A 55,832-nucleotide genomic window follows, 5' to 3' on the forward strand; every position below is an offset into this window, starting at 1 on the left:
CGCCATGAGGCACCTTCGCACTGCACTGATGATTCGCTCGCTGACGCTCGCTCATGCCGGCACTCCGCTTCGCTTCGTGCCGCCATGAGGCACCTTCGCACTGCACTGATGATTCGCTCGCTGACGCTCGCTCATGCGGGTGCCTCCTCGCGCCCGAACAGGCCGGCTGGGCGCCACAGCAGCACCGCGGCCATCACCACGAAGACGATCGTCTGCGACACGATCAGGAAGTCCCTCAGGTACGCCTCGGTCCAGGCCTGAATCAGGCCGATGCCGAAACCGGCGGCGACCGAGCCGAAGATCGAGCCGAGGCCGCCGATCACCACCACGGCGAAGACCACGATGATCAGGTCGGCCCCCATCAGCGGGTTCACCGCGCGCGTCGGGGCGGCGAGCACCCCGGCCAGCCCGGCCAGGGCGATCCCGAACCCGAAGACCGGGGTGACCCACTTCCCGACGTCGATGCCGAAGGCCCGGGTCAGCTCGGGCCGCTCGGTGGCCGCCCGGACCACCATGCCGACCCGGGTACGCCCCAGCACCCACCACACCGCCCCGCAGAGCAGCACGGTGAAGCCGAGCACGAAGACCCGGTACGCGGGGAACTCGAAGAGCCCGAGGTCGACCATCCCGCTCAGCTCGGTCGGTCTGGCGTACGGGCTGGACTGCGCGCCGTACCGGGACTTGACCAGGTCCTGGAGGATCAGCGTCAGGCCGAAGGTGAGCAGGAAGTTGTAGAGCGGGTCGAGCCGGGTCAGCCGGTGGATCACCGCCCGCTCCAGGAGCATGCCGAGCAGCCCCAGCGCGACCGGCATGATCACCAGCGCCGCCCAGAACGGCACCCCCGCCTCGGCGAGCAGCACGTACGCCCCGAACGCGCCGAGCATGTAGAAGGCGCCGTGGGCGAAGTTCACCACCCGGAGCATGCCGAAGATGACCGCGAGCCCGAGGGCGAGCAGGGCGTAGAACGCCCCGCCCACCAGCCCGTTGAACGTGTTCTGCAGGAAGCCTGTCACAGCTTGCAGTCCGCTGACGGGGCGCGGAACGCCTCGGCCGCCGGAATGGTCTTGAGGATCTTGACGTAGTCCCACGGCTCGGTCACCTCGGCCTGCGGCTTCACCTGGGCCAGGTACGAGTCGTGGATCACCCGGTGGTCCTCCGCACGGATCTTGCCGTTACGCAGGAAGAGGTCGTTGACCTCCTTGCCTTCGAGGCCCTTGACCACGGCGTCCGCGTCGTCGGTGCCGGCGGCCTGCACCGCCTCCAGGTACTGCATGGCGGCCGAGTAGTTGGCCGCGTGGGCGAAGGACGGCCGGGTGCCGGTCTCCTTCTGGAACCGGTCGGCCCACTCCCGGTTCTGCTGGTCGAAGTTCCAGTACCAGGCGTCGGTGTAGGTGGTGCCGGCGAGCGCGGCCGGGGTGAGCGAGTGGATGTCGGTGATGAACATCAGGCCCACCGCCAGCCCGATGCCCTTGTCCCGCAGCTTGAACTCGTTGTACTGCTTGACCACGTTCACCAGCTCGGCGCCGGCCTGCATGGTGCCCAGCACCTGCGGCTTCGGGTTCAGCGTCGGGGCCTTGAGCAGGAACGACGAGTAGTCGCCGCTGGTGTTCGGGAACGGCGCGCCGTCCTTGCCGACCACCTGCCCGCCGGCGGCGGTGATGGCCGCGGAGAAGCTCTTCTCCATGTCCTGCCCGAAGGCGTAGTTCGGGTAGAGGATGTACCAGTTCTTGCCGACCTGCTCGGTGGTCACCGTGCCGGTGCCGTGGGCCAGCATGTAGGTGTCGTACGCGTAGTGGAACGTGTACTTGTTGCAGCTCTTGCCGGTCAGGTCGGTGGTGGCCGCGCCGATGTTGAAGTAGAGCTTCTTCTTCTCCTTGGCCACGTCGGCGACCTTGAGGGCGGCCGAAGAGGTCGGCACGTCGAGGATGGCGTCGACGCCCTTGCGGTCGTACATCTCCTGGGCCTTGCTGTTGGCCACGTCCGGCTTGTTCTGGTGGTCGGCGGTCTCCACGGAGATGTTCTTGGTGACCGCCTTGTCGCCGTACTTGGCCTTGAAGTCGGCGACGGCCATCTCCACGGCCTTGACCGAGTTCTTCCCGGACAGGTCCGAGTAGGCCCCGGACTGGTCGTTGAGGACGCCCAGCACGATCTTGTCACCGGTCAGCTTCTGGTCGCCGCCGGACTGCGGGCCACCGCCGCCGCAGCCGGTCACCAGCGCCGCCACCGCCGCCGAGGCGGCGGCCACACCCACGCTCCTGCGCATCTCGATCCCTTCCGTACCGCGCGGTCCGCGCGGGTCAGCCGTCGTGTCAGATCCCGAGGTACGCCAGCAGCTCGCGCTCCCGCGAGCGCACCTCGGAGTTGTCCATCGCCTCCGCGACGCGTCCCTCGGCCAGCAGGTAGTGCCGGTCGGCGACGCCGGTGGCGAAGTGCAGGTTCTGCTCGACCAGCAGCACGGTCACGCCGTGCTGTTTGGCCTCCCGCAGCAGGTCGCCGACCTGCTGCACGAGCAGCGGCGACAACCCCTCGGTGGGCTCGTCGCAGAGCAGCAGCCGGGCGCCCATCCGCAGCACCCGGGCCAGGGCGAGCATCTGCTGCTCGCCGCCGGAGAGCATGGTGGCCGCCGACTCCCGCCGGGCGTAGAGGGCGGGGAACGCCTCGTACACCCGCTCCAGCGGCCACGGGTCGGGGCCGACCCGGGGCGGCAGGGTCAGGTTCTCGGTGACGCTAAGGGTGGCGTACGCGCCGCGGTCGTCGGGGACCCAGCCGAGCCCGAGCCGCGCCCGCCGGTACGCCGGCAGCCGGGTGAGGTCGGTGCCGTCCAGGGTGACCATGCCGCGCTGGCCGGGGTGCAGCCCCATCACGCAGCGCAGCAGGGTGGACTTGCCGGCGCCGTTGCGGCCGACCAGGGTGACCACCTCGCCGGCGGCCACCTCCAGGCTCACCTCCCGCAGCACCTGCGCCTCCCCGTACCAGGCGGAGAGGTTCTCAATGCGCAGCATCGGCGGCTCCCAGGTAGGCGGTGATGACCCGCTCGTCGGCGCGGACCTGCTCGTACGGCCCTTCGACCAGGACCTTGCCGGCCTGGAGGACGGTGACGGTGTCGGCGAGCCGGCCGACGACGCTCATGTTGTGCTCGACCATGACGACGGTGCGCCCGGCGCGTAGCCGGGCGATCAGGTCGACGGTGCGGTCGACGTCCTCCAGCCCCATGCCGGCGGTGGGCTCGTCGAGCAGCAGCACCTTGGGGTCGAGGGCGAGGGCGATGGCCAGCTCCAGGGCGCGCTTGCGCCCGTACGCGAGCGCCTCGGCCGGCGCGTCGGCCAGCTCGGCGAGGCCGACCATGGCCAGCAGCTCGTCGGCCCGGTCACGGTAGCGGTGCATCAGCTTCGCCGAGCGCCAGAACCGCCAGCCCAGTCCGCTGGGCGACTGCAGGGCCAGCGCCACGTGCTCCCGCGCGGAAAGCTGCGAGAAGAGACTGGTGATCTGGAAGGACCGGGCCACGCCCAGCCGCGCGACCCGCTCCGGGGGCAGCCCGGTGACGTCCCGGCCGGCCAGCTCGATCCGCCCGGCGGTGGGCGGCAGGAAGCCGGTGAGCAGGTTGAACAAAGTGGTCTTGCCGGCACCGTTCGGCCCGACGAGGGCGTGTACGGTCTCCGGCGCCACGTCGAGGTCGACGCCGTCGACCGCCCGGAAGCCCCGGAAGTCCCGGGTCAGCCCGCGGGCCGACAGCAGCGCTTGCCCGGCCATCGCCACACCCTCCGTAGCCCGCGCAACGGCCAGGTCGGTGACCGGTGTCACAGGGCCGTCGCGTGCAGGAAACCTACGGCGCGCCGACGGAGTCGAGCTATGTCGATCCCCCACACATTCAGCCCGAAGCGAAGGGGCGCTGTCCCCATAGGAGCAGGCCTGCCCACCCCTGCTCGCCGGACGCGAACGGTATCGGCGAGCGTCTACATGTGGGGTGCCACCGTCACCGGCTGACGGGTACTGCGGCAGGGCAACCGCAGCGGGCGGTCAGCTTGTCAGCGCGTCCAGCGCCCGGTCGACGTCCTCCTCGGTGGTGTAGAGGTGGAACGAGGCCCGGACCCGGCCGGCGCGGACCGCCGCGCGGATTCCGGCCCGGGCCAGCCTCTCCGCCGCGCCGGGCACCTCGACCGTCACGATCGCGCTGTCCCCCGGCGGCCGGCCCAGGCCGGCGAGGAACCGGTTGGCCAGCGCCACGTCGTGCTCGCGCACCGCGGGCAGCCCGATCTCGGCGAGCACCTCCAGGGCGGGCGCCGCCCCGATGAAACTGAACCAGGCCGGGGAGATGTCGAAGCGCCGGGCGTCGTCGGCCAGCCGCAGCGGCGGGCCGTAGTAGGAGGCGTGCGGGTCCTGGCCCGCGTACCAGCCGGCGGCGTCGGGGCGCAGCCGGTCGCGCAGCGCCGGGGCCAGGTAGGCGAAGGCCACGCCACGCGGCGCCATCAGCCACTTGTACGCCGACACCACCACCGCGTCCGCCCGGTCCGCGGCGAAGGGCAGCCAGCCGCACGCCTGGGTGGCGTCCACCGCGACGAGGGCGCGGTGCGCCCGGGCCGCCGCGACGATCTCCTCGTACGGGGCGACTGCGCCGTCGGCCGACTGCACCAGGCTGAACGCGACCAGGTCGGTGCCGGCGTCGATCGCGTCGACCAGCCCGGCGAGTGGGACCGTGCGCACCCGCACCCCCCGCTCCTGCTGCACCAGCCAGGGGAACAGGTTCGAGGTGAACTCGACCTCGGGGACGACCACCGTGGCGCCCGGCGGCAGCGCGGCGGCCACCGGCGCGAGCAGCTGCGACGCCGCGCTGCCGATGGCCACGTCCGCCGGTGCCACCCCGACCAGCCGGGCGAACCCGGCGCGGGCCCGCCCGGCCGCCTCGCCCCAACCCTCCCAGGAGATCCGCCCCACCCGCCAGTCCGCGAGGGCGTCCTGCAACGCCACCCAGGCCGGCTCGGGCGGCAACCCGTAGCTGGCGGTGTTCAGCCAGCCGGGCTCCGGCTGCCACAGCTTCCGTGCGTGTTCGAGGTCCACACCGGCGACGCTAGGCCGGCAGCCGGGCGGGCGGACACGGCCAATCCCCGGATCGTGGTCCCCGCGGTGGGTGCCCCGACGGGTTCGCGGCCCAGGGCCGTACGCCGACGGGCCGGGCCGGACGACGGTCCGGCCCGGCCCGGGCGACGGATCGCCGGTGGTGGGCTCAGGCCGACGCGTCGGCCAGCGCGGCGGGGCGCTGCGGCGGGGCGGCGTGCTCCGGCACGCCGTGCGCGTCGTCCTCGTCGAGCATGGTCGCCTCGTCGAACGGGCGCTCCCCGGCCAGCACGGCCCGCGCCTGCTCGCGGTCGAACTCACCGGTCCAGGTGCCGACCAGCAGGGTGGCGACGGCGTTGCCGGCGAAGTTGGTCAGTGCCCGGGCCTCGGACATGAACCGGTCGATGCCGACGATCATGCCGACCCCGTCGACCAGGTCCGGGCGGTGCGACTGCAGCCCACCGGCCAGCGTGGCCAGGCCCGCCCCGGTGACCCCGGCCGCGCCCTTGGACGCGATGACCATGAAGACCAGCAGCGAGACCTGCTCACCCAGCGACAGCGGCTTGCCGAGCGCGTCGGCGACGAACAGCGCCGCCATGGTCAGGTAGATCGCCGTGCCGTCGAGGTTGAAGGAGTACCCGGTCGGGACCGTGATGCCGACCACCGGCTTGCTGACCCCGACGTGTTCCATCTTGGCGATCAGCCGGGGCAGCGCCGACTCCGACGACGAGGTCGACAGGATCAGCAGGAACTCCCGGCCCAGGTAGCGCAGCAGCGAGAAGATCGACACGCGCGCGACGAGGCGCAGCAGCAGGCCGAGCACCACGATCACGAAGATCAGGCAGGTGGCGTAGAAGCCGAGCATGATCTGGGCCAGGCTCTTCAGCGCGTCCACGCCGGTCGCGCCGACCACCGCGGCCATCGCGCCGAACGCGCCGATCGGGGCCGCCCACATGATCATCGCGAGGACCTTGAAGACGAGGCGCTGCAGCACGCCCACCGCCCGCAGCACCGGCTCGCCGCGCGTACCGAGCGCCTGCACGGCGAAGCCGACGAGCAGGGCCACCAGCAGCGTCTGGAGCACCTCCCCCTCGGTCAGGGCGGAGAGCAGCGAGGTCGGGATGACGCCGAGCAGGAATTCGACGGTACCGCCGCTCTCGCCGCCGGCGGCGGCCTTGCCCGCGCCCGCCGTGCCCGCGTCCAGGTGCAGGCCGGAGCCGGGGTGGATGAGGTTGCCGACCACCAGGCCGATCGCCAGCGCGACCGTCGACATGATCAGGAAGTAGCCGAGGGCGAGGCCACCGACCTTGCCGACCTTCGCCGCCTGGCGGACGGACCCGACGCCGAGGACGATCGTGCAGAAGATGACCGGGCTGATCATCATCTTGATCAGGTTGACGAAGCCGGTGCCGAGCGGCTTCAGCTCCTTGCCGGCCTCCGGCGCGGCGAGGCCGACCAGGACGCCGGCGACGACGGCCACGATGACCGCCAGGTAGAGGTACCGGGTCCGGTCCCGGCGGGCGGGCCGGGCGGCCGCGGGGGTGGGTGTGGTGGTGTCCATGCCCACAATGTGAAACGGATCTCAACACAGGGCACGCTTGCGTTCATTCTGTTCACCCCCGTGACTCACGGACGAAACCGGCGGCCGGCCGGTGCGCCACACTTGCGGACGGCGCGCGACGGAAGGAGGGGAACGTGGCCCGACGGCAGTGGAGCATCGCGGGGCAGCTGTTCGCCCTCCAGGCGGTCGTGGTGACGCTGCTGGTGCTCGCCGGCGCCGGAGGCGCCGTCTGGCTGGCCCGCAGCGACGCCCGCCAGGCCGCGGAGGACGAGGTCCTGGCGGTGGCGCAGACCGTCGCCGGCTCCCCCGACGTCCACGCGGCCCTCACCGCCGCCGATCCGACGGCCGTCCTCCAGCCGTACGCGGAGTCCACCCGGATGGCCACCGGAACGGACTTCGTGGTCGTCATGGCCCCAAACCGGACCCGTTACTCCCACCCCAACCCGGCGCTGATCGGGCAGCCGTTCATCGGCGACATCGGGCCCGCGCTGGCCGGCGAACCGTTCACCACCACCAACGTCGGCACCCTCGGCGAGTCGGTACGCGCGGTCGTCCCGGTGTACGACGACGAACACCGGATCGTCGGGCTGGTCTCGGTCGGCATCACCACCCAGGCGATCAACCGGAAGCTGCTCGCCCAGGTGCCGGTGCTGCTCGCCGCCGCCGCACCGGCCCTGGCGCTGGCGGCCACCGGCTCCTGGCTGCTCAGCCGACGGCTGCGGCGGCAGACCCACGGCCTCGGCCCCCGCCAGATGACCCGGATGTACGAGTACTACGACGCCGTTCTGCACTCCGTACGCGAGGGGCTGCTGGTGCTGACCCGGGACCGCCGGGTGGCGCTGGTCAACGACGAGGGACGCCGGCTGCTCGGGCTGACCGAGGACACGGCGGTGACCGACCGGCCGGTGGCCGGGATCGACCTGCCGCCCGCCGTGGCCGAGCTGCTCGACTCCGGTCGGGACGCGCACGACGAGCCGATCCTCGCCGGAGACCGGGTGCTGGTGGCCAACCAGCGGGCCACCCGCTTCGAGGGGACCGTGCTCGGCACCGTGCTGACCCTGCGCGACCAGACCGAGCTGCGCAACCTGGCCAGCGAGCTGGACTCGGTACGGGCGCTCACGGAGGCGTTGCAGGCCCAGACCCACGAGTCGGCCAACCGGCTGCACACCGTACTGACCCTGGTGGAGCTGGGCCGCACCGACGAGGCCGTCCGGCTCGCCACCCGCGACCTGGCGCTCGCCCAGCAGCTCACCGACCGGGTGGTCGGCGCGGTGACCGAGCCGGCACTGGCGGCGCTGCTGCTCGGCAAGTCGGCGCAGGCCGGCGAACGCGGCGTGGACCTGCTCATCGAGCCCGACTGCCGGCTCGACGGCAGCCCGCTGCCCACCACCGACCTGCTCACCGTCGTCGGAAACCTGGTCGACAACGCCCTGGAGGCGGTGGCCGGGACGCCGCCGCCGCGCCGGGTCCGGGTGTTCGTCGGCACTGCCGACGACGAGATCGTGGTCCGGGTGGGCGACACCGGCCCCGGCCTGGCCCCGGACCGGGTCGAGGACGCGTTCCGGCGCGGCTGGTCCACCAAGAGCGCCGGCCGGGGGCTCGGCCTGGCGCTGGTCGGGCAGGTCGTCCACCGCCACGGCGGCACGTCCGACGTCGCGCGCACCGCTGAGGGCGAGACCGTGTTCACCGTCCGCCTGCCCGTCGGAGCGGAGGGCGGGTGAGCGGCATGAGCGAGATCCGGGTGCTGGTGGTGGAGGACGAGCCGCTGCTGGCCGAGGCGCACAAGGCGTACACCGAGCGGGTGACCGGCTTCGTGGTGGTCGGGGTGGCGCACACCGCTCGGGAGGCGATGGCGGCGCTGCGGCACCGGGGTGGCGCGGAGGTCGACCTCGTACTGCTGGATTTTCGCCTGCCCGACCTGCACGGCCTGGACGTGTGCCGGGCGTTGCGGGCGGCGGGGAGCAGCGTCGACGTGCTGGCGGTGACCTCGGCGCGGGACCTGGCGGTGGTCCGCACCGCCGTCTCCCTCGGGGTGACCCACTATCTGCTCAAACCGTTCACCTTCGCCGCCTTCCGCGACAAGCTGGAGCGGTACGCCGAGTACCGGCGGCAGGCCCTCGCGAAGGACGAGGTGTCGGCCCAGCACGAGGTGGACCAGATGTTCGCCACCCTGCGCGGCGCCGACCGGCACACCCTGCCCAAGGGCCTGGACGAGCAGACCCTGCACCGGGTGCTGTCCGCCCTCGGCGACGGCGGACGCTCCGCGACCGAGGTCAGCCAGCGGACCGGCATCTCCCGGGTGACCGCGCGCCGCTACCTGGAGTACCTGGTCTCCGCCAACCGTGCGATCCGCGCCCCCCGCTACGGCACGCCGGGCCGCCCCGAGGTCGAGTACCGGCCGGTCTGACCCGTCCGCCGTGCACGTCCCCCGCTTGCCGGTGGCAGCCGGGTGTGTTGCCCCGGGTGGCTACCTTGATGATCGACTCAGCAACCCACCCCTGGAAAGGTGCCGCACCCATGCCGTCCGGCTTCACCCTCGCGATCGTCACCGCCCTCGCCGCGCTCGTCGCCGTCGCCGTCGCACTGTTGAGTCCGCGCCGAAACGTACGGCAGCCGAGCTTCCTGGCGGCGGCCGCCGCCCTGGTCGTCACGCTCCTGCTCACCGTCACGACGAGCGCCCACTCGGTACCGATCCGCTCGGTCGGCATCGTCACCAGCTTCGGCAAGCCGACCGGTAAGGTCACCGGCTCCGGCCTGAAGTGGGTCGCGCCGTGGCAGCGGGTCGGCGAATGGGACGCCGGGCGGCAGAAGTACGACCACATCGGCAGCGACAACTGCGTCCGGGTGCGTACCGGCACCCTCGCCGACGCCTGCGTCGAGGTGCTGGTCGAGTGGCAGGTCCGGCCCGAGAACGCCCCAAAGCAGTTCATGGACTACAAGGGCGACTTCAACAGCTTCCGCGGGCAGCGGGTCGGCGTCCAGCTCGACAGCGCCGTGAACGACGCCTTCTCCACCTACAACCCGCTGGAGCGGATCGACGCGAAGACCGGCAGCCTGAACGTCGACCTCAAGCCGTTCTCGGAGAGCATCAAGACCAACGCCGAGGGCCGGCTGGCCGACGACGTCGACATCCTGTCGGTCACCATCACCCGGGTCAACCACGACGAGAAGACCGAGGGCAACATCAAGGCGTTCCAGGACAAGCTCGCCCAGACCCGCAACCTCGAACAGGATCGCCGCAACGCCGAGATCCAGAAGCAGATCACCGAGACCAACGCCAAGGTGGACAAGGTGACCCGTTGCCTGGAGATCGCCGAGAAGAACGGCAGCTCTCCGGGCCTCTGCATCAACCCGGGAATCATCACCGGCACCGCCAAGTAAGGGTCAGCTCACGTTGGCCGGGCCGAGGACGCTCTTCAGGTCCCCCATCAGTGCCGTGGTGGGGGCCACCCGGAACGGGCCGAGCCGCAGCGTGGTGACCTTGCCGCCGTTGAGCAGCTTGACGTGCACCTCGGTGTCGCCGGGATGCAGGACGAGGGTCTCCTTGAGCTTTTCGACCAGGGGCGGGGTGCAGCGGTGCACCGGGATGGTGAGCGTGACGGGCTTGTTGGCGGGGTTGCTGCTGATGTCGGGCATCTGCATGTCCATGGCCATGATGCGTGGCGTGTCGTCGCGCCGGTCCACCCGGCCCTTGACCACCACGATCGCGTCCTCGGCGATGTACTGGCCGACCACCTCGTAGGTGTTGGGGAAGAACAGGGTCTCGACGCCACCGGCCAGGTCCTCCAGGGTGGCTGAGGCCCAGGCCCGACCCTGCTTGGTGACCCGGCGCTGTACGCCGGAGAGGATGCCGGCCAGCGTGACCACCGCACCGTCGGGCACCGTCCCCTCCTCGGAGAGGGCGGCGATGGTGCAGTCGGCCGCCGCGCCGAGCACGTGCTCCAGGCCGAACAGCGGATGGTCGGAGACGTACAGGCCGAGCATTTCGCGTTCGAAGGCGAGCTTGTCCCGCTTGTCCCACTCTCCCTCGCCGATGGTCGGCATCACGGTGGTGCTGGTGGCGGTGTCGACGTCACCGAACCCGGCGCCGAAGAGGTCGTACTGGCCGACCGCCTCCTTGCGCTTGACGTCGGCGTACGCGTCGATGGCGTCGGCGTGCACGGCGAGCAGGCCCTTGCGCGGGTGCTGCATCGAGTCGAACGCGCCGGCCTTGATCAGGGATTCGATGGTCTTCTTGTTGCAGACCACCGCGTCCACCTTGGAGAGGAAGTCGTAGAAGTCGGCGTACGTGCCCTTCTCCTCGCGGCACCGCATGATCGAGGAGACCACGTTCGCGCCGACGTTGCGGATGGCGGCCAGGCCGAAGCGGATGTCCTTGCCGACCGGGGTGAACGGCCCGGCCGAGGTGTTCACGTCGGGGGGCAGCACCTGGATGCCCATCCGCCGGCACTCCGACAGGTAGAGCGCCATCTTGTCCTTGTCGTCGCCGACCGAGGTGAGCAGCGCCGCCATGTACTCGGCCGGGTAGTTGGCCTTCAGGTAGCCGGTCCAGTACGACACCAGACCGTAGCCGGCCGTGTGCGCCTTGTTGAACGCGTAGTCGGCGAACGGGACCAGGATGTCCCACAGGGTCTGGATGGCCTCGTCGGAGTAGCCGTTGCGGCGCATGCCGTCGCGGAACGGCACGAACTCCTTGTCGAGGACCTCCTTCTTCTTCTTGCCCATCGCCCGGCGCAGCAGGTCGGCCTGGCCGAGGCTGTAGCCGGCGAGCTTCTGCGCGGCGCGCTGCACCTGCTCCTGGTAGACGATCAGGCCGTACGTCGGGCCGAGGATCTCCTCCAGGGGCTCGGCCAGCTCCGGATGGATCGGGGTGATCTCCTGCTGGCCGTTCTTGCGCAGCGCGTAGTTGGTGTGCGAGTTGGCGCCCATCGGGCCGGGCCGGTAGAGCGCCAGGACGGCGGAGATGTCCTCGAAGTTGTCCGGCTTCATCAGCCGCAGCAGCGAGCGCATCGGGCCGCCGTCGAGCTGGAACACGCCGAGGGTGTCGCCCCGGGCCAGCAGCTCGTACGTCGGCTTGTCGTCGAGCGGAAGCTGGAGCAGGTCGACCTTGCGGCCGTGGTTGCTCTCGATGTTCTTCAGCGCGTCGTCGATGATGGTCAGGTTGCGCAGGCCGAGGAAGTCCATCTTCAACAGCCCGAGCGACTCGCAGGTCGGGTAGTCGAACTGGGTGATGATGGCGCCGTCGGCGTCCCGTCGCATCAGCGGGACGTGCTCGATGATCGGCTCGGCGGACATGATGACCCCGGCGGCGTGCACGCCGGTCTGCCGGATCAGCCCCTCGATGCCGCGCGCGGTGTCGATGACCTTCTTGACGTCCGGATCGGACTCGTACAGGCCGCGGATCTCGCCGGCCTCGGCGTACCGGGGGTGCTTCTGGTCGAAGATGCCGGTAAGCGGGATGTCCTTGCCCATCACCGCGGGTGGCATCGCCTTGGTGATCCGGTCACCGACCGCGTACGGGTAGCCCAGCACCCGGGCCGAGTCCTTGATCGCGGCCTTCGCCTTGATCGTGCCGAAGGTCGCGATCTGCGCGACCTTGTCCTCGCCCCACTTCTCGGTGACGTACTTGATCACCTCACCGCGCCGGCGCTCGTCGAAGTCGATGTCGACGTCGGGCATCGAGACGCGCTCGGGGTTGAGGAACCGCTCGAAGATCAGACCGTGCGGCAGCGGATCCAGGTCGGTGATGCCCAGGGCGTACGCGACCAGCGAGCCGGCGGCCGAGCCACGGCCCGGGCCGACCGCGATGCCCTGACTCTTGGCCCACTGGATGAAGTCGGCGACCACGAGGAAGTACGACGGGAAGCCCATCTGGATGATGACGCCCAGCTCGTACTCGGCCTGCTTGACGTGGGTCTCCGGGACACCGTTGGGGAAGCGCCGGGCCAGGCCGGCGAAGGTCTCCTTGCGGAACCAGGACTCCTCGGTCTCCCCCTCCGGCACCGGGAAGCGCGGCATCAGGTTGTGGGACTCGAACATCCCGGTCGGGTCGACCTTCTCGGCGACCAGCAGCGTGTTCCGGCAGCCCTCGAGCCAGGCGTCCGAGCTGTCGACCGCGCGCATCTCCTCGGCGGACTTGATGTAGTAGCCGCTGCCGTCGAAGCGGAACCGGTTCGGGTCGGCGACGTTCGCCGCGGTCTGTACGCAGAGCAGCACGTCGTGCGCCTCTGCCTGTGCCTCGTGGGTGTAGTGCGAGTCGTTGGTGACCACCGGCGGGATGTCCAGCTTCCGGCCGATGTCGAGCAGCTCCTGGCGGACCCGGCGCTCGATGTCGATGCCGTGGTCCATGATCTCCAGGAAGAAGTTCTCCTTGCCGAAGATGTCCTGGTATTTGCCGGCGGCCTTCAACGCCTCGTCGTACTGGCCCAGCCGCAGCCGGGTCTGCACCTCGCCGGACGGGCAGCCGGTGGTCGCCATCAGCCCGTCCGCGTGCTCGGCGAGCAGCTCCGCGTCCATCCGCGGCCACTTGACGAAGTAGCCCTCGGTGTACGACCGGGTGGTGAGCTTGAACAGGTTGTGCAGGCCGACCTTGTTACGCGCCCAGATGGTCATGTGGGTGTAGCCACCGCTGCCGGAGACGTCGTCGCTCTTCTGTTCCGGCCGGCCCCACCGCACCCGCTGCTTGTGGAAGCGCGACTCGGGCGCCACGTACGCCTCGATGCCGAGGATGGGCTTCACGCCGGCGGCCGTCGCCTGCTTGAAGAAGTCGTTCGCGCCGTGCATGTTGCCGTGGTCGGTCATCGCCACCGCCGGCATTCCCTGGCGGCTGACCTCGCCGAAGAGATCCTTGAGTCGGGCCGCCCCGTCGAGCATCGAGTACTCGGTGTGCACATGCAGATGCGTGAACGAGTCAGCCATGCGCGGCGCCCCCCGGCGGTATGGATCTTGATGGTCGGAGCCGACCGGCACCTACCCTACCCAGGCCGTCGGGCCGGCTCCACCGTGCGCGCCGGAGGTGCTCTCCGTCTCGCTCGGGTCCCTACCGAGGGCCGGAACGTTCCCCTCCGAGCAGCCGTGCCACCCAGTATCGCGACACACACGATGTTTCCGCGTTCGACAATAGTGTGTGAGACACAGTATGGTGTGAGACATGGTGAGCGAAGAGGTCCTCCGGACCCATCTCCAGGAGCTGCGGCGCGGCACGGTCGTGGTGGCGAGCCTGGTCGCCCTGCGCCGGCCCGACTACGGCTACGCGCTGCTGCAACGGCTGGGCGAGCACGGCTTTCCGGTCGACGCCAACACGCTCTATCCCCTGCTCCGCCGGCTTGAGGAGCAGGGCCTGCTGACCAGCGAGTGGAACACCGAGGAGAGCCGGCCGCGCAAGTTCTACCGCACCAGCGACGACGGCGAGGCCATGCTGCGCCGCCTGCTGGACGATTTCACCGCCATACAGACCTCCGTCAACGGGCTGATCCAGGGAGTGGACCGATGAGTACGCTGACCGACCGCTACGTCGCCGCCACCCTCCGGGCGGTCCCGGCGCAGCGCCGCGCGGAGATCGCCACCGAGCTGCGCGCCTCCATCGAGGACATGATCGACGGGCGCACCGACGGCGGGCAGGACCGCAGCGCCGCGGAGCGCGAGGTGCTCACCGAGCTGGGCAACCCCGAGCAGCTCGCCGCCCGCTACTCCGACCGCCGGTTGCAGCTCATCGGTCCGCGCTACTACCTGCTCTGGTGGCGGCTGCTGCGGACGCTGCTCACCTTCATTCCCGCCATCGTGGGCGTCGTCACCGGCGTGGTCACGGCGACGGTCGACGGCGAGCCCGGCGCGGCGATCGGCGCCGGAGTGGTCGGGGCGATGCAGACCGCGGTGCAGATCGCGTTCTGGGTCACCCTCGTCTTCGCCGTGCTCGAGCGCACCAACACGCCGCTGAACCTTCCGGCCTGGACCGTCGACCAGCTGCCCGAGGCCCCCGAGGAGCGGCAGGTCAAGCTCGTCGACAGCTGCGCCTCGATCGTGTTCCTGGTGCTCGCCATCGGGTTCTTCCCCTGGCAGCACTTCCAGCCGTGGCTGTCGGGCGACGGCTCCCGCCTGCCGATGATCGACCCGGCGCTGTGGGGCTCCTGGCTGCCGGTGCTGCTGGCGGTGCTGGTCGCCAGCATCGGCCTCGAGGTCGCGAAGTACCGGGCGGGCCGGTGGACCTGGCCGCTGGTCGCGGCCAGGACGGTGCTCGACCTCGCGTTCTCCGTGCCGCTCGCCTGGCTGCTGCTCACCGACCGGCTGCTCAACCCGGAGCTGGTCCAGCGGTTCGAGTGGCTGCGCGAGGGCGGCACTCAGGACGTGGCCCGATTCGCCGTCATCCTCACCGCTGCCATCGTCGTCCTGGGCTTCATCGACAGCGCCGTCAAGGCACGACGGCACGCCGCCTGAGGCGGTCCCGGCCCGGCGCCGCGAGGGTGCCGGGCCGGGAAACCACAACCGCCCGGAGCGGGGCCGGAAGGGCGGCATGATCTGTGCGAAGATCGCCAACCATGAGTGCGCCGGAACCAACGTACCTGCAGACACTCGCCGACGAATGCGTGGAACTGGTCTCCCGGCAGTTCGGCCGCCGGCTGGACTGGTCACCGCAGAGTCTGTCGGCGCTCGACGAAGTGTGCGCCGACCTGCTCGCCGATGGGCCGCTCGCCGACGAGCGCCTCGACCGGTGGTGGCAGTTGATCGGCGCCTACACCGGCGAGGTGGCCATCCGGGCCTACGGCGGCGAGTGGGTCGAGCACCACACGTCACCCGGGGTCCCGGCGGTCTCCGCGCTCGGCGTGACCGGGTTCCCGTTCGGGCTGGCCGCGCGGGTCCTGGCCGGTGAGCCGTACAAGAGCCTCGCCTCGTTCGTGCACGCCCTGCCGGCCATCGCCGAGCGTACGAAACGCGACTGACCTCAGGCGGGCCGGCTCAGGGGAACGACGGCGAGGCGCGCACGTGCCGATACCGCGCCACCGAGCCGACGCACAATCGGCTCGTCGGCACGCCAGGCGACCTCAGCCGACGGCCGCCATGATTCGTCGGACACGTCAGTCCGCCCGACTGCTGTGGTCAGCTGATTCGTTCCTGACCCAGTTGCGGCACGAGCCTGGCCGCGGTCTCGAAGTCGGCGTCCTGATGAAGTACCACCAGCTTCAAGCGGATGGCAGTGGCGATCACCAGGTGGTCGGCGACGGACAGTCCCTGGTGCGCGCTTTGGCTGGCCAATTCCTGCCGCACCGCCCGCACGACCTGCCAGGCGTCGTCAGGAACCGGAACCCAGGGGTACAGCTCGCGGAGCCCGCGCTCGACCCGGTCGTACGCTTTGGCATCCGCGATGGTCAGCGTTTCCACGAGCACCGGGTCGCAGATGGCGATCAGGCCGCGGGCTGCAAGATCGGACCACCGCGGATCGACCTGACGACGCACCATGCGGACCAGGGCACTCGTGTCGACCAGATACTTCACCGGTCGAGTTCATCAAGCCGGTCGAAGTGGAAGCCGCCCTCGTCGGCGACCTCCTGAAGGTCCGCCAGGGCCCGCTGCCGCCGCTCGCGGCTGGACTCCACCGCCTGCCGGAGGGCCTCCGTCACCGTCTCCTTCTTGGTGGCGGTGCCGAGAGCGGCCCTCGCTTCCGCCAAAAGATCCTCATCGAGTTCCAACAGAGTCTTGGCCACGAAACACACCTCCCGGACAAGGATATATCCGGGAGGCGCGTATATCCAGGCCGCCGGGGTCAGCCGACGGCGGCCATGATCTCGTCGGACACGTCGAAGTTCGCGTAGACGTTCTGCACGTCGTCGCAGTCCTCGAGGACGTCGATCAGCTTGAAGATCTTGCGCGCGCCCTCCTCGTCCAGCGGCACGTTCATGCTGGGGATGAGCGAGGATTCGGCCGACTCGTACTCGATGCCGGCCTCCTGCAGGGCGGTGCGGACCGCGATCAGGTCGCCCGGCTCGGAGACCACCTCGTACGCCTCGCCGAGGTCGTTGACCTCCTCGGCACCGGCGTCGAGGACGGCCATCATCACGTCGTCCTCGGTGGTGCCCGCCTTGGGGACGATCACCACGCCCTTGCGGGAGAACAGGTACGACACCGAGCCGGCGTCGGCGAGCGAGCCGCCGTTGCGGGTCAGCGCCGTGCGTACCTCGGTGGCGGCGCGGTTGCGGTTGTCGGTGAGGCACTCGATGAGCAGCGCGACCCCGTTCGGGCCGTAGCCCTCGTACATGATCGTCTGGTAGTCGGCGCCGCCGGCCTCCAGGCCGGAGCCGCGCTTGACCGCGCGCTCGATGTTGTCGTTCGGGACGGAGTTCTTCTTCGCCTTCTGAATGGCGTCGTAGAGGGTCGGGTTGCCGGCCGGGTCGCCGCCGCCGGTCCGGGCCGCCACCTCGACGTTCTTGATCAGCTTGGCGAACATCTTGCCGCGCCTGGCGTCGATGACGGCCTTCTTGTGCTTGGTGGTCGCCCACTTTGAGTGGCCGGACATCTCATACCTCCGTTTAATGATCCACGCCTGCGTCGACTGCCCGCGCCGAACCGCTACGGATGGAGCTGGCCGGTCGGCTCCGCGTGGACGGCTACGGCGGGCGATGGCCCTGCCGAACCGCGGCAATCCTACCGAGAGGGCCGCCCCGCATGTCACACCCGGCACCCGTGCCGGGACGCCGGGTCGGGCCGGCGGGTGGCCCCGCCGCTGCCGAGAGAGAACGGGCGCCGGCCGGAAAACCTGCCCGGAGGGGACAGCGGTGCTGCTCCGGCCTCAGGCCGCGGACCGGACCAGGTCCACGAAGTAGCGGTGCACCCGCAGGTCTCCGGTGAGTTCGGGGTGGAACGAGGTGGCCAGCAGGTTGCCCTGCCGGACCGCGACGATCCGGTCGGCGCCCGGCCCGCCGGTGACCCGGCCGAGCACCTCGACGCCCCCGCCGACCCGCTCGACCCAGGGGGCCCGGATGAAGACGGCGTGGAACGGTCCGCCCTCGACGCCGGTGATCTCCACCGGAGCCTCGAACGAGTCGACCTGCCGGCCGAACGCGTTGCGCCGGACGGTCATCTCGATGCCCTGGAAGCCCCGCTGGTCGGGGCGGCCGTCGAGCACCTCGGAAGCCAGCATGATCATGCCGGCGCAGGATCCGTACACCGGCAGGCCGGCGGCGATCCGCTTGTCGATCGGCTCGCGCAGCTCGAAGATGTCGGCGAGCTTGCTGATGGTGGTGGACTCGCCCCCGGGGACGACCAGCCCGTCGACCGCGTCCAGCTCGGCCGGACGGCGGACCGGGCGGGCGTCGGCGCCGGCCCCGGCCAGGGCGGCCACGTGCTCCCGCACGTCGCCCTGCAGCGCGAGCACTCCGATGACGGGTGTGGTCACGTTCGCTCCTCTCGCTGCCAGGAGGGGACCCCTGCCATGCCTGCGGCGTTGACAAGGGGCCCCTCCCTGCACGTCACCAGCCGCGCTCGGCCAGCCGGTGCGGCTGCGGGATCTCGTCGACGTTGATGCCGACCATGGCCTCGCCCAGGCCGCGGGAGACCTTGGCCAGCACGTCCGGGTCGTCGTGGAAGGTGGTGGCCTTGACGATCGCGGCGGCGCGCTGGGCCGGGTTGCCGGACTTGAAGATGCCCGAGCCGACGAACACGCCTTCGGCACCGAGCTGCATCATCATGGCGGCGTCGGCCGGGGTGGCGATGCCGCCCGCGGTGAACAGCACCACCGGCAGCTTGCCGGTCTCGGCGACCTCCTTGACCAGCTCGTACGGCGCCTGCAGCTCCTTGGCCGCGACGTACAGCTCGTCGGCCGGCAGCGACTGCAGCCGGCGGATCTCCTTGCGGATCTTCCGCATGTGGGTGGTGGCGTTGGAGACGTCACCGGTGCCGGCCTCGCCCTTGGAGCGGATCATGGCCGCGCCCTCGGTGATCCGGCGCAGCGCCTCGCCCAGGTTGGTCGCGCCGCAGACGAAGGGGACGGTGAACGCCCACTTGTCGATGTGGTTCTCGTAGTCGGCCGGGGTCAGCACCTCGGACTCGTCGACGTAGTCCACGCCGAGGGACTGCAGGATCTGCGCCTCGACGAAGTGGCCGATCCGGGCCTTGGCCATCACCGGGATGGAGACGGCGTTGATGATGCCGTCGATCATGTCCGGGTCGCTCATCCGGGACACGCCGCCCTGCGCCCGGATGTCGGCGGGCACCCGCTCCAGCGCCATCACGGCGACCGCGCCGGCGTCCTCGGCGATCTTGGCTTGCTCAGGGGTGACCACGTCCATGATCACGCCGCCCTTGAGCATCTCGGCCATGCCCCGCTTGACGCGGGCGGTGCCGACGACGGAGGTGGCGTTGCTGTTCGGGATGGTGGATTCGGGCACGGGTCATCGCTCCTCGGGCCTGCTCGGGGGTGGCTGCGGAAATGCTACGACCGGGTCAACGCCGATCCGACAGCCAATCAGACCCACGGTGGTCTGCTCTGTGGCCGTCGTCACGCCTGGTCGGGCCGATCGGCGGCCCCGGCGCGGGTCAGCTGGTGGGTACGTCCGCCGGGGTGGCCAGGGTCGGATCGTCGATGTCGAAGTAGCGGGGCGACTCGTGCCGGCGCCCCATCCGGAACAGCCGCACCAGCCGGCGCCGGCGGACCGCCCGCGCGTCCCGGACCAGGTCGGTGTGCACCTGGCGGGCCAGCGCCAGCCGCCGGCTGGCCGCGATCACCGCCTCGCAGGCCGGGTCGTCCGGATCCAGCTCGACGGTGCGCAACTGGCGGGTGAGGTCGTTCTCGGCGGCCTCCCGCTCCTGCGGGACGGCGTCCAGGGCGACCCGGGCGGCCGCGTACAGCTCCACGCCGTAGCGCTGTTCGGCGAGCACCGCGGCGGCCGCCGCGCGACGCAGCAGGTGGGCGTCGAGCGCCCGCGCCGCCGACTCCGCCCGGGCCTGCAGCCGTTCGACCCGGTTGGCCGTCCAGAAGAGGTACGCCGTGACGAGCCCGACGACCATGACCGCGCCCACGACCCACCGCATGCCCGGCATCGTAGTGCTGCTCCGTTCCCGCCCGATCCGGCGGCCACCGGCCGGCGCGCTGGTCACACCGACCCCACCGGCCACCCGGCTCAGCCCAACTCCACCCATTCCTGGTCGATGACCCGCCCGTCGGTGGCCTCGATCGCCGCCGCGTACACCTCCAGGACCCGGCGGGCCACCACCGGCCAGTCGAAACCGGCCACCACCTGGTCGCCGCAGGCGGTCAACGCCGCCCGCTGGTCCGCGTCGTCGAGCAGCTCGGTCAGGGCGGTACGCAGGGCCACCGCGTCCCCGGTCGGGAACAGCCGGCCGGCCCGTCCGCCGTCCAGCACCCGGCGGAACGCGTCCAGGTCGCTGGCCACCACCGTGGTGCCGGCGGCGAGGGCCTCGGTGAGGATCATCCCGAACGACTCGCCGCCGGTGTTCGGCGCGACGTACAGGTGCACGCTGCGTAGCATGCGAGGTTTGTCCGCCTCGGGGACCAGACCGAGGAAGGTGACCCGGTCGCGCAGCCCGGCCGGGAACTGCGCGTACAGGTCCTCCCGGTCGCCGGGCCCGGCCACCAGCAGACGCAGCCCGGGCCGGTGCGGGGCGAGCGCGACGAACGCGTCCCGCAGGATCGGGAAACCCTTGCGGGGCTCGGTGAACCGGCCGAGGAACCCCAGCGTCCCGCCGGTGCCCGGCCCACACTCCCCGGGCCAGCCGGGCAGCGGCTCGACGCCGGCGAACCTCGACACCGTCACCCCGTTGGGGATCTCCACCGCGCCGCCGTCCAGGTGCTCGACCTGCACCTTGCGGGCCAGCGCGCTGACCGCGATCCGGGCGGTGGTCCGCTCCAGCACGATCCGGAGCATCCCCTGCGCCGCGGAGAGGACCCGGGAGCGGGTCATCGCGGTGTGGAAGGTGGCCACCACCGGGCCGCGGGCGCAGAGCACGGCCAGCATCGACAGGCTCGGCGTGAGCGGCTCGTGCACGTGCAGCACGTCGAAGTCGCCGCGGTTGATCCAGCGCCGCACCCGGGCGGTGGAGACCGGACCGAAGGCGATCCGGGCCACCGAGCCGTTATACGGCAGCGGCACCGCCCGCCCGGCAGCCACCACGTACGGGGGCAGCGGCGAGTCCTCGTCCGCCGGGGCGAGCACGCTCACCTGGTGGCCCAGCCCGATCAACGCCTCGGCCAGGTCCACGACGTGGTTCTGCACCCCACCCGGGACGTCGAAGGAGTACGGGCACACGATGCCGATCCGCACGTCAATGCCCTTCGTTCGCGACTGCGGGGCTCCGCTGCGCTGCACTCCTCGCGCTCACCGATGCCCTTCCTCAGATCGTCCCGGTGCTGGCCGGCGGCTGGGCCGGGGCACCCGAGCCGTCGGTCCGCTGGTCCAGCCACATCCGCTGCAACATGTGCCAGTCCTCGGGGTGACGGGCGATGCCCGCCGCGAGACCGTCGGCGATCCGCTGGGTGAGCACGCGGACCCGAGCGTCCAGCGGGCCGCTGTCCGGGTCGGGCAGCTCCAGCGGGCCCTCGAGGGCGCCGCAGGCGACCTCCGGCTCGTACCACATCGAGGTGACGTAGAGCGGCGCACCGGTCCGGATCGCCAGCAGCGCCGGGCCGGCGGGCATCCGGGTCCGGCCGCCGAAGAAGTCCACCTCCACCCCGCGCGCGGAGAGGTCCCGGTCGGCGAGCAGCGGCACCACAGCGCCGGCCCGGAGCCGGTCGACCAGCACGTCGAACGCCGGTCGCTCGCCACCGTGGGTGGGCACGATCTCCATGCCCAGGCCCTGCCGGAAGGCGAGGAACCGCTCGTAGACCGCCTCCGGCTTGAGCCGCTCGGCGACCGTGGTGATCGGCCAGCCGCTGGCCGCCACCCAGGCGCCGGCGGCGTCCCAGTTGCCACCGTGCGGCAGCGCAACCACCGCGCCCCGGCCGGACGCGACGTCGGCGGCGAGCATCTCCGCGCCGTCGAGGCGGAACCCGGCGAGGATCTCCGGGCGGCTCAGCGACGGCAGCCGGAACGCCTCCATCCAGTACCGGGCGTACGAGCGCAGGCCGGCCCGGACCAGCTCGTCCAGCTCCGCCTCGGGCAGCTCCGGGCCGACCACCCGACGCAGGTTGGCGCGGAGCCGGGCCGTACCCCGGCCGCCCCTGCGGTGGGCGCGGTCGGCGCCCACCCGGAACGCGGCCGCGACCACGGACCGGGGCAGCGTGCGGGCCAGCCGCCAGCCGGCGACGTAGCCCAGCTCGGTGAGGTTCACTCCGGGCCGACCAGTTGCGCCTGCCGGTACACGTGGACCATGCGCTGCCCGACCGTGAAGATCGAGACCGCGGCGAGCAGCCAGAGTGCGACCTCCAGGGCGCGGCCGACGCCGAGGCCGGTGAGCAGGCCGCCCACCCCGACGATCAGCAGTCGCTCGGTGCGCTCGGCGATGCCCACGTTGCAGGTCATGCCCAGGCCCTCGGCGCGGGCCTTGACGTAGGAGACCAACCCGCCGGCAGCCAGGCAGAGCAGCGCCGCCGCCACCCCCGCGTAGTGGTGCTGGGTGGCCAGCCAGTACGCGACCGCGCCGAAGACGGCGCTGTCGGCGACCCGGTCCATACTCGAGTCGAGGAAGGCCCCGAACCGGGTGGAGCCGCCGCTCATCCGGGCCATCGTGCCGTCGAGCAGATCGGTGAGCGCGAAGACCGTGACGATCAGCGCGCCGGCGACCAGCTGGCCGCGCGCGCCGAAGCCGAGCGCGCCGACGAGCACGCCGAGGGTGCCGGTCACGGTGACCGCGTTGGGGGACACGCCCGCGCGGAGCAGACCGCGCGCGACCGGCTCCACGACGCGGGTCATGCCCGCCCGGGCCGTCACTTGGAAGATCTTCGCCATGGCGGTCCCACGATAACGGCCCGAAGCCGCCGGCAACACGGCCGGTCGTCGGAGAACCGCCACGCAGGCTTGTGCCGTGTCGGCAACGGGTGTGAGATCGAGCGTGGGAGGTGAGCCAGCTCACCGAACCACCCGTCCGAGAGCCCGTCGTCCACAAGACCACCGGAGGATATCGCCGCGGTACCCGCCCGGGCCCGCTTCCCCGTCGCGCGCGGCGGTCGCCACCACCACCGGCTGAGGGAGGTGCGCCGCGATGGCGCAGAGAAACCAGGAGAAGGGTGTCACCGGCGGCGCGCCGGTGGTGACCGAGCCCGGCAGGGTTCGCAACGTGGTGCTGGTCGGGCACTCCGGGGCGGGCAAGACCACCCTGGTCGAGGCGTTGCTGGCGGCCAGCGGCACGATCGGCCGGGCCGGCACCGTCACCGAGGGCACCACGGTCTGCGACCACGACCCCGCCGCCGTACGCCAGCAGCGTTCGGTGAACGTGTGCTGCGCCCCGCTGCTGCACCGGGACGTCAAAATCAACCTTCTGGACACCCCCGGCTACGGCGACTTCGTCGGCGAGCTGCGCGCCGGCCTGCGGGCCGCCGACGCCGCACTGTTCGTGGTCTCCGCCGTCGACGGGATGGACGCGGCCACCGCCGCCCTCTGGGAGGAGTGCGCCGCGGTCGACATGCCGCGCGCCGTCGCGGTGGCCCGGCTGGACCACCCGCGCGCCGACTTCGACAAGGCGGTGGCGCTCTGCCAGCGGGTCTTCGGCGACAACGTGCTTCCGCTCTACCTGCCGATGCTCGGCGACGACGGCGTGTCCGTCGTCGGCCTGATGGGGCTCATCACCCGGCGGGTCTTCGACTACTCGGCCGGGCTGCCGGCCACCGTCCGCGAGCCGGACCCCGAGCACCTGCCCGCCATCGTCGAGGCCCGCAACGAGCTGATCGAGGGGATCATCGCGGAGAGCGAGGACGAGACCCTGATGGACCGCTACCTCGGCGGCGAGGAGATCGAGACCGAGGTGCTCGTCACCGACCTGGAGAAGGCGGTGGCCCGGGGGCACTTCTACCCGGTGGTGCCGGTCTGCGCGGAGACCGGGGTCGGCCTGGACGTGCTGCTCGACGGTCTGGTGTCGGCGTTCCCCTCGCCGCTGGAGCACGAACTGCCGGCGGTCACCGGGGTGGACGGCTCGCCCCGGCCACCGCTGGTCTGCGACCCGGACGGCCCGCTGGTCGCCGAGGTGGTCAAGACGACCGTCGACCGGCACGTCGGGCGGGTGTCCCTGGTCCGGGTCTTCTCCGGCACGCTCCGCCCCGACCAGGTGATCCACGTGTCCGGGCACGGCATGGCCGAACGCGGCCACCCCGACCACGACGCCGACGAGCGGGTCGGCCACCTCTACAGTCCCCTCGGCGCGGCGCTGCGCGAGGTGCCCGCCGTGGTCGCCGGGGACATCTGCGCGATCACCAAGTCGGGCAGCGCGGAGACCGGCGACACCATCTCCGCCAAGGAGGAGCCGCTGCTCGTCGCCCCGTGGGAGATGCCGGAGCCGCTGCTGCCGGTGGCGATCGTGGCGAAGAGCCGGGCCGACGAGGACGCCCTGGCCCGCAACCTGGCACGGCTGGTGGCCGGCGACCCGACGCTGCGGCTGGAGCGCAACGCCGAGACCCACCAGCTGGTGCTCTGGTGCATGGGCGAGGCGCACGCCGACGTGGTGCTGGACCGGCTGCGCGCGGGCGGGGTGGAGCTGGAGACCGAGCCGGTCCGGGTGGCGCTGCGCGAGACGTTCACCGTCGCCGCGAAGGGCCACGGCCGGCACGTCAAGCAGTCCGGCGGCCACGGCCAGTACGCGGTCTGCGACATCGAGGTGGAGCCGCTGCCCCGCGGCGCGGGCTTCGAGTTCGTGGACAAGGTGGTCGGCGGGGCGGTCCCGCACAACTACATCCCGTCCGTGGAGAAGGGCGTCCGGGCGCAGATGGAACGCGGCCTGGTCGCCGGCTGCCCGGTGGTGGACCTGCGGGTGACCCTCTGCGACGGCAAGGCGCACAGCGTCGACTCCTCCGACGCGGCGTTCCAGACCGCCGGCGCCCTCGCCCTGCGGGACGCCGCCGAGAAGGGCCAGCCGACGCTGCTGGAGCCGGTCGACGAGGTCATCATCCGGGTGGCCGACTCGTCGGTGGGCGCGGTGATGGGCGATCTCTCCGGCCGGCGTGGGCGGGTGCTCGGCACCGAGCCCGACCCGGACGTCGATGGGCGCACCCTGGTCCGGGCCGAGGTGCCCGCCACCGAACTGCTCCGGTACGCGGTCGAGCTGCGCTCGATGACCGCCGGCACCGGCACCTTCCGCCGCGAGTTCGCCCGCTACGACCCCATGCCCGCCCACCTGGCCGACCAGGCCCGCAAGGAACACACCGCCCACTCCTGACCTGCACCCCCACCCCACCCCGCCCCACCGCGCGTCGATCATGGAGTTGGGGTCCCCGATTCGTCCGAATTTGCCCCTCTTCGGAGGTGCCGCAACTCCATGATCGGCGTTGCAGGGGGGCGGGGCGGGGTGGGGGGTCTTGGGGGCGGGTGGTCAGCGGGATGGGGCGTAGGCGAGGACGAGGGGGGTCGGCTGGTCCGGCCAGGCGCCTGTGAGGCAGGCGGCGGAGGGGGCTTCGGCGGAGGCCGGACGACGGACGACGGCCAGTTCGAGCTGGTCGGCCCGGATCAGGGTGGGATCGCCGTCCACCACCTCCCAGGGGGTGCCGACGACCGGCGGCTCGACCCCGCCGGCACTGCCGCCGGTCACGGTCATGTTCGGCGGACGGACCTCACGCTTTCCGTCCACCTCGAAGTACTCCTCCGCCTGCCCGGCCCCGGCGAGCACGGCGGCGGCCAGGGCGGGCGGGTACACCGGGTCGGCGCAGGCGTCGTACACCCAGCGCGGGCCCAGTACGGAGTGCTCGGTGGTGCCGACCAGCCACTGGTCGGCGCCGGGCAGCGGCGCACCCCGGTAGGTGAGCGGCACCTGCAGGACCGGCCCGGCGCCGGCCCGGACGAGCAGGGTCTCGATCCCGACCTCGCCGGCCGGGTCGTCGAAGCGGTAGGTCGCCACCCGGGTGACGTCGGCGCCCGCCGTCCCGGCGAACCAGGAGCGGGTGGGCAACCAGGCGGCGAGCAGGTCAAGCTTGGCGGGGCGCAGTTCCGCGCGGTGCAGCAGAGCCATGCGCGAGATCGTACTGTTCGGGGGGCGCCCGGGGATTGGCCGATCTTGGTGTCGCCGGGCACCACCGCGGCCGGGAGGAACCATGGGCACGGCGGCGGAAGAGACCGAGCGGGCGACGGAGCTACGGCCCGTGCCTCGCTGGGTGGCACCCACCTTCGTGGTGCTGGCCCTGCTCACCCTGCCGTGGGTGGTGTACCTCGCGCTGACCCTGCCCCGGCACGCCGTGACGGCGCACTACCGGGCCGCCTGGGTCGGCTTCGACCTGGGGCTGGCGGCGCTGCTCGGGCTGACCGGGTGGCACGCGTACCGGGGCAACCGGCAGGTGGTGCTGGCCGCCACCGGCACCGCGACCCTGCTGGTGGTGGACGCCTGGTTCGACGTGACGACCACCGCGGCCGGGCCGGACCTTTTCATGTCGGTGTTGCTGGCCGTGCTGATCGAACTGCCGCTCGCCGGGGTCTGCCTCTGGATCGCCCGGCACGCCGACCGGATGGTCGAGCGGCGGCTGCGCCAGCTCGCCGACCGCGCCGAACACGCCGAATTCGCCGACCAGGCCGAAACGGTCGGCAGGACGGCCACCGGCGCACGCCGGCTGACCCGCGCACGCCGCCGGCTGGCCCGAGCTCGCGGCCGGCTGCGCTGACTCCGGGTCGCGCCGGCTGGCGACCGGTCGGGGCGGCCGATCGCGGGGTCAGGCCGGCCAGGCCTTGGCCAGCAGGTCCCGGGTGTCGGCGAGCAGTTGCGGCAGCACCTTCGTCCGGCCGATGACGGGCATGAAGTTGGCGTCCCCGCCCCACCGGGGCACCACGTGCTGGTGCAGGTGGGCGGCGATGCCGGCGCCGGCCACGCCGCCCTGGTTCATGCCCAGGTTGAAGCCGTGCGCGCTGGACACCTGGCGGACCACCCGCATGGCGTCCTGGGTGAAGGCCGCCAGCTCGGCGGTCTCCGGCACGTCCAGCTCGGTGTAGTCGGCGACGTGCCGGTACGGGCAGACCAGCAGGTGCCCCGGGTTGTACGGATAGAGGTTGAGCACCGCGAAGACGTGCTCGCCCCGGGCGACGACCAGGCTCTCGTCCGGCGGCAGCCCGGGGGCCAGGCAGAACGGGCAGCCGGTGGGCTTCTCGTAGCCGCCGGCGGGCCGGTCCTCCCCGGAGATGTAGGTCATCCGGTGCGGCGTCCAGAGCCGTTCCAGCCCGTCCGCCAGACCGTTGTCGGTGCCGCCCTCGAAGTGCCGATCCGCCCCAGTCACATCGCCGATCCTACGGTCACCGCCGCGGAGCCCACCCGTCCGCACCGGCCGGGCCCGGGTGCCCAGGCCCGGCCGGCGGGACGGTCAGCTCTCCGCCGAGGGCCCCGAGTTGGTCCGCGAGTTGACCACGCCGAGCACGTGGGCCACCGCCTCGGCCATCGGCACGCCGTTGCGCTGCGACCCGTCCCGGTACCGGAACGACACCGTGCCGGCGGCCACGTCGTCGTCACCGGCGATCACCATGAACGGGATCTTCTGCTGCTGGGCGTTGCGGATCTTCTTCTGCATCCGGTCGTCGCCCGCGTCGACCTCGGCCCGGATCCCCTCGGCCCGCAGCGTCGTGACGAACTCCTGGAGGTAGCCGGTGTGGTCCTCGCGGATCGGGATGCCCACCACCTGCACCGGGGCGAGCCACGCCGGGAACGCCCCCGCGTAGTGCTCGGTGAGCACGCCGATGAAACGCTCGATGGACCCGAACTTGGCGCAGTGGATCATGACCGGCTGCTGCCGGCTGCCGTCGGCCGCCTGGTACTCCAGCCCGAAGCCCTTCGGCTGGTTGAAGTCGTACTGGATGGTCGACATCTGCCAGGTGCGGCCGATGGCGTCCTTGGCCTGCACCGAGATCTTCGGGCCGTAGAACGCCGCCCCGCCCGGGTCGGGCACCAGGTCGAGGCCGGTCTCCCGGGCGCACTCCTCCAGCACCGCGGTCGCGGTCGCCCACTCCTCCTCGGAGCCGACGAACTTGTCCGGCCGGGACTCGTCGCGGGTCGACAGCTCCAGGTAGAAGTCGTCGATGCCGAAGTCCCGCAGCAGGCTGAGCACGAAGCCCAGCAGGTGCTTGACCTCGGCCGGCGCCTGCTCCCGCGTGCAGTAGGAGTGGGAGTCGTCCTGGGTGAAGCCGCGCACCCGGGTCAGGCCGTGGATGACGCCGGACTTCTCGTACCGGTAGACCGAGCCGAACTCGAAAAGCCGCATCGGCAGCTCACGGTAGGACCGCCCACGCGACCTGTAGATCAGGTTGTGCATCGGGCAGTTCATCGCCTTGAGGTAGTAGTCGCTGCCCTCCATCTCCATCGGAGGGAACATCGTGTCCTTGTAGTAGGGCAGGTGGCCCGAGGTGTGGAAGAGGCCTTCCTTCGAGATGTGCGGCGTCCCGACGTACTGGAAGCCCTCCTCGATGTGGCGGGTGCGGACGTAGTCCTCCATGACCCGCTTGAGCACGCCGCCCTTGGGGTGGAACACCGCCAGGCCCGAGCCGATCTCGTCGGGGAAGCTGAACAGGTCCAGGTCCGCGCCGAGCTTGCGGTGGTCGCGCCGGGCGGCCTCCTCCAGCAGTTTCAGGTACGCCTTCAGCTCGTCCCGCGTCGGCCACGCGGTGCCGTACACCCGCTGCAGCTGCGGGTTCTTCTCCGACCCCCGCCAGTACGCGGCGGCCGAGCGCATCAGCTTGAACGCGCCGATCAGCCGGGTGTTCGGCAGGTGCGGGCCGCGGCACAGGTCCGACCAGCAGACTTTGTCCTCGGTGGCGGCGAGGTTGTCGTAGATGGTCAGCTCGCCGCCGCCCACCTCCATCACCTGCGAGGAGTCCAGCCCCTCGCCCTTGACCTCGATCAGCTCCAGCTTGAACGGCTCGGCGGCCAGCTCCGCCCGCGCCTCGTCCAGGCTGCCGAACCGGCGCCGACGGAACCGCTGCCCGGACTTGACGATCTCCTGCATCCGCTTCTCGAGCCGCGTCAGGTCCTCCGGCTGGAACGGCTTGTCGACGCCGAAGTCGTAGTAGAAGCCGTTCTCGATCGGCGGGCCGATGCCGAGCTTCGCCTCGGGGAAGACGTCCTGCACCGCCTGGGCGAGCACGTGCGCGGTGGAGTGGCGCAGCACGTTCAACCCGTCCGGCGAGTCGATGGCGACCGGCTCGACGGTGGTCTCCTCGGCCGGCTTCCAGTCCAGGTCGCGCAGCTGGCCCTGCGGGTCGCGGACCACCACGACCGCCTTCGGGCCGCTGGTGGGCAGCCCGGCCGCGGCCACCGCGTCGGCCGCCGTCGTCCCGGCGGCGACGACGACGGGGTCGGCCACGGCGGGGGTACGGGGTGCGGACACGGTGACTCCTGTCGTCGATGCGGATCGGGTCTGCCGGGTACCGGCCCCTGCGATGCTATCGGTCTCTCTTTCGGCACCGTCGGCGACGCCGCGCTGTCCCGAAACGCACCGTGTCGTGCGGAAAGCCGACGTGCGCTCGAAAGCGATATGACTGTGAGGCATATTTATGCCTCTGCGGCATATCAATCAAACGTTTCCTGCCCGCCGGGGACGTAACGGAACGCGGGGGGCGGGGACGGTCAGGCGGGGAGCCAGTCGGGCAGCGGCTCGCGCGCGGCGAGCCAGCCGTCGGGCATCCCGCCCGGCGTGCCCACGCCGGTGTACGCGGCGACCACGCCGCCGGCGATCGCCGCCGTGGTGTCCACGTCCCCGCCCGCCTCGACACAGGCCCGGATCGCGGCCGGGTAGTCGTCGAGGTGGGTGGCGGCGACCCAGAGGGTGAACGGCACGGTGTCCTGCGCGGTCACCCGGGATCCGTTGCCGAGCGCGTCGGCAGCCGCAGCCGCCGAATGGCCGAGCAGCGCGGCGGCCCGGCGTACGCCCCGGTGCAGCTCGGCCGCCGGGTCCAGGGCGCCGGCCACCGCGCCGAGCAGCCGGGCCGGGTCGGGGCGGCCCCCGTCCAGCCGGGCCCGGGCGGCGAGCGAGGCGGCCACCGCCACAGCGACCGCCCCGGCGATCCCCTCCGGGTGGGCGTGGGTCACCTCGGCGGAGGCGCGGGCCTGGTCGGCGGCGCGCCGGGTCGAGTCGGCGTACCAGGCGCCAAGCGGGGCGACCCGCATGGCGGCGCCGTTGCCGCAGGAGCCCTGCCCGTCGAACGCGGACGCGGCGGCCACCGGCCACGGCGTGCCGGCCCGGATCAGCTCCAGCAACTCGACGGCGCCGGCACCGTAACGACGGCCGGGGTCGTAGTGATCGGCGAAGGTGACGGCCAGGGCGTCTCGGTCGATCTCCCCGGCCTCGGCCAGCACGGCCAGCACCGAGCAGGCCATCTCGGTGTCGTCGCTCCACGCCCACGGCCCGGGCGGAAGGTCGTCCCGCCAGGGCGCCGGGTGCCGGCCGGGGACGAAGAACTGGGAACCGAGGGCGTCACCGACCGACAGCCCGGCGAGGCTGTCCCGCGCGAGCGTGAGGCGGGCGTCGGGGAACAGGGTGAACGTCATCGTCGTCCCAGCTTGCCCGGTTACCGCAGCTGCCGCAACGCGATCAACTTGCCACCCCGAGTACGGTCTTGGCGTGGCAACCGTCCTCCTGGTCGAAGACGATCACGTCGTGCGTGGCGCGATGCTGCGCTCCCTCACCGACCGGGGGCACGCCGTGCACGCCGTCGGCACGGCCCTGGACGCGCTGCGCCGGGTCGCCGCCGAGACCCCCGACCTGGTGGTGCTCGACCTCGGCCTACCGGATCTGGACGGCTCGGACGCGCTGCGGATGCTGCGCGGGATCACCGACGTGCCGATCATCATCGCCACCGCACGGGACGACGAGCAGTCCGTGGTGCGGCTGCTGCGCGCGGGCGCCGACGACTACATGGTCAAGCCGTTCACCGGCGCCCACCTGGACGCCCGGATCACCACCGTGCTGCGCCGGGCGGGCCGGGCCAGCCGCAGCGTGCAGCCGGCCGTGCACACCGTCGGCGGGCTGCGGGTCGACGTGGGCGAGCGCAGCGCTGTGCTGGACGGGCAGCCGCTGGCGCTGACCCGCAAGGAGTTCGACCTGCTGGCCTATCTCGCCGCGCGTCCCGGCCGGGTAGTGTCCCGGCGGGAACTGTTGGAGGAGGTATGGCGGCAGCCATCGGTCGGCGAGGACCAGACCATCGACGTTCACCTGTACTGGCTGCGTCGCAAAATGGGCGAGTCCGCGGCGAAGCCGCGCTACCTGCGCACCGTGCGGGGGGTCGGCTTCCGGCTGGTGGCACCGGACTGAGGGCCACGCTGGCCTGGCTCACGGCCGGCATGTGCAGCCTCGCCGCGCTCGCCTTCCTCATCCCGCTGGGGCTCACCCTCGGCGACCAGTCGCGGCAGGAGAAACTGGCCGACGCGGCGCGCCGCAGCGCCCTGGTCACCGGCGCGCTCGTGGCGAGCACCGACCCGGAGGTCGTCCGACGCGCGGTCACGGCCAGCGACGAGGACCCGGCGCTGCGGCCGGTCGTCCACGGGATCGGCGGTGACGAGTCCGGCGGCCACGCCGACGCGGCAGCGCTGACCTGGGCCGGCACCGAACGGCGTTCGCTGGTCACCGACGTGCCCGGCGGGGTACTCCGGCTGGACCCGGTCGTGCTGGGCGACACGGTCGCCGTGGTGGAGGTGTTCGTCCCCGACCGGGTGCTCGACGAGGGTTCCGGCCGGCGCTGGCTGCTGCTGCTCACGGTGGCGGCGGCACTGGTGGGGGCCGCGGTGCTGGTGGTCGACCGGGCCGCCGCGCGCACCGTGGACGCCACCGACGAGCTGGTCAAGGCGGCCCTCGCCGTCGGCGACGGCGACCTGGGCGTCCGGGTCGAGCCGACCGGCCCGCGGGAGCTGGCCGAGGCCGGCCACGCGTTCAACCGGATGGCGGAGCGGCTGGTCGCGCTCCGCGCCGACGAGCGGGAACTCGTCGCCGACCTGTCCCACCGGCTGCGCACCCCGCTGACCGCGCTGCGCCTGGACGCCGAGGCGCTGGAGTCGGACGACACCAGCATCGGGACGTTCAGCCCGGCGGAGCTGGACCGACGCCGGGGCATCCGGCGGATCCGCCAGGCCATCGTCACCCTGGAGGGCGAGGTCGACCAGCTGATCAAGACCACCCGCAAGGCGGTCAGCCAGGAGACCGGACCGGCGACGTGCGACGTGAGCGAGCTGGTCCGGGAGCGGATGGTCTTCTGGTCGGCCCTCGCGGGCGACCAGCACCGGCCGCACCGGGTGGTCGGGGCGCAGCTGCGTATCCCGGCGCCGGTGCCCCGGGCCGAGCTGGCCGCCGCGCTCGACGCGGTGATCGGCAACGTCTTTCGCTACACCCCCCAGGGCACCGCCTTCGAGGTGGCGGTCAGCCGGCGGGACGGCTGGGTGGCCATCCGCGTCGACGACGCCGGGCCGGGTATCGCCAACCCGGACCGGGCGCTGCGCCGGGGTGCCAGCGACCAGGGCTCCACCGGGCTCGGGCTGGACATCGCCCGGCGGGTCGCGTTGCAGGCCAACGGGTCGGTCAGCATCGACCGGGCCCGGCTCGGCGGGGCCAGCGTGGTGATGCTGCTGGCCGATCCGGAGGCGACGCCGCGGCAGGTCAACCGGTTCGGGCTGGTCGGCCGGATGGCGCGGGACGCCAGGGAGCAGAAGACCCGCCGTCGTCTGCCCCGCCCGCGCTGACCGTCGCGCCGGCCGCTGGCTGTGGCCGGGCGCAAGTCTTCCTTAGATCTACGTTAACGGCGGCCGTACCGCCCCGACCGGGTGCCAGGATCGGACCGAACCCATCAGTTCCGTCGACCGGGACGCCCCGTACCACCCTTCGGTCGACGGAGCCGTGCGCGCGGCGGGAGTTTCGGTCCCCCCACACCTCGCTCCCGCCGCGCGCCGCTCTCCTGTCCGGCCCGGTCCCCGGCCTCGCCGCGCCCGGTGCGCGGCGAGGCGGTCAGCCTGCCGCGCCCGCCAGGTACGCGTCGATCTCACCGCTGATCCGGGCCTGCTCCGCCGGCTCCAGGAACGAGGCGGTGACCGCGGCGCGGGCCAGCGCGGCGACCCCGTCCGGGCCGAGACCCAGCAGCCGGGCGGCGACGGCGTACTCGTCGTTGAGGGTGGTGCCGAACATCGGCGGATCGTCCGAGTTGACGGTGACCAGCACCCCGGCCTCGACCAGCTGCGGCAGCGGGTGCTCGTCGAGGGTGGCCACCGCCCGGGTCCGGACGTTGGAGGTCGGGCAGACCTCCAACGCGATCTGCCGTTCGGCCAGGTAGGTGAGCAGTGCCGGGTCGAGCGCGGCGGAGATGCCGTGCCCGATCCGCTCCGCGCCCAGCTCCCGGAGCGCGGCCCAGATCGTCTCCGGGCCGGTGGTCTCGCCGGCGTGCGGCACCGAGCGCAGCCCGGCGGCCCGGGCCTGGTCGAAGTAGGGCTTGAACTGCGGGCGCGGCACCCCGATCTCGGGGCCGCCGAGGCCGAAGCTGATCAGCCCGTCCGGCCGCTCCTCCAGCGCGATCCGCAGGGTCTCCTCGGCGGCCGGCAGCCCGGCCTCGCCGGGGATGTCGAAGCACCAGCGCAGCGCGATGCCGAAGTCCGCCTCGGCCCGCTTGCGGGCGTCCTCGATCGCCTCGCAGAACGCCGGCGCCGGGATCCCCCGGTGCACGTGCGAGTACGGCGTGATGGTCAGCTCGGCGTACCGGACCTGCTGGCGGGCCAGCTCCCGGGCCACCTCGTGGGTGAGGATCCAGACGTCCTCCGGGTCACGGATCAGGTCCACCACGCTGAGGTAGACCTCGACGAAGTGGGCGAAGTCGCGGAAGGCGAAGTAGTCGGCGAGCCGCTCCGGGTCGGCTGGCACGGGGCTGCGCCCCTCGTGCCGGGCGGCCAGCTCGGCGACGATCCGGGGCGAGGCGGAGCCGACATGGTGCACGTGCAGCTCCACCTTGGGCAGTCCGGCGATGAAGGCGGACAGGTCGGTCACATGGTCTCCTCTGCGCGGGCGCCGGTGCGGGCCACCGCGAAGATCCGGCGGAACGGGAAGTACACCTGACCCTGCCGCACCGGGTACTCCTGCGCGAGCCGGATGCCCAGCTCGGCACGGAAGTCGGCCCAGCCGGCGCGGTCCAGCGCGGCCCGGACCGGACGCAGGGCCGTCCCCTCCATCCAGGACAGCACCGGGTGGTCCGCGCCGGCGGCCGGGAGCAGGTGCACGTAGGTAGTCTCCCAGGCGTCGACCGCGCAGCCGGCACCGACCAGCAGTGCGGCGTAGTCGGCCGGGTCGTCGACGGGCGCCTCGCGCAGCAGCGGCGCGAGGGTGCCCCGCCATCGGTCCCGCCCGGCGACCTCGCGCAGCGCGCGGTGGGACGGGGCGGCGAAGTTGCCGGGGACCTGGAAGGCCAGCCACGCGCCCGCCGGCAACGCGGCGGCCCAGCGGGCGAGCAGTTCCTGGTGGCCGGGCACCCACTGGAGCACGGCGTTGCAGACCACCACGTCCACGTCCGGTTCGGCCCGCCAGGACCGGACGTCGCCGACGGCGAAGGCGGCCGGGGTGTCCAGCGCGCGGGCCTTCGCGATCATCTCCGGGGACGAGTCAATCCCGCTCAGCCGGGCCGCCGGCCACCTGGCGGCCAGGGTGGCGGTGAGCGTGCCGGGGCCGCAGCCGAGGTCCACCACGGCTCGCGGGCGCTCGGCCGGGACCCGGGCGACCAGGTCGTGGAAGGGCCGGGAGCGCTCGTCGCCGTAGCGCAGGTAGGTGGTCGGATCCCACATGGCATTCTCCAAACCGTACGTACGTCTTGCTAGACGGTACGGCCCGACGGGCGCGACGGCAAGCCGCTCACTAGGCTTCCCCGCGTGGAACAGCGCAGCTTCGACCGGCTCGGCCGGCAGGTGGGCATCGTCGGACTCGGCGCCTGGCAGCTCGGCGCCGACTGGGGCGAGGTCAGCGAGAGCGCGGCGATGGACGTGCTCGCCGCCGCCGTCGAGGCCGGCGTCACCTTTCTCGACACCGCCGACGTGTACGGCGACGGCCGCAGCGAACAGCTGATCGGCCGGTTCCTGGGCGAGCACCCCGGGCACGGGCTGACCGTGGCCACCAAGATGGGCCGCCGGGTGCCGCAGACGCCGGAGGCGTACACCCTGGACAACTTCCGGGCCTGGACCGACCGCTCCCGGGCCAACCTCGGCGTGGACACCCTCGACCTGGTGCAGCTGCACTGCCCGCCGACCGCGGTCTTCGTCGACGACCGGGTCTTCGACGCCCTGGACACCCTGGTCGCCGAGCGGCGCATCGCCGGGTACGGGGTCAGCGTCGAGACCTGCGACCAGGCGCTGACCGCCATCGCCCGGCCCGGCGTCGCGAGCGTGCAGATCATCCTCAACGCGGTCCGGCACAAGCCCCTCGACCGGGTGCTGCCCGCCGCCGAGGCGGCCGGGGTCGGCATCATCGCCCGGGTGCCACTGGCCAGCGGCCTGCTCTCCGGCCGGTACGACGAGCACACCACGTTCCCCGCGAACGACCACCGCAACTTCAACCGGCACGGGGAGGCCTTCGACGTCGGCGAGACGTTCTCCGGGGTCGACTACGACCTCGGCCTGGCCGCCGTACGCCGGCTCGCGCCGCTGGTCGCGGACGGCCGGACGATGGCCCAGTTCGCCCTGCGCTGGATCCTCGACCAGCCCGGCGTCACCGTGGTCATCCCGGGTGCCCGCAACGCCGAGCAGGCGCGCCGCAACGCCGCCGCGGCCGACCTGCCGCCGCTGACCGGGGCGGAGCTGGCCGCCGTGCGGGACACGTACGACGAGCTGATCCGGCCGCGGGTGCACGACCGATGGTGAGCCCCGCCGGCGCGGCGCCGCCGTCGGCCGGCCGCCGGAGGCATGCTGGAGCCAGGTGCCGGTCGGCGGAGGGGGGACGATGAGGGGCTGGTTCCGGCTCACCCTGGGGCTGCTGGCCGTCGTGCTGGGCGCACTCTGGACCGTGCAGGGGCTGGGCTACGGCGGCGACAGCGTGATGGCCGGCCACCGGATCTGGGCGGTCATCGGCCCGGTCGTCGTCCTGATCGGACTCGTCGCGCTCTGGTACGGCCTGCGGGCCCGGCGTCGGCGCAACTGACGCCGGTAGGTGCCCCGAAACGCGGAAAGCCCCGCCTCCCGAACGGGACGCGGGGCTGCGCGACGGCCGGCCTGGGCCGGCACCGCCATGCTCAGAGGGGGCGGACCTGCTCGGCCTGCGGACCCTTCTGACCCTGGGCGATCTCGAACTCCACCCGCTGGTTCTCCTCCAGCGTGCGGTAGCCGCTGGTCTGGATGGCCGAGAAGTGGACGAACACGTCAGCACCCCCGCCGTCGACGGTGATGAAGCCGAAGCCCTTGTCAGCGTTGAACCACTTCACGGTTCCCTGCGCCATGTGTATCTCCTTCTAAAACTGGCGGCCGAGCATGCCGTGCGGCCGGTTGGCCGTTTTCGAGCAGCGGCGCCTGAGGTGGCCCCCGGTGAAGGAGACTTCTCTCAACCCACGCGTCTCTCAACAGCGTGAGACAGCAAACCACGTACGCAAAAACTCTGCACAGCCTACCGGACGAAATTCTCCGACATGTGACCTGAAGGTCGCTGCGGCTCCGCTGGCCGGGCCGAACAGGCCATGCGAAAGGCCCCTTCCCTCGTCGGGAAGAGGCCTGTCCGCGGGTGGTCAGTCGGGCCAGTGCCCGGTCAGCTTGCGTACCCCCATCGCTCCGCCGCGGTCCACTGCGGCTCGGACGACCGCGAAGATCGCGCCCTGCAACGCCGCCGCGGCCAGGATCTCGCCCCAGCGCCGCTCCTCGTCGGTGGCGCTGGGCGCTTCGCCGTCGCCTGCCGTGACCCGCCAGACCTGGCGGAAGATGACCCCGGCGACCGTACCGGCGGCCAGGCCGAGCAGTACGCCGATCGGCTTGTACGCGGCCTTGCCGATCCTGTTGCTCACCTGTGCCTCCCACGGACGATCAGCAGCACCACCACGGCCGCCACCGCGCCGACCGCGATGACCGCCCATGGCTCGACCCCCCGGCCGTTCCCGGCCGCCCGGGCCCGGGCCAGCCGCGCCTGGCCGGCCGCCTGCTCGCGGGCCAGTCGGGCCTGCCCCGCCGCCTGCTCGCCGGCGTGCCGAGCCTGCCCGGCCGCCTGCTCACCGACGTGCCGAGCCTGCCCCGCCGCCTGCTCACCGACGTGCCGAGCCTTGCCCGCCGCCTGCTCACCGACCTGCCGGGCCTTGCCCGCCTGCCCGCGCACCCGGGCCACGGCCTGGCCGGCCTGCTCGCGCATCCGCCCCTTCACCTGCTCGGCGGACTCCCGCAGGCGGGCCTTGACGTCGACCTTGGCGGCCAACTGCTCCATCGTCTCACCCAACTCGACCCGGGTACGGCGAATCTCCTCACGGAGCGCCTCCACGTCCCCGGTCCCGTTGCCGGTCATCCCCGCCTCCCGTCCCTCACCGCGGCGGTGACGGTGTCGACATCCGCCCGTACGCTGCGGACCGTCGCCTCCGGCACTGGCGGGACGGCACGGCTGACCTGCTGCTTGCCAACCAACGCGAAGATCCCGGCGAGCAGGAAGAGCGCCACCGACACGATCAGCGCGGCCGCCCACGCCGGCAGTACCAGCGCCAGCGCCAGGATCACCGTGGCGACCATCGCGCCGGCGCCGAAGAGCGCCATAACCCCGCCGCCGCCGAACAGACCGATTCCGATCCCCGCGTGCTTGCCCTTGCGGGTCAGTTCCGCCCGGGCCAGCGCCAACTCGTCCCGCACCAGGCGGGAGACCTGCTCGGTGGCCCGCTGCACCAGTTCCGCGGTGGACGGCTCGTTCCCGGTCCGGGACGTGCTGCGACTCGCGACGTCAGCCATGCTGTCCTCCTTTCGTCATCACCGCGCTGTATGCCCGGAGTCGCCGCCCGTCAATCCTGCGCGGAGCGACCGGCCGGCCCGGCCGCGCACCACCCCGGACGCCGCGGAGACGGACCCGAACCGGCGCGTGCCCAGCGGGTCCCCGAAAACCGGCGGGACAAACGCGGCCGGCGCCAACCTGCCGCGATCGGCGGCGGCGCGCGGCCGCCCCGAGCCGCCGAGGTAGGACTCAGCGACGGGCGTCGGCGTGGTCGTCCGGGCCGACGAAGACCTCGCTGCGGGCCTCGCCGTCGTCGCTGCCGCCGAAGACCCGCGCATCGTCGGGCACCTCGGTGTCGGCCCGCCGGCGGGCCGGCCGGCGGGGCTGCACCGCCTGCCACGGCAGCGGGCCCGACGCGTCACCCACCTCGGCCCGCATCCGGGGCAGCGCGGTCGGCCGCTGGTCGCGCACCCAGGCCGCCAGGTGCTCGCGGACCAGACAGCGCAGGTCCCAGAGGCTGCCCGCGTCGGCGGCGCTGACCAGGGCCCGCACCTTGATCATGCCGCCGGTGGCGTCGGTCACCTGGAGCACGCAGACCCGTCCGTCCCACAGCTCGGTGCCCTCGCAGACCCGGCGCAACTCCTCCCGCATCGCCTGCACCGGGACCGCCCAGTCCAGGTCGAACTCGGCGGTGCCGAGGACCGCCGCCTCGGTACGGGTCCAGTTCTGGAACGGGGTGCTGGTGAAGTACGAGGTGGGCAGGATCAGCCGGCGGTCGTCCCAGATCTGCACCACCACGTAGCTGAGGGTCAGCTCCTCGATGCGGCCCCACTCCCCCTCGACCACGACCACGTCGTCGAGGCGTACCGCGTCGCTGAACGCCAGCTGGAGGCCGGCGAAGACGTTGCCCAGCAGGCTCTGCGCGGCGAGGGCGGCCACCACACCGACCACGCCGGCGCTGGTCAGCACGCCGGCGCCGACGCCGCTTACGGCGGGGAAGGTCATCAGCATCACGCCGACGGCGAGCACCACGATCACCGCGATGGTCAGCCTGCGCAGCAGCACCACCTGGGTACGCACCCGGCGGGCCTGCCGGTTGTTCGGCACGTCCACCCGGAACCGGGCCAGCGCGGTGTCCTCCACCACGATCAGCAGCGCGGCGAGCAGCCAGGCGGCCCCGGCGATCACCGCCAGCACCAGGCCGTGCAGCACCGCCTGCCGCCAGGGGCTGCCGACCGCGTACAGGGTGGTGAACCGGACGGCGAGCTGTACGGCGAGCACGGTCGCGGCCACCTGGATCGGGCGGTGCGCGTGCTCGGTGAGCTCGGTCAGCAGCACCGAGCGCCGGCCGAGTCGCCGGCTCGTCCGGTGCCCCACCTCCACCAGCAGCAAGGCGACCGCCGCCGCGGCCAGGGCGGCGACGGCCGTTCCGAGGTAGCTCTGCACAGGTTCGTTCTCCCTCGGGCCGGGCGGATCGGACTGGCCCGGTGCCTGCCCGGCCGGTGTCGACGACGAATCAGACGCGGCGGTACCGGGACTGGAGGAAGCAGTAGACGCCGAAGGCGACGATGCCGAGCGCCATCACGGTCAGCAGCACCGGCCCGTACGACTGGTCGCGCAGGGTCCGCAGCGCGGCGTCCAGACCCCGGGCCTGCTCCGGGTCGTACCGCACGGCGGCCACGACGATCAGCAGGCCGGCGACGGTGAGGACCGCGCCGCGGGCGGCGTACCCGGACATGCCGAGGCGGCGGGCCAGGGTGCGCGTCCGCGCGGTCATCTGGCCGGTCTTCAGGTTCCGCTCGAACTTCTTCCGCAGGCCGTAGATCACCATGCCGATGCCGACGGCGGCGAGCACCAGGCCGGCCAGCCCGATCAGCCAGCGGCCGCCGGCGGACGCCATCAGCCGCGCGGAGAGGGCCTCCTGCCGATCGGAGGCGTTGGCGCTGGCGTCCTGGCCGACCTTGATCGCGGTCCAGCCCAGCCAGACGAAGACGACGGTACGCACGACGGAGGCGATCCGCTCGAAGAGCCGGTCCCGCCCGCGCAGGCCGCGGTGGCCGACGGTCGCCTCGAACGCCTGCCAGACGGCCATGGCGAAGAGCCCGATCGCGATCGTGACCAGCAGGAACCTGCCGAGCGGCTGGGCACCCAGGGTACGCAGCGCGCCGTTCTGGTTGCCCTCCTCACCGGAGCGGCCGAAGGCGATCTGCAGCGCGAGCCAGCCGAAGAGGAGGTGCACGATCCCGTAGCCGACGAATCCGGCCCGGGTCAACAGTTCGAGCCACCGGCTGTTCGCCGCCTGGGCGGCGACGGCTTCGGCGTTCCGGGTCACTGACATGGCGCCACAATGTCCCGCCGCGAAGATTTCCAAACGTCGGCCGCCGCCCGGCCGCGGGTCAGCCGTTCGGGTTACGGGCCACCCGGAGCACGACCTGCTGGTCGGTGACGCTGTCCACGGTCACCTCCAGGCCGCCGACCTCGGTGGCCTGCTGGCCGGTGGTGAGCGAGAGCCGCTCCCCGGCCACCTCGACGGTGACCTGGTCGCCCTGGGCGCCGACCAGTCTCGCCTCGACGCCGAAGATGCTGGCCCGGGCCTCGACCCCACGGTCGAAGGTGACCGTGCAGGCGTCCAGGCCGCAGTCGGTGGAGGCGCCCTCCGAGCTGCACCCGGCCAGCAACGCGACGCCGAGCGCGAGGCCGGCCAGCAGGCCGATGGTCCGGGGGGCGGGGGTCAGCTGGGGTGAAACGGATCGCTTCGTCACCCGCCCAAGGGTACGAGGCGCATGCTCGGGCCGAGCGCCACGACGCTGACGCACCCGCTGGGAGCAGAAGAGGTGGAGCGGTTGCTGGCCGAACTCGACCGGCTGGCCGGCAGTGGGGAGACAATGGCCCGGTGAGCTACCTGGTCGAGGACGACCCCGCCAAGCGCCGTTTCGAGATCCTGGTCGACGACGCGCTGGCCGGGTTCACCGCGTACCGGCCGCGCGGCGAGGTGCTGGTCTTCACGCACACCGAAGTGGACGAGCGCTACCGGGGCATGGGCGTGGGCGAGGCGCTGGTCCGGGGCACCCTGGACCAGCTCCGCGAGCGCGGCGACCGCCTGGTGCCGAGGTGCCCCTTCGTGGCCGCGTTCATCCGGCGCCATCCCGAGTACGCCGACCTGGTGGTCGCCGAGTCGTGACACCCGGCTGAGCGGTCCGGCCGGGTTCAGCGGGCGCCGGCGAGCAACTCGGCGGCGGCGTACCCGGCCGCTCGGGTGGCGCCGTGGGTGGCCACGTGCACCGCGCCGGTGACCAGCTCGGGGACGCCCAGTTCGACCACCACGGCGTCCGGGCGGGCCGCGAGGGCGCGGTCGACCGCGTCGCGCATCCAGTCGTGCCGGTGCAGGTCCCGCACCACCAGCACGAGGGGCCGGCCGGCGGCCGCGGCGGCCGGGTCGGCGAGGGCGTCGCCCTCGGCGTAGCGGACGGTGGTGGTGCCGGGGGCGAGTTCGGCCAGCGGGGCGGCGATCCCCCACGGGGTCTCCGCGCCGATCGCGATGTTGCGCGGCGGGACGAACTCCACCACGTGCGCCGGGCCGGCCAGCGGCAGCAGCGCGGCCCGGCCGGTGACCACCCGCAGCGCCCGGCGGGCGGCGGCCAGCCCGATCGGCGAGCCGTCGCCCGCGAGGGTGCTCGCCCGGCGGCCGGCGCGGGCGGCGGCGGTCCAGGCGGCGAGCTGGCCGACCCGCTTCGCCGCCTCGGCCAGCCGTTCCTCCGGCAACTCCCCGGCGACGACCGCCGCGACGATGGCGTCCCGCAGTTCCACGGCGTCCGCCTCGCCGGCCCGCTCCCCGCCCACGCAGATGGCGTCGGCCCCGGCGGCGAGGGCCCGGACCGCCGCACCGGCGAAGCCGTACCGGTCGGCGACCGCCCGCATCTCCACCGCGTCGGTCACCACCACCCCCTGGAAGCCCAGCTCGTCGCGGAGCAGTGCGCCGAGGACGCGCGGGCTGAGGGTGGCCGGCAGCTCCGGGTCCAGCGCCGGCACCAGCAGGTGACCGGTCATCACCGCCTGCACCCCGGCGGCCACCGCGGCCCGGAACGGCGCCAGCTCGACGGCGTCCAGCCGGGCCCGGTCGCCGTCGATGCGGGGCAGGTCGTGGTGGGAGTCGACGTGAGTGTCGCCGTGGCCGGGGAAGTGCTTGGCGCAGGCGGCCACCCCGCCGGCCTGGAGGCCGCGTACCCAGGCGGCGGTGTGCCGGGCCACCAGGGCCGGCTCGGCGCCGAACGAGCGGACCCCGATCACCGGGTTGGCCGGGTTGGAGTTGACGTCGGCGTCCGGGGCGTAGTCGAGGGTGACGCCCAGAGCGCTCAGCTCGGCGCCCAGGTCGCGGGCGACCTCCTCGGTCAGGCCCGCGTCGTCGACCACGCCCAGCGCGAAGTTGCCGGGTCGCGAGCTGCCTCGGGCGGACTCGATCCGGGTGACGTCCCCGGCCTCCTCGTCGATCGCGACGATCACCTCGGGGCGCTCGGCTCGCAGCGCCGCGGTCAGCGCGGCGACCTGGTCGTGGTCGACGATGTTGCGGGCGAAGAGGACCACCGAGCCGAGCCCCTCGCCGAGCCACCGGCGCACCCAGGACGGCGGGGTGGTGCCGACGAACCCGGGTTGCAGGACGGCGGCGGCGAGGGCCGCCAGGTCGCCGGTCGCTCCCACGATCCGCTCGCTCATGCGCAGTCGTACCCCCGTCTTCCCCCACGGCCCGCCGCCTGAGGCGGTGCTGCCAATGTTCACACCGCACCCGGAAATAGTCAACAATCCTTACTGTTAGCGTCTGGCGTACCCGGACCGGCCGTGGGAGAGTGCGACCATGTCCCCCGCGCTGCTCGCCGACGCCACCTCCGCCGCGGACGTCCCCGGCGTACGCCTGCTCGGCCTGGTGGTGGGCGGCCTGTTCCTGCTGATCGCCATCCGCGCGATGTTCCGCCGCTGATCGCGGGACCGCCCGGTGTTCGGGCCGCCACCTTCCCGGGTACCGCTGTCGTGGTCCGTACGGTGCGCCCGGCACCGCGGTGAGGGGGAACGATGAGGATCGGTTACGCGCTGTCCAGCGAGGAGTACGGCCCGGCGGAGCTGCTGGCGCAGGCGCGCGCCGCCGAGCAGGCCGGCTTCCAGGCGCTGTGGATCTCCGACCACTACCACCCCTGGAACGACGCGCAGGGCCAGAGCGCCTTCGTGTGGTCCACCATCGGCGCGCTCAGCCAGGTCTGCTCGCTGCCGGTGACCACCGCGGTCACCTGCCCCACCGTGCGGATCCACCCGGCGCTGATCGCCCAGGCCGCGGCCACCAGCGCGGTCCTGCACTCCGGCCGGTTCGTCCTCGGCCTCGGCAGCGGCGAGGCGCTGAACGAGCACATCCTCGGCGACCCGTGGCCGCAGCTCGACGTCCGGCTGGAGATGTTGGAGGAGGCGGTGGAGGTGATCCGCGAGCTGTGGCGGGGCCGCTTCGTCAACCACTACGGGGAGCACTACATCGTCCAGCACGCCCGGGTCTACACCCTCCCGGACACTCCCCCGCCGGTCTACGTCTCCGGCTTCGGCCCGAAGTCCATCGACCTGGCCGCCCGGATCGGCGACGGCTACATCTGCACCATGCCCGACGCCGAGATGGTCCGCCGGTTCCGGGACAACGGCGGCGGCGACAAGCCGTGCCAGGGCGGATTCAAGGCGGCGTACGCCGACAGCGAGGACGAGGGCGCGCGGCTCGCGTACGAGAAGTGGCCGAACGCGGGCCTGCCGGGCGAGCTGTCCCAGGTCCTGCCCTCGCCGCGGCACTTCGAGCAGGCCACCCAACTGGTCCAGCCCGAGATGATGAAGCAGTCGTTCGTCTGCGGCAACAGCGCCGACGCCCACCTGGAGATGATCGACAAGTACGCCAAGGCCGGCTTCGACGAGCTCTACCTGGCGAACACCGGCCCGCACTGGCAGGGCCTGTTCGACCTCTACCAGCGCGAGGTGCTGCCCCAGCTGCGCTGACCTCGCCGCGGCGGCCTCAGGCCACCCCCAGCGCCCGGCACAACCGTTCGTTGCCGGCCGGCGTGCCGACCGCGACCCGCTCCTGCGGGTGGTCGACGTACCAGCGCAGCACGTCGCTCAGGAACCACGGATGGATCGGCAGCCAGCGGAGGTCCAGCCAGGGCGCGCTCGCCGGGCTCCAGGCCGTGCCGCGGCGCTCGACCAGTTCGGGGCGCACCACCGTCAGTACCAGCGTGTTACCCGACCACGACCGCTGCGGCGTGCCGGGGGCCACCGCCGCCCAGGGAACATTCCGCCGGCCGAGCACACCCCGGATCTCGATCCCGGCCGGCGTCAGGTCGATCCGGGGACGGCCGTCGAAGACGGCCGCGACGAGGCCCCCGATCACCAGCGCGGCCAGCGCCAGCAGGAGGGCGGTCAGGGCGTAGCGAACGGGACCGGCCGACACGTCGGGAGCGCGGAGCAGGTCGTCGTCCTGCCCTGGCCCGACGAGGGCCGTGAGGAACAGGATCTGGCCGGTGAGGTACCAGCTGAAGCCCGGACCGGCCGGCACCCGCAGCCGCCCCTCGCCCGCGCCGACCAGCCGCACCGGGCGGCGCCACGGCCCCTTGGCGGCAAGCCCGGCGGCGGTGAACGCCGCCGCACAGAGCACGACCAGCACCGCGTTCAGTGCCCAACCGCCCCACCTGCCGGGTACGCCGAAGTGGACGGCCACCACCCAGAGCCCCGCCACCGCGAGCGCGGCCAGTACGCGCAGCCCGCCGGGGCGAGCATCGGGCGGCGCGGGCACGACCACCGTGGCCGGGCCGGCAGGGGAGGCCATGCGTGCATGGTGGCGCACCCGGTCAACCGCCCCGATGCCGACCGGCCCGGCCGAGCGCCGAAATTCGGGTGCGACGAGCCTCGCCACGTCCCGATCATGGTCAGCGTGCATTCCGCCCTCACGGTGACCCCGGCCGAACTGCCCACGCTGCTGCTGCACCTCGCGGTCGTCCGGCCCGTCTTCGTCTGGGGTCCGCCCGGCATCGGGAAGAGTTCCCTGGTGCGCGCCTTCGCCGACTCGCTCGGGCTGCCCTGCGTGACCCTGGTCGGCACCCAACTCGCCGCGGAGGACCTGATCGGCGTGCCGGAGCTGCGCGACGGGCGCAGCCGCTTCGCCCCGCCGGAGTCGATCGCCCGCGACGAGCCGTACTGCCTCTTCCTGGACGAGCTGAACTCGTCCAGCCCGGAGGTGCAGAAGGCGTTCTACTCGCTGATCCTCGATCGCCGGATCGGCTCGTACGAACTGCCGGCCGGCTCGATCGTGATCGGTGCCGGCAACCGGGCCACCGACAATGCGCTGGCCCGGCCGATGGCGTCGGCGCTGGTGAACCGGCTGGTGCACGTGCACCTGCGCGCCTCGCCCACCGACTGGCTGGCCTGGGCGGCCGGCGCCGGGGTGCACCCGTGGGTGGTGGACTACCTGACCGAACGCCCCGACCAGCTCTGGGTCGCCCCGCCCAAGACGGAGGAAGCCTTCTCCACCCCGCGCAGCTGGCACATGCTCTCCGACGCGCTGCACTCCTTCGGCGACGACATCGACGAGGCGACGGTGCGGCTGCTGGCGGGTGGCACGCTCACCGGGGAGCACGCGGCCGGCTTCACCGCGTACGTCAAGACGGTGCGCCACCGCTACGGCCTGGACGCCATCGTGCGGGGCGACGCCGGCTGGCCGCGCGCCCCGCAGGACCGGGACCTGCTCTATTTCTTCGCCCAGGCGTTCCGGGCCCGGCTGGTCAAGGAGCTGCCGGCGTCCCGGGAGCACGCCTCCCCCACCGTGCGGGACTTCTCGATCCGGGCGAAGGGGCTGCTGGTCGAACTCGCCGAGATCTCCCTGGAGTGCGCCCAGTTGGTCATCGCCACCGATGACGACGGGATGCCCGTGCTGCCGGCGTGGTTCCTGGTCGAGGTGACCCGGGACCTGCCCCGCCTGGTCGCGGCCCGGGCCTGACCGATGGCCACCCGACGCCGCTCCGGCCGCCGGCCGGACCCGAACGAGGAGGCCTTCAACCAGGCCGAGAAGCGGGCGTACGACCATCCGATGTTCCGGCCGCTGCTGTTCGACGGGTACCCGCGCGCCCGGTTCCGCTGGGTCGACGACGAGGAGTTGGCGGAGGCGCGGGGCTGGGCCCGGGTGGCCGGCGGCGGCGAGATCGTGGTCGACCGGCGGCGGCGCGCCGACGCCGAGGAGTGGTACTGGGTGATCACCCACTGTCTGCTGCACCTCGGCTTCGGCCACCTGGACGGCGACCCGGCCCGCCGGAACGACCCCGCCGCCGTAGCGGCGGCCTGTCTGGCGGTGGCCCGCTTCCAACTCGACGCCCGGCTCGGCCGGCCGCCGCGCCCGCTGCCCGTCCCGCTCCCCGGCGGAGCCGAGGAGCGGTTGGCCGCCGACTGGCGCCAGCGTGGCGTCCCGCCGGAGTACCTCGACTGCGGCGTCGGCGGGCACGGCTCCGACCTGGTCCAGCCGGTCGCGCCGGCCCGACGGTGGGTCGCCCCGCCCGTCGCCGGCACCCGCTGGCAGACCTGGCCGGAGCGCTTCGCCGTCGGGCTCGCGGCGGCGGCCAGCGCGGCCGTGGAGGCGGCGGGCACGCCGAAGCCGGGGCCGAACGGGGTGGCCCGGGACAACCCGTGGGAGCGGGCACGGCGCTGGTTCGTCTCGTCGTATCCGCTGCTCGGGGCGCTCGCCGCCGGCTTCCGGATCGTCGCCGACGTGGAGCTGGCCCGCTCCTGGGAGATCGCGGTCGCCGCCGTCGACGCGTACGCCGGGGAGATCTACGTCAACCCGCTGCGGGTGCTGCCGGAGAGGCAGTGCCGCTTCGTGCTGGCGCACGAGATGCTGCACGCCGCGCTGCGGCACGGCGACCGGGTGGCGCATCGGGACCCGTACCTGTGGAACGTCGCCACCGACTACGTGATCAACGGTTGGCTGGTGGAGATGGCGGTCGGCGAGATGCCCGACGGCCTGCTGTACGACCCGCAGCTGCGCGGCCTGTCGAGCGAGGCGGTGTACGACCGGCTCGCCACCGACCTGCGCCGGCACCGCAAGCTGGCCACCCTGCGCGGCCCCGGGCGGGGCGACATCCTGGGCCACGGCGCGCCCGGACCGGGCGAGGCCCGGCGCGGGGTCGACCTGGACGAGTACTACCGCCGGGCGTTGACCGGCGGTCTGCGGTACCACCAGTCTTCCGGTCGCGGTCTGCTCCCGGCCGGGCTGGTCGCGGAGATCCGGGTGCTGGACGAGCCGCCGCCACCGTGGGACGTGCAACTGGCCCGCTGGTTCGACGAGCGCTTCCCGGCGCGGGAGCGGCGGCGGTCGTACGCCCGGCCCTCGCGCCGGCAGGCGGCCACCCCGGACATCCCACGTCCGGGCTGGCACCGGCCCGAGGAGGAGGAGCGCCGGCCGACCTTCGGCGTGCTGCTGGACACCTCCGGGTCGATGAGCGCCCGGCTGATGGGGCGGGCGCTCGGGGCGGTCGCCGGCTACGCGACGGCCCGGGACGTGCCCGCGGCGCGGGTGGTGTTCTGCGACGCGGTGGCCTACGACGCCGGCTACCTGCCGGTGGAGGAGATCGCCGGCCGGGTGCGGGTGCGCGGTCGGGGCGGAACCGTGCTGCAACCCGGCGTACGGCTGCTGGAGCGCGCCGACGACTTTCCGGCGGACGGCCCGATCCTCGTGATCACCGACGGCGAGTGCGACGTGCTGCGGATCCGCCGCGACCACGCGTTCCTGGTGCCGCGCGGCGCCCGGCTGCCCTTTTCGCCGCGCGGCCCCGTGTTCCGGATGAGCTGACCCGTCGGCCCGGACGGCTCACCCGGCCCCGGGCCCGGCGACGCCGTGCAGCAGGGTGGCGACCAGGGCGTCGACCAGTTCGGGCGCGGGCTCCGGCGGCGGCCCGGACGGGTCGAGCAGCCGGCCGAGGACCAGGTCGTGGCAGACGCCGACGACCAGCGTGGCAACCGCCTCCGGGCTGGCCGACGCCGCCACCCGGCCGAGCCGCTGCTCCGCCCGGACGTAGCCGGCGAGTTCCGCGCGCAGGCCCTGCCCGCCGCCGAGCGGGGCGGGCAGCTCGCCGAGCCGGGCCAGCAGCTTCGGCTGGGTGGCCAGCCCGGCGAAGGCGGGCAGGATCGCCGCGTGCAACGCGAGCGCCCGCCGCAGGTACGCCCGCAGGTTCGCCTCGACGGTCCCCTCGCCCGGCCGTGGGGGCGCTCCCTCCTGCTCCGCCTCGACCGCGCCGACGTGCGCGTGCAGCGCGTACGCGAGCAGTTCCTCCTTGTCGGCGAAGTGGTTGTAGAGCACCCCGTCGGCGACCCCGGCCGCGCGGGCGATCTCGCGTACGGTCAGCCCGGCCACGCCGCGCTGGGCGACCAGCCGGCCGGCGGCGGCGATCAGGTGCTCCCGCAGGCTCTGCTCGCCGCCCCGCAGCGCGGCCGCTCGTCTCGGTGCCACGTCCGGCATCCTAGGAGCCGTGCCCGGGCCCGCCGGCGGTCAGCCGGGACGCCGGGCGGTGACCAGCCACGCCGCGTTGCGCAGCCGTACGCCCTCGGGCCCCTCGTACGGGCGCATCGCCTCGACCAGCGCGGCCCGGAACCGTTCGGTGACCGACGGGTCGAGCGGGCCGAGCCGGTGCCGGATCGGCCCCCAGCCGGCGAGGAAGTCGCCCGCGTCCGTCGCGTCCCGCCCCCAGGTTCCCGCCTCCTGCCGCGCGTCGCAGGCCACGTCGACGAAGCCGGCGTCGGCGAGCACGCTCCGGACGGCGGCCGGGTCGGCGAAGGAGAGCGGCTCACCGGTCGCGCTGCCGTCGGTGTCGGTGGGTGGCAGGTGCACGGCGAGCGGCGCGAGCACCGCGCCGAGGTCGCCTCGCTGCACGTCGTCGAGGCAGACGAAGGCGAGCCGGCCGCCGGGGCGCAGCGCCCGGCGTACGTTGGCGAACGCGGCGACCGGATCGGCGTAGAACATCACCCCGAACCGGCTCAGCGCGACGTCGAACGCGGCCGGCGGGAACGGGTGGACCTGGGCGTCGGCCCGGACGAAGTCGACGTTCTCCACGCCCTCGTCGGCCGCCGAGGCGCGGGCCCGGTCGAGCATCGGCGCGGACAGGTCGACCCCGACCGCGTGGCCGGTGCCGGACCGCCGGGCGGCCAGCCGGGTGAGCTGCCCGTTGCCGCAGCCGAGGTCGAGCACCCGGTCTCCCGGCCCGACCGCGTCGAGCAGCGCCTCGTTGAAGCCGCTGTTGATCGCGTCGTACCGGGTCTGGTGCGCGGCCCAGTGCCGTCCCTCGTAGCCGTTCCAGGCCTGTTCCTGGTGCTCGTTCACGATCGTCACGTCGACCCCCTAATGAACAGCTGTTCATGAACGTCCATTCATAATGGACCGGCCATAGTCGCGCGTCAACACCCGGCCCGGTTTCGGCCCTGATCGGCGCGGGTACCTGCGGCCACTGATGAACCTGCCCACGCACGCGACGACCCTGCGCCGCGCGGCGCGCAACCTCTTCGGCTGGACCGCGCTGCGGCCCCACCAACTGGCCGCCATGCGCGCGGTCATGAAACGGCGCGACTCGCTGGTGGTCCTGCCCACCGGCGCCGGCAAGTCGGCGATCTACCAGATCCCGGCCAGCCTGATCCCCGGACCCACCGTGGTCGTCTCCCCGCTGCTCGCCCTCCAACAGGACCAGATCGCGGCGCTCAACGAACGGCAACGCCCGGAGCTGCGGGCGGTCCGGATCAGCTCCGACGAGAACGCGAACCAGCAGGCCGAGGCGATCGAGGAGCTCCGCCGCAGGCGGGCAGAGTTCCTGTTCATCACGCCCGAGGCGCTCACCAGTCCGGACCGGGCGGCCCAGATCCGCTCGCTCCGGCCGGCCCTCGTCGCGGTCGACGAGGCGCACTGCATCTCCGCCTGGGGGCACGACTTCCGCCCGGACTACCTGGCGCTCGGGCACCTGATCGAAGGCATCGGCCGGCCGCCGGTGGTGGCCCTGACCGCCACCGCGTCCCCGCCCGTACGCGAGGACATCATCGCCCGGCTGCGGCTGCGTGACCCCGAGGTGGTGGTCTCCGGGCTGGACCGACCCAACCTCTTCCTCGAGGTGGCGCACTGCCCCACGGACGACTACCGGTGGCGGCGCCTGATCGCCCTGCTCCGCGACGACGAGCGGCCCGGCATCGGCTACGTGCCGACCCGGCGGGCGGCCGAGGAACTGGCGCGGCGGCTGACCGACGCGGGCTTCCCCGCGCAGTGCTACCACGGCGGCATGCCCGCCGGCGCCCGGCACGAGCTGCACGAGGCGTTCCTCGCCGACCGGGTGCCGATCATGGTGGCCACCTCGGCCTTCGGCATGGGCATCGACAAGTCGAACATCGCCTGGGTGGCGCACCTGGCACTGCCCGACTCACCGGACAGCTACTTCCAGGAAATCGGTCGCGCCGGCCGAGATGGGTCGCCGGCCCGGGTCCTGCTGCTGTGGCGGGCCGAGGACGTCGGCCTGCAGCGCTACTTCAGCGGCGGCCTGCCCGACGAGAAGGAGCTGCGGGAACTCGCCGCCCTGCTGCGCACCCAGCCCCGGACCCGCAAGGAGCTGCGCGAGCTGACCGGCCTCGGACCGCGCAAGCTCGGCCAGTACCTGTCCCTGCTGGAGCAGGTGGGCGCCGCCGAGCCGCGCGGCCGGCAGCGGATCGCCGCCCCCCGGTACGCCCCACCGGCCGCCGAGTCCGGCCGGGCGGCGCTCGCCGAGGCGGAACGGCAGCGGACCGTCACCCGGTCGCGTACCGACATGATGCGCGCCTTCGCGGAGACCGCCGGCTGCCGCGGCCAGGCGCTGCTGGCGTACTTCGGGGAGCAGATGACCGAGGTCTGCGGCCACTGCGACAACTGCCACGCCGGCACCAGTGTGGCCGGCGACGGGTCGGTCGGGCCGTTCCCGGTGCACAGCCAGGTGCGGCACCCGGAGTGGGGTCCCGGCCTGGTGCTGAGCTACGAGGAGGACCGGATGACGGTGCTCTTCGACGAGGTGGGCTACAAGACGCTGTCCGTGCCGGTGGTGTCCGAACAGAGCCTGTTGACAAGGGACTAGCGTCTCTGATCAGCTAAGCGATCCTGCGGCGGATTGAGTTTCCGAAATCGTTGCCCACCTGGGTGGGGTTGCGTGGGCATGGAGATGAAATCCCGCGCCCAGTGCTGCTCCTCGCGGCCGGTGGCCGATGGTGGGTGTGCTGATCGTGGTCACGCCCTGGTGTCGGTGGGCTGCGCGGGGCAGCTTGAGCCGGTCCGTTGGTGCGTGTCCCTCCGGACGCTTGCCCGCCCGGCCGTGGGGCCGGGTGGGGGAGGGTGCCCTGCGTCGCCTGGGCGCGGGGCGTGAGGTGTGGTGGCGGGTGGGGCCGGTCTTGGACCGGTCCCTCCGGCTGGTCGTGGTGGGGGTGACGACGGCGGTGGCTTCGAGCGCGTCCACGACCGTACGGATCACCATGTTCCCGCTGGTCTTGTCGGTGACGGTCTTGGCCTGGTGGGTGAGTCCTCGGGCGGCGATACGCCGCCATGCCCCGTGGTCGCGGTCGCCCTGCCAGCCGCAGGACTGGTTGGGGCAGATGGCCCATTTCCATCCCGCGACGGTCGGCTGGTCGGGGGCTTTGCAGTGCCGCAGTGGGGTGAGGCAGTGGGGGCAGTTTTTGGAGGTGTTGCGGGCGGGGACGGTGACCACGGCGATACCGGTCTCGGCGGCGAGGTGCCGGATGCGGTCGACGATCTTTCCGCGGACCTGCTGGGACAGGCGCGTGTTCATGGTGCGGCCCATGCCCCGTGCTTCCATCGACCGCAGGTCTTCCAGGTAGATGACGGTCGCCCGGGCGGTGATCGCCTGGTCCACCGTCCAGCGGGCGGCAGCCCAGGCGAGCGCGTCGTTCAGGTTCGAGCGGCGCTCGGACACGTGGCGGATCTCGCCGCCCAGCAGCTCGTGTTTCGCGGTCAGATGCTCGTCGGGACGGCCGTCGATCAGCCGCGCGTACTGGTCGGCCTTGGCGTGCAACCGTTCACTGTGCCGGCGTAGGCGGTGCTGTTTGGCCAAGACACCGGCGGCGCGGAACTGGCCGCCGGCCCCCAAGGCGGTGATTCGCCCGTCCTCGTGCAGGCGTAGGGCTCCGGCGGACAACAGGGTGTTAAGCCCCCAGTCCACGCCGACCGCCACCGTGTGCCCGGCACGCCGGGCCTTGGGCACCGGGTGCGTGTAGGCGACATCAGCGCGTACCTTGCCGCCGGTGACACGGAGGGTGGGCAGGTGTAACACCGCGCCGGCAGGGACGGTGGGCGGCAGCGTGATCGGGCATGCCACCCATGTCCAGTCCCGATACGAGCGCGGATCCGCACGGGTAGGCAGCTGCAACCGCAACAGGACTCTGCCCGGGTGGGTGTCGCTGCGTTCGATGGTGGCCTGCTGCCGGTCACACGCGGCCAGCAACAGCATTCGCGGAACCCTCGGGGCGCCTTCGAGTTCGAACACGTCCACCGGCAGACGCCCATTGGCCTTGGCGAACGTGGCGGCCTGCCGGGTCCGGCCCTTGATGACACTCGACGGCAGGCCCTCCCCGCCCGGGATCGCCGTGCGTACCTGTTCCCACTCCTGCCGCGTGCGCTGGCGCGGATCGGTCGGCCAGGTCGCCAACACACCGGCGGTCACATCAGCACGCCACTTCACCGAACGCAGAACCCGTCCCGCTTACTCCTGCGCCATCCGCACAATCCGGTCGTTGACCTTCACGCCCTCGGGCATGGTGGCGGTCCAGCCCAGACGCCGCAAGGCCACCCACGCGTTCGACGGCAACCTCCGCCCACCTGCGTCCACCCCGGAGGCGAGCGCATTAACGTCAACCGCGTTCCAGTGCTCGCCGATCAGGGCGCCCACCATGCCCGCTACCAGATCGGCGCACCAACCGACACGTTCGGCAAGCACCACCGGGACCAGGACCTCACCGGACTTCTCGTCCACCCCCGATCGCAGCAGCGCGCGAGCGCACGCGGTGCGCAGGGCCTCGCCCTCAGACAAGGACATCTTCCGACTCACCGACCACCAGCCTGGCCTTGGCACTGCCCGGACTCGGCCAACAGGCGACGCCGATCCTCCGGCGACCGCATCCTACCCAGCCGCCCAACGAACATCGTGACCATAGAATCACTGGGCATTCTTATTCAAATTCGTGAGCTGACCCGGGCACCGACACGTGCCGTCCACACACGAGCACCGAGGCGAGAGGGGCTTGATCGTGATCGAGCAGCCGGCGTACACCGAATTCGGCTTCTCCGACGAGGAGTGGGGGCTGCTGGTCGGGCTGCCGCAGTCCGTTCTCAGCGCGGCGAGCGCGGCCGAGTCCGACGGCACCCGCCGCACGATGGCCGAGAACGCCGCCGGGCTGGAGGCCATCGCCGCGGGACGCGAGTCGGCCAGCTCGCTGGTGGCCGCCGTGGCCGGCGAGGTCGTCTCGCGGGTCGGCGACCCGGAGATCGGCGCCGAGCTGCCGGCCATCGAGCCCGCCGACCCGCAGGCGATGATCGACGACGTGCTCGCCCGGGCCGCGCAGGCGTCGGCCCTGCTGGCCGGCAAGGTGGACGAGGGGCAGGCCGGCGCGTACCGGCACTGGCTGGTGGAGATCGCCGAGCAGGTGGTCGCCGCGGCCGTCACGGGCGGCCTCCTGGGCCTCGGCGGCGACGTGGTCAGCGAGTCGGAGCGGGCCTTCCGGGACCGCCTCGCCCAGGTGTTGAACGACTGATCGCGGACGCGCCCGAGCCCTACCCCCCGGCGCCCCACGACGGCCCCACCGCGGCCTCGTGGGGCGTCGTCGAGGATGGAGGGGGACGAACCACGGGGGTCGCGGCATGGACACAGGGATGAATCGCCAGATTTTCGACACCGAGCAGGTGCCCGCCGCCGACCGCTTCGGGCTGTGGCTGGACATGCTCGCCACCACGCCCGCGCTCATGCGGATCCGCACCGAGCACGCCGACGACTTCGTCGCGCGGGCGGAGTTCCTCGACCTGGGGCCGATACAGCTGGTCCGCCACCGCTACCCCTCGCTGGACGGGATCCGCACCCGGAAGCTGATCCAGCGCTCCGACGCGGACTACTACCTGCTCGCGCTGACCCTCACCGGCACCGGCATCGCCGACCAGGACGGGCAGCGCGGCATCTGCCGCCCCGGCGACTTCACCTTCTACGACTGCGCCCGCCCGCAGGAACTCAGCCACCGCGGCGACGACCGCCGGGCCCCCGTCAGCTCGATCGTCGCCTTCCTCCCGTACGACGCGCTGCCGCTGCCACACCGTCGGCTCGCCCCGCTGTTCGCCGCGCGGATGTCCGGCACCGAGGGGGTCGGGGCGCTGCTGGCCAACTACCTCATCCAGCTCACCAATCATCCCGAGCAGTACCACGCCGCGGACGCCGAGCGCCTGGCCGGGGTCGGGCTGGACCTGCTCTCCACCATGCTCGGCCGGCACCTGGTCTCCGAGGACGCGGTGCCCACCGAGGTACGCCGCCGCGCGCTGCTGGCCCAGGTCCGCTCCCACATCCGCCAGCACCTGGGTGAGGCGTCGCTGAGCCCGCAGCTCATCGCCGACGCGCACCACATCTCGGTCCGGTCGCTGCACCGGCTCTTCGAGGCCGAGGAGACCACCGTCGCGGCGTACATCCGGGACCAGCGACTGGAACGATGCCGGCGCGACCTCGCCGACCCGACCCTGCGGGACCTGCCCATCCAGTCGATCGCCGGCCGCTGGGGGTTCCGGGACAAGGCGCACTTCAGCCGGGCGTTCCGGGCGGCGCAGGAGGAGACCCCCCAGGCGTACCGGGCGCGGCACCTCGAACGGGCACGCATCGTCAACACTCCGGCGTCCGTGGTCAACCCGGACCCGACATACTGATCGCGGGCCGACGGACGGGAGACCGGCGCGGCCCAGTGGTATCGGGGGGCCGTGGCGAGGCGCCCGCGACCCTTCCGTCGCGGGCGACCGCCCGGTGCCGGTGCCGCCGGCCACCGGCGGCCACGCGGGTCTCCGGCCCCGTCATGCCTTCCCCCAGGACTGCCGACGGGGCCGGTCAGCTCTCCTCCAGCAGCACCAGCACGGCCTTCTCCACCGCCTGCCGGGGCATCTCCGGCTCCACCGGGGCCACCACGCCGTCGTGGTAGAGGTCCACCACCCGCGGATCCACGTAGGACGTACGCGCCACGGTCGGCGTGTTGCCGAGCAGCTCGGCCACCGAACGCATCACCGCGGCCACCGCCCGCTTGCGGGCCGTGGCCGAGCGCTGCGCGCCGGCCGTCGCCAGCTCGGTGGCGGCCAGCACGGTGGCGTGCCAGGTACGGAAGTCCTTGGCGGTCATCTCCCCGCCGCTGGCGTCGCGCAGGTAGTCGTTCACCTCGTCGCTGCGCACGTCCCGCCAGCTCCGGCCGTCCCAGTAGCCGAAGAGGCGTTCCTCGGCCCGCCGCCGGCGGCGCAGGTTGGTCAGCACCCGGCACAGCTCGGGGTCCTCGATCCGGCGTACCTGCTCGACGCCGCCCTTCGCCGGGAACTCGAAGACCACGCAGCCGCCCCGGGAACGGGCGTGCTCCGGGCGCAGGGTGGACACGCCGAAGGTGGGGTCGTCGCCGGTGGCGTACTGCTCGTTGCCGACCCGGAACATGCCCATGTCCAGCAGCCGGGCGACGGTGGCGAGGACGCGCTCCCGGCGCAGCCCACGCAGCGCCAGATCGTGGTCGACCCGGTCGCGCAGCACCGGCAGCCGGTGGGCCACCTCCAGCACGTGGTCGAACTTGGCCTCGTCCCGCCTCTGCCGCCACAGCGGGTGGTAGAGGTACTGCTTGCGCCCGGCCGCGTCGATGCCGGTGGCCTGGATGTGCCCGTTCGGGTACGGCGAGATCCAGACGTCCTGCCAGGCCGGCGGGATGACGAGCTGGCGCAGCCGGGCCAGCTCGTCGGGGCCGCGGACCGGCTCGCCCTTCGGGTCGACGAAGAGCCAGCCCTTGCCGCGCCGCCGGCGTCCGTACCCCGGCCTGCCCGGATCACTTCGCCGCAATCGCACCGGAGACCCGCACCGCCCCTTCCACCTCGTCCACCGCGGCCAGCACCTCGTCGACGCCGATGGCCGCCAATGCCGGATGGATCCCTACCCCGCCGGGGCCGTTCCGATGCCGCTCCGACTCCAGCCGGTGCTTGACGCCGAGCACGCG

General features: G+C 72.8%; 56 protein-coding genes and 1 pseudogene (1 of these 57 only partly in view). 20 read left to right on the forward strand and 37 right to left on the reverse strand.

Going from position 1 to position 55,832, the window contains the following annotated elements:
- Positions 1-131 precede the first annotated feature (131 nt).
- The 6 genes from ABZ570_RS17885 to ABZ570_RS17910 form a co-directional block, all read right to left on the reverse strand.
- Positions 132-1,013 (reverse strand): branched-chain amino acid ABC transporter permease, encoded by an 882-nt coding sequence (locus ABZ570_RS17885; protein ID WP_358064206.1) that lies wholly within the window; start codon positions 1,011-1,013, stop codon positions 132-134.
- Positions 1,010-2,263, reverse strand: coding sequence for an ABC transporter substrate-binding protein (locus tag ABZ570_RS17890; RefSeq protein ID WP_358064209.1), 1,254 nt, complete (start codon positions 2,261-2,263; stop codon positions 1,010-1,012). The genes ABZ570_RS17885 and ABZ570_RS17890 overlap by 4 nt, the downstream gene beginning before the upstream one ends.
- 46 nt (positions 2,264-2,309) lie before the next feature.
- Positions 2,310-3,002 (reverse strand): ABC transporter ATP-binding protein, encoded by a 693-nt coding sequence (locus tag ABZ570_RS17895; protein WP_358064212.1) that lies wholly within the window; start codon positions 3,000-3,002, stop codon positions 2,310-2,312.
- On the reverse strand, positions 2,989-3,750 hold the full coding sequence (locus ABZ570_RS17900; protein ID WP_358064215.1) for an ABC transporter ATP-binding protein: 762 nt from the start codon (positions 3,748-3,750) through the stop codon (positions 2,989-2,991). Before ABZ570_RS17900 ends, ABZ570_RS17895 begins: the two co-directional genes overlap by 14 nt.
- A gap of 267 nt (positions 3,751-4,017) precedes the next feature.
- Positions 4,018-5,055 carry an aminotransferase class V-fold PLP-dependent enzyme gene (locus ABZ570_RS17905; protein ID WP_358064218.1) on the reverse strand — a complete coding sequence of 346 codons (1,038 nt, stop codon included), beginning with the start codon at positions 5,053-5,055 and terminating at the stop codon, positions 4,018-4,020.
- 166 nt (positions 5,056-5,221) lie between these two features.
- Entirely contained in the window at positions 5,222-6,613 is a 1,392-nt protein-coding gene (locus ABZ570_RS17910) for a cation:dicarboxylase symporter family transporter (protein ID WP_358064221.1), read from the reverse strand.
- A gap of 134 nt (positions 6,614-6,747) precedes the next feature.
- Between ABZ570_RS17910 and ABZ570_RS17915 the strand changes: the two genes are divergently transcribed.
- From ABZ570_RS17915 to ABZ570_RS17925, 3 genes are all read left to right on the forward strand, one after another.
- Positions 6,748-8,334 (forward strand): sensor histidine kinase, encoded by a 1,587-nt coding sequence (locus tag ABZ570_RS17915; protein ID WP_358064224.1) that lies wholly within the window; start codon positions 6,748-6,750, stop codon positions 8,332-8,334.
- 5 nt (positions 8,335-8,339) lie between these two features.
- Positions 8,340-9,020, forward strand: a complete 681-nt coding sequence (locus ABZ570_RS17920; RefSeq protein WP_358064227.1) for a response regulator — start codon at positions 8,340-8,342, stop codon at positions 9,018-9,020.
- Between the two features lie 110 nt (positions 9,021-9,130).
- The gene (locus tag ABZ570_RS17925) at positions 9,131-9,994 is read left to right on the forward strand and encodes an SPFH domain-containing protein (RefSeq protein ID WP_358064229.1); all 864 of its coding nucleotides are present in this window, start codon (positions 9,131-9,133) and stop codon (positions 9,992-9,994) included.
- Between the two features lie 3 nt (positions 9,995-9,997).
- Here ABZ570_RS17925 and dnaE read toward each other — a convergent pair whose 3' ends face one another.
- A complete protein-coding gene (gene dnaE / locus ABZ570_RS17930) occupies positions 9,998-13,531 on the reverse strand; it encodes a DNA polymerase III subunit alpha (RefSeq protein WP_358064232.1) in 3,534 nt (1,177 codons plus the stop codon).
- 232 nt (positions 13,532-13,763) lie between these two features.
- Here dnaE and ABZ570_RS17935 point away from each other — a divergent pair, with 232 nt between their 5' ends.
- The 3 genes from ABZ570_RS17935 to ABZ570_RS17945 all read left to right on the forward strand — a co-directional run bounded on the left by ABZ570_RS17935 (position 13,764) and on the right by ABZ570_RS17945 (position 15,549).
- Positions 13,764-14,105, forward strand: coding sequence for a PadR family transcriptional regulator (locus tag ABZ570_RS17935; protein ID WP_358064235.1), 342 nt, complete (start codon positions 13,764-13,766; stop codon positions 14,103-14,105).
- Positions 14,102-15,046, forward strand: coding sequence for a permease prefix domain 1-containing protein (locus tag ABZ570_RS17940; RefSeq protein WP_358064238.1), 945 nt, complete (start codon positions 14,102-14,104; stop codon positions 15,044-15,046). Before ABZ570_RS17935 ends, ABZ570_RS17940 begins: the two co-directional genes overlap by 4 nt.
- A 101-nt stretch (positions 15,047-15,147) precedes the next feature.
- Positions 15,148-15,549, forward strand: a complete 402-nt coding sequence (locus tag ABZ570_RS17945) for a hypothetical protein (protein WP_358064241.1) — start codon at positions 15,148-15,150, stop codon at positions 15,547-15,549.
- 157 nt (positions 15,550-15,706) lie between these two features.
- On the opposite strand, the gene ABZ570_RS17950 is transcribed toward ABZ570_RS17945, so the two are convergent.
- From ABZ570_RS17950 to pgsA, 9 genes are all read right to left on the reverse strand, one after another.
- Complete coding sequence (locus ABZ570_RS17950) at positions 15,707-16,102, reverse strand: PIN domain-containing protein (RefSeq protein ID WP_358064244.1); 396 nt, start codon at positions 16,100-16,102, stop codon at positions 15,707-15,709.
- Entirely contained in the window at positions 16,099-16,311 is a 213-nt protein-coding gene (locus ABZ570_RS17955; RefSeq protein ID WP_358064247.1) for a type II toxin-antitoxin system VapB family antitoxin, read from the reverse strand. The genes ABZ570_RS17950 and ABZ570_RS17955 overlap by 4 nt, the downstream gene beginning before the upstream one ends.
- Before the next feature lie 59 nt (positions 16,312-16,370).
- A complete protein-coding gene (locus ABZ570_RS17960; protein WP_358064250.1) occupies positions 16,371-17,120 on the reverse strand; it encodes a YebC/PmpR family DNA-binding transcriptional regulator in 750 nt (249 codons plus the stop codon).
- A gap of 273 nt (positions 17,121-17,393) precedes the next feature.
- The gene (gene pdxT / locus ABZ570_RS17965; protein ID WP_358064253.1) at positions 17,394-17,999 is read right to left on the reverse strand and encodes a pyridoxal 5'-phosphate synthase glutaminase subunit PdxT; all 606 of its coding nucleotides are present in this window, start codon (positions 17,997-17,999) and stop codon (positions 17,394-17,396) included.
- Positions 18,000-18,072: 73 nt separating this feature from the next.
- On the reverse strand, positions 18,073-18,990 hold the full coding sequence (pdxS, locus tag ABZ570_RS17970) for a pyridoxal 5'-phosphate synthase lyase subunit PdxS (RefSeq protein ID WP_358064256.1): 918 nt from the start codon (positions 18,988-18,990) through the stop codon (positions 18,073-18,075).
- Between the two features lie 148 nt (positions 18,991-19,138).
- On the reverse strand, positions 19,139-19,642 hold the full coding sequence (locus tag ABZ570_RS17975; RefSeq protein ID WP_358064259.1) for a hypothetical protein: 504 nt from the start codon (positions 19,640-19,642) through the stop codon (positions 19,139-19,141).
- Positions 19,643-19,722: 80 nt separating this feature from the next.
- The gene (locus tag ABZ570_RS17980; protein ID WP_358064261.1) at positions 19,723-20,883 is read right to left on the reverse strand and encodes a glycosyltransferase family 4 protein; all 1,161 of its coding nucleotides are present in this window, start codon (positions 20,881-20,883) and stop codon (positions 19,723-19,725) included.
- Between the two features lie 70 nt (positions 20,884-20,953).
- Positions 20,954-21,889 carry a phosphatidylinositol mannoside acyltransferase gene (locus ABZ570_RS17985; protein ID WP_358064264.1) on the reverse strand — a complete coding sequence of 312 codons (936 nt, stop codon included), beginning with the start codon at positions 21,887-21,889 and terminating at the stop codon, positions 20,954-20,956.
- On the reverse strand, positions 21,886-22,506 hold the full coding sequence (gene pgsA / locus ABZ570_RS17990; protein WP_358064267.1) for a phosphatidylinositol phosphate synthase: 621 nt from the start codon (positions 22,504-22,506) through the stop codon (positions 21,886-21,888). Before pgsA ends, ABZ570_RS17985 begins: the two co-directional genes overlap by 4 nt.
- A 253-nt stretch (positions 22,507-22,759) precedes the next feature.
- Between pgsA and ABZ570_RS17995 the strand changes: the two genes are divergently transcribed.
- The gene (locus ABZ570_RS17995; RefSeq protein ID WP_358064269.1) at positions 22,760-24,922 is read left to right on the forward strand and encodes an elongation factor G-like protein EF-G2; all 2,163 of its coding nucleotides are present in this window, start codon (positions 22,760-22,762) and stop codon (positions 24,920-24,922) included.
- A 153-nt stretch (positions 24,923-25,075) separates the two neighbouring features.
- Here ABZ570_RS17995 and ABZ570_RS18000 read toward each other — a convergent pair whose 3' ends face one another.
- The gene (locus ABZ570_RS18000) at positions 25,076-25,708 is read right to left on the reverse strand and encodes a hypothetical protein (RefSeq protein WP_358064272.1); all 633 of its coding nucleotides are present in this window, start codon (positions 25,706-25,708) and stop codon (positions 25,076-25,078) included.
- 82 nt (positions 25,709-25,790) lie between these two features.
- On the opposite strand from ABZ570_RS18000, the gene ABZ570_RS18005 reads away from it, so the two are divergent.
- Positions 25,791-26,351, forward strand: coding sequence for a hypothetical protein (locus ABZ570_RS18005; protein ID WP_358064275.1), 561 nt, complete (start codon positions 25,791-25,793; stop codon positions 26,349-26,351).
- A gap of 48 nt (positions 26,352-26,399) precedes the next feature.
- On the opposite strand, the gene ABZ570_RS18010 is transcribed toward ABZ570_RS18005, so the two are convergent.
- The 3 genes from ABZ570_RS18010 to ABZ570_RS18020 all read right to left on the reverse strand — a co-directional run bounded on the left by ABZ570_RS18010 (position 26,400) and on the right by ABZ570_RS18020 (position 30,214).
- A complete protein-coding gene (locus ABZ570_RS18010; RefSeq protein ID WP_358064361.1) occupies positions 26,400-26,912 on the reverse strand; it encodes an HIT domain-containing protein in 513 nt (170 codons plus the stop codon).
- Positions 26,913-27,041: 129 nt separating this feature from the next.
- Positions 27,042-29,054, reverse strand: coding sequence for a threonine--tRNA ligase (gene thrS / locus ABZ570_RS18015; protein ID WP_358064278.1), 2,013 nt, complete (start codon positions 29,052-29,054; stop codon positions 27,042-27,044).
- A 239-nt stretch (positions 29,055-29,293) separates the two neighbouring features.
- A complete protein-coding gene (locus ABZ570_RS18020) occupies positions 29,294-30,214 on the reverse strand; it encodes an ADP-ribosylglycohydrolase family protein (RefSeq protein ID WP_358064281.1) in 921 nt (306 codons plus the stop codon).
- Between the two features lie 73 nt (positions 30,215-30,287).
- Here ABZ570_RS18020 and ABZ570_RS18025 point away from each other — a divergent pair, with 73 nt between their 5' ends.
- Both ABZ570_RS18025 and ABZ570_RS18030 read left to right on the forward strand, forming a co-directional pair.
- Complete coding sequence (locus ABZ570_RS18025; RefSeq protein ID WP_358064284.1) at positions 30,288-30,977, forward strand: response regulator transcription factor; 690 nt, start codon at positions 30,288-30,290, stop codon at positions 30,975-30,977.
- A 29-nt stretch (positions 30,978-31,006) separates the two neighbouring features.
- Positions 31,007-32,395, forward strand: a complete 1,389-nt coding sequence (locus ABZ570_RS18030; protein WP_358064287.1) for a HAMP domain-containing sensor histidine kinase — start codon at positions 31,007-31,009, stop codon at positions 32,393-32,395.
- A gap of 262 nt (positions 32,396-32,657) precedes the next feature.
- On the opposite strand, the gene ABZ570_RS18035 is transcribed toward ABZ570_RS18030, so the two are convergent.
- A complete protein-coding gene (locus ABZ570_RS18035) occupies positions 32,658-33,683 on the reverse strand; it encodes an adenosine deaminase (protein WP_358064290.1) in 1,026 nt (341 codons plus the stop codon).
- Positions 33,680-34,471 carry a trans-aconitate 2-methyltransferase gene (locus ABZ570_RS18040; protein WP_358064293.1) on the reverse strand — a complete coding sequence of 264 codons (792 nt, stop codon included), beginning with the start codon at positions 34,469-34,471 and terminating at the stop codon, positions 33,680-33,682. The genes ABZ570_RS18035 and ABZ570_RS18040 overlap by 4 nt, the downstream gene beginning before the upstream one ends.
- A gap of 84 nt (positions 34,472-34,555) precedes the next feature.
- On the opposite strand from ABZ570_RS18040, the gene ABZ570_RS18045 reads away from it, so the two are divergent.
- Both ABZ570_RS18045 and ABZ570_RS18050 read left to right on the forward strand, forming a co-directional pair.
- Complete coding sequence (locus tag ABZ570_RS18045) at positions 34,556-35,539, forward strand: aldo/keto reductase (protein ID WP_358064296.1); 984 nt, start codon at positions 34,556-34,558, stop codon at positions 35,537-35,539.
- 79 nt (positions 35,540-35,618) lie between these two features.
- Positions 35,619-35,816, forward strand: a complete 198-nt coding sequence (locus ABZ570_RS18050; RefSeq protein ID WP_358064299.1) for a hypothetical protein — start codon at positions 35,619-35,621, stop codon at positions 35,814-35,816.
- A 91-nt stretch (positions 35,817-35,907) separates the two neighbouring features.
- On the opposite strand, the gene ABZ570_RS18055 is transcribed toward ABZ570_RS18050, so the two are convergent.
- The 7 genes and pseudogenes from ABZ570_RS18055 to ABZ570_RS18085 all read right to left on the reverse strand — a co-directional run bounded on the left by ABZ570_RS18055 (position 35,908) and on the right by ABZ570_RS18085 (position 40,327).
- Positions 35,908-36,111 (reverse strand): cold-shock protein, encoded by a 204-nt coding sequence (locus ABZ570_RS18055; RefSeq protein WP_011905669.1) that lies wholly within the window; start codon positions 36,109-36,111, stop codon positions 35,908-35,910.
- A gap of 282 nt (positions 36,112-36,393) precedes the next feature.
- On the reverse strand, positions 36,394-36,666 hold the full coding sequence (locus tag ABZ570_RS18060; protein WP_358064302.1) for a DUF4235 domain-containing protein: 273 nt from the start codon (positions 36,664-36,666) through the stop codon (positions 36,394-36,396).
- A 263-nt stretch (positions 36,667-36,929) separates the two neighbouring features.
- Positions 36,930-37,154: pseudogene (locus ABZ570_RS18065) on the reverse strand (DUF3618 domain-containing protein); the annotation flags it as partial.
- Positions 37,151-37,585: a phage holin family protein gene (locus ABZ570_RS18070; RefSeq protein WP_358064304.1), complete on the reverse strand. Its 435-nt coding sequence runs from the start codon at positions 37,583-37,585 to the stop codon at positions 37,151-37,153. The pseudogene ABZ570_RS18065 and the gene ABZ570_RS18070, both read right to left, overlap by 4 nt.
- Positions 37,586-37,814: 229 nt before the next feature.
- Positions 37,815-39,011 carry a mechanosensitive ion channel domain-containing protein gene (locus ABZ570_RS18075; RefSeq protein WP_358064307.1) on the reverse strand — a complete coding sequence of 399 codons (1,197 nt, stop codon included), beginning with the start codon at positions 39,009-39,011 and terminating at the stop codon, positions 37,815-37,817.
- Between the two features lie 70 nt (positions 39,012-39,081).
- Positions 39,082-39,903: a DUF1206 domain-containing protein gene (locus tag ABZ570_RS18080; RefSeq protein ID WP_358064310.1), complete on the reverse strand. Its 822-nt coding sequence runs from the start codon at positions 39,901-39,903 to the stop codon at positions 39,082-39,084.
- A gap of 58 nt (positions 39,904-39,961) precedes the next feature.
- The gene (locus tag ABZ570_RS18085; RefSeq protein WP_358064313.1) at positions 39,962-40,327 is read right to left on the reverse strand and encodes a hypothetical protein; all 366 of its coding nucleotides are present in this window, start codon (positions 40,325-40,327) and stop codon (positions 39,962-39,964) included.
- A gap of 131 nt (positions 40,328-40,458) precedes the next feature.
- Between ABZ570_RS18085 and ABZ570_RS18090 the strand changes: the two genes are divergently transcribed.
- Positions 40,459-40,746: a GNAT family N-acetyltransferase gene (locus tag ABZ570_RS18090; RefSeq protein ID WP_358064316.1), complete on the forward strand. Its 288-nt coding sequence runs from the start codon at positions 40,459-40,461 to the stop codon at positions 40,744-40,746.
- 26 nt (positions 40,747-40,772) lie between these two features.
- Here ABZ570_RS18090 and ABZ570_RS18095 read toward each other — a convergent pair whose 3' ends face one another.
- Positions 40,773-42,275 carry a glycoside hydrolase family 3 N-terminal domain-containing protein gene (locus ABZ570_RS18095; protein ID WP_358064319.1) on the reverse strand — a complete coding sequence of 501 codons (1,503 nt, stop codon included), beginning with the start codon at positions 42,273-42,275 and terminating at the stop codon, positions 40,773-40,775.
- A gap of 139 nt (positions 42,276-42,414) precedes the next feature.
- Here ABZ570_RS18095 and ABZ570_RS18100 point away from each other — a divergent pair, with 139 nt between their 5' ends.
- Both ABZ570_RS18100 and ABZ570_RS18105 read left to right on the forward strand, forming a co-directional pair.
- Positions 42,415-42,537, forward strand: a complete 123-nt coding sequence (locus ABZ570_RS18100; protein WP_358064322.1) for a hypothetical protein — start codon at positions 42,415-42,417, stop codon at positions 42,535-42,537.
- A gap of 92 nt (positions 42,538-42,629) precedes the next feature.
- Positions 42,630-43,580 (forward strand): TIGR03557 family F420-dependent LLM class oxidoreductase, encoded by a 951-nt coding sequence (locus tag ABZ570_RS18105; RefSeq protein WP_358064325.1) that lies wholly within the window; start codon positions 42,630-42,632, stop codon positions 43,578-43,580.
- Positions 43,581-43,596: 16 nt separating this feature from the next.
- Here ABZ570_RS18105 and ABZ570_RS18110 read toward each other — a convergent pair whose 3' ends face one another.
- Entirely contained in the window at positions 43,597-44,403 is an 807-nt protein-coding gene (locus ABZ570_RS18110; RefSeq protein WP_358064328.1) for a PH domain-containing protein, read from the reverse strand.
- A gap of 123 nt (positions 44,404-44,526) precedes the next feature.
- Between ABZ570_RS18110 and ABZ570_RS18115 the strand changes: the two genes are divergently transcribed.
- The gene (locus tag ABZ570_RS18115) at positions 44,527-45,570 is read left to right on the forward strand and encodes a MoxR family ATPase (protein WP_358064364.1); all 1,044 of its coding nucleotides are present in this window, start codon (positions 44,527-44,529) and stop codon (positions 45,568-45,570) included.
- A gap of 3 nt (positions 45,571-45,573) precedes the next feature.
- A complete protein-coding gene (locus tag ABZ570_RS18120; RefSeq protein ID WP_358064331.1) occupies positions 45,574-47,412 on the forward strand; it encodes a hypothetical protein in 1,839 nt (612 codons plus the stop codon).
- An 18-nt stretch (positions 47,413-47,430) separates the two neighbouring features.
- On the opposite strand, the gene ABZ570_RS18125 is transcribed toward ABZ570_RS18120, so the two are convergent.
- Positions 47,431-48,069: a helix-turn-helix domain-containing protein gene (locus ABZ570_RS18125; RefSeq protein ID WP_358064334.1), complete on the reverse strand. Its 639-nt coding sequence runs from the start codon at positions 48,067-48,069 to the stop codon at positions 47,431-47,433.
- Positions 48,070-48,108: 39 nt separating this feature from the next.
- Entirely contained in the window at positions 48,109-48,945 is an 837-nt protein-coding gene (locus tag ABZ570_RS18130; protein WP_358064337.1) for a methyltransferase domain-containing protein, read from the reverse strand.
- Positions 48,946-49,063: 118 nt separating this feature from the next.
- Between ABZ570_RS18130 and ABZ570_RS18135 the strand changes: the two genes are divergently transcribed.
- The gene (locus tag ABZ570_RS18135) at positions 49,064-50,695 is read left to right on the forward strand and encodes a RecQ family ATP-dependent DNA helicase (protein ID WP_358064340.1); all 1,632 of its coding nucleotides are present in this window, start codon (positions 49,064-49,066) and stop codon (positions 50,693-50,695) included.
- Between the two features lie 9 nt (positions 50,696-50,704).
- On the opposite strand, the gene ABZ570_RS18140 is transcribed toward ABZ570_RS18135, so the two are convergent.
- Entirely contained in the window at positions 50,705-52,291 is a 1,587-nt protein-coding gene (locus ABZ570_RS18140) for a zinc ribbon domain-containing protein (protein ID WP_358064343.1), read from the reverse strand.
- A 39-nt stretch (positions 52,292-52,330) separates the two neighbouring features.
- Positions 52,331-52,663, reverse strand: a complete 333-nt coding sequence (locus ABZ570_RS18145; protein WP_358064346.1) for a hypothetical protein — start codon at positions 52,661-52,663, stop codon at positions 52,331-52,333.
- Positions 52,664-52,874: 211 nt separating this feature from the next.
- On the opposite strand from ABZ570_RS18145, the gene ABZ570_RS18150 reads away from it, so the two are divergent.
- Positions 52,875-53,378, forward strand: a complete 504-nt coding sequence (locus tag ABZ570_RS18150) for a hypothetical protein (RefSeq protein WP_358064349.1) — start codon at positions 52,875-52,877, stop codon at positions 53,376-53,378.
- Between the two features lie 118 nt (positions 53,379-53,496).
- Entirely contained in the window at positions 53,497-54,525 is a 1,029-nt protein-coding gene (locus ABZ570_RS18155; protein ID WP_358064352.1) for a helix-turn-helix domain-containing protein, read from the forward strand.
- 175 nt (positions 54,526-54,700) lie between these two features.
- Here ABZ570_RS18155 and ABZ570_RS18160 read toward each other — a convergent pair whose 3' ends face one another.
- Both ABZ570_RS18160 and ABZ570_RS18165 read right to left on the reverse strand, forming a co-directional pair.
- A complete protein-coding gene (locus ABZ570_RS18160; RefSeq protein WP_358064355.1) occupies positions 54,701-55,684 on the reverse strand; it encodes a DNA topoisomerase IB in 984 nt (327 codons plus the stop codon).
- On the reverse strand, positions 55,665-55,832 hold part of the coding region annotated (locus ABZ570_RS18165) for a glycosyltransferase family 9 protein (protein WP_358064358.1) (this coding region is incomplete at its 5' end). The annotated region continues 798 nt past the right edge of the window; 168 of 966 annotated nt are visible. The genes ABZ570_RS18160 and ABZ570_RS18165, both read right to left, overlap by 20 nt.

This window comes from Micromonospora sp. NPDC007271, from assembly GCF_040634005.1.
In the GTDB taxonomy this organism is placed as follows: domain Bacteria; phylum Actinomycetota; class Actinomycetes; order Mycobacteriales; family Micromonosporaceae; genus Micromonospora.

Bases quoted from the DNA above. Each gene is read 5' to 3' on its own strand.
- ABZ570_RS17890 (WP_358064209.1), bottom strand. From the start codon at position 2,263: ATGCGCAGGAGCGTGGGTGTGGCCGCCGCCTCGGCGGCGGTGGCGGCG.
- ABZ570_RS17895 (WP_358064212.1), bottom strand. From the start codon at position 3,002: ATGCTGCGCATTGAGAACCTCTCCGCCTGGTACGGGGAGGCGCAGGTG.
- ABZ570_RS17900 (WP_358064215.1), bottom strand. From the start codon at position 3,750: ATGGCCGGGCAAGCGCTGCTGTCGGCCCGCGGGCTGACCCGGGACTTC.
- ABZ570_RS17910 (WP_358064221.1), bottom strand. From the start codon at position 6,613: ATGGACACCACCACACCCACCCCCGCGGCCGCCCGGCCCGCCCGCCGG.
- ABZ570_RS17920 (WP_358064227.1), top strand. From the start codon at position 8,340: ATGAGCGAGATCCGGGTGCTGGTGGTGGAGGACGAGCCGCTGCTGGCC.
- ABZ570_RS17925 (WP_358064229.1), top strand. From the start codon at position 9,131: ATGCCGTCCGGCTTCACCCTCGCGATCGTCACCGCCCTCGCCGCGCTC.
- dnaE (WP_358064232.1), bottom strand. From the start codon at position 13,531: ATGGCTGACTCGTTCACGCATCTGCATGTGCACACCGAGTACTCGATG.
- ABZ570_RS17935 (WP_358064235.1), top strand. From the start codon at position 13,764: ATGGTGAGCGAAGAGGTCCTCCGGACCCATCTCCAGGAGCTGCGGCGC.
- ABZ570_RS17940 (WP_358064238.1), top strand. From the start codon at position 14,102: ATGAGTACGCTGACCGACCGCTACGTCGCCGCCACCCTCCGGGCGGTC.
- ABZ570_RS17945 (WP_358064241.1), top strand. From the start codon at position 15,148: ATGAGTGCGCCGGAACCAACGTACCTGCAGACACTCGCCGACGAATGC.
- ABZ570_RS17960 (WP_358064250.1), bottom strand. From the start codon at position 17,120: ATGTCCGGCCACTCAAAGTGGGCGACCACCAAGCACAAGAAGGCCGTC.
- ABZ570_RS17975 (WP_358064259.1), bottom strand. From the start codon at position 19,642: ATGCCGGGCATGCGGTGGGTCGTGGGCGCGGTCATGGTCGTCGGGCTC.
- pgsA (WP_358064267.1), bottom strand. From the start codon at position 22,506: ATGGCGAAGATCTTCCAAGTGACGGCCCGGGCGGGCATGACCCGCGTC.
- ABZ570_RS17995 (WP_358064269.1), top strand. From the start codon at position 22,760: ATGGCGCAGAGAAACCAGGAGAAGGGTGTCACCGGCGGCGCGCCGGTG.
- ABZ570_RS18000 (WP_358064272.1), bottom strand. From the start codon at position 25,708: ATGGCTCTGCTGCACCGCGCGGAACTGCGCCCCGCCAAGCTTGACCTG.
- ABZ570_RS18005 (WP_358064275.1), top strand. From the start codon at position 25,791: ATGGGCACGGCGGCGGAAGAGACCGAGCGGGCGACGGAGCTACGGCCC.
- ABZ570_RS18020 (WP_358064281.1), bottom strand. From the start codon at position 30,214: ATGACGTTCACCCTGTTCCCCGACGCCCGCCTCACGCTCGCGCGGGAC.
- ABZ570_RS18030 (WP_358064287.1), top strand. From the start codon at position 31,007: ATGTGCAGCCTCGCCGCGCTCGCCTTCCTCATCCCGCTGGGGCTCACC.
- ABZ570_RS18040 (WP_358064293.1), bottom strand. From the start codon at position 34,471: ATGTGGGATCCGACCACCTACCTGCGCTACGGCGACGAGCGCTCCCGG.
- ABZ570_RS18050 (WP_358064299.1), top strand. From the start codon at position 35,619: ATGAGGGGCTGGTTCCGGCTCACCCTGGGGCTGCTGGCCGTCGTGCTG.
- ABZ570_RS18055 (WP_011905669.1), bottom strand. From the start codon at position 36,111: ATGGCGCAGGGAACCGTGAAGTGGTTCAACGCTGACAAGGGCTTCGGC.
- ABZ570_RS18070 (WP_358064304.1), bottom strand. From the start codon at position 37,585: ATGGCTGACGTCGCGAGTCGCAGCACGTCCCGGACCGGGAACGAGCCG.
- ABZ570_RS18080 (WP_358064310.1), bottom strand. From the start codon at position 39,903: ATGTCAGTGACCCGGAACGCCGAAGCCGTCGCCGCCCAGGCGGCGAAC.
- ABZ570_RS18095 (WP_358064319.1), bottom strand. From the start codon at position 42,275: ATGAGCGAGCGGATCGTGGGAGCGACCGGCGACCTGGCGGCCCTCGCC.
- ABZ570_RS18100 (WP_358064322.1), top strand. From the start codon at position 42,415: ATGTCCCCCGCGCTGCTCGCCGACGCCACCTCCGCCGCGGACGTCCCC.
- ABZ570_RS18105 (WP_358064325.1), top strand. From the start codon at position 42,630: ATGAGGATCGGTTACGCGCTGTCCAGCGAGGAGTACGGCCCGGCGGAG.
- ABZ570_RS18110 (WP_358064328.1), bottom strand. From the start codon at position 44,403: ATGGCCTCCCCTGCCGGCCCGGCCACGGTGGTCGTGCCCGCGCCGCCC.
- ABZ570_RS18120 (WP_358064331.1), top strand. From the start codon at position 45,574: ATGGCCACCCGACGCCGCTCCGGCCGCCGGCCGGACCCGAACGAGGAG.
- ABZ570_RS18135 (WP_358064340.1), top strand. From the start codon at position 49,064: ATGAACCTGCCCACGCACGCGACGACCCTGCGCCGCGCGGCGCGCAAC.
- ABZ570_RS18145 (WP_358064346.1), bottom strand. From the start codon at position 52,663: ATGTCCTTGTCTGAGGGCGAGGCCCTGCGCACCGCGTGCGCTCGCGCG.
- ABZ570_RS18155 (WP_358064352.1), top strand. From the start codon at position 53,497: ATGAATCGCCAGATTTTCGACACCGAGCAGGTGCCCGCCGCCGACCGC.